Raw genomic sequence first — 56,913 nt, 5'->3', positions numbered from 1 at the left:
CTTCCCAAGCGGCTCATCGCGCTGGCCTTGCCGGCAGCGCTGCTCGTGGCGGCCTTTCTCGTGGCTTGCACCAACGACCAGAGCGCCCTGCTGCCGCAGCAGACCACCGGCGGCGAGCTGGCGCCGCGCGTCAATGCGATCCAGCGCGCCTCGGACAGCGAGCATCAGCGGTTGCTGACGGCCTTCGGCGGAGAATACCGCGCCCCCAACGCCCGCGCCGCGCTCGACGAGGTGGTCCAGCGGCTGGCCAAGGCGAGCGAGGGCCAGATCGGGGCCTATGAGATCACCATCCTGAATTCGCCGGTGGTGAACGCCTTCGCCCTGCCCAATGGCCGGCTCTATGTGACGCGCGGCCTGCTGGCGCTCGCCAACGACACCGCCGAGATCGCCTCTGTGCTCGCCCATGAGATCGCCCATGTCACGGCGCAACACGCGGTCGAGCGCGCCGAGAAGGAGCTTGAATCCGCTCTGGTCAGCCAGGTCGTCTCGCAGGTGCTGAAGGATCCCGCCGCGGGCGCTGCGGTGCAGGCGGGCTCGAAGCTCTCGCTCGCGCGCTTCTCGCGCCAGCAGGAGCTGACCGCCGACCAGATCAGCGTGCGCAACATCTCGCGCGCCGGCTACGACCCCTATGGCGCCGGCCGCTTCCTCCAAGCGCTCGGCCGCAACACCGCCTTCCGCAATGCCGGCCAGGGCCAGAGCGCCGAGGACAAGCGGCTCGACATTCTCTCCAGCCACCCCTCGACGCCCGAGCGCGTGGCCGCCGTCACCGCCGGCGCCCGCCAGATCGGCGCACCGGGCATCGGCGAGCGCGACGCCGCCCGCTGGCTCGCCGCGATCGACGGCATCGCCTATGGCGACGACCCGCGCGACGGCGTGGTGCGCGGCAAGCGCTATCTCAACAGCGCGCTGCGCATCGCCTTCACCGCCCCGGACGGCTTCAGCCTGGAATCGGCGCGCGACATGGTGATCGGCGTCAGCGCCAACGGCAACCAGGCGCTGCGCTTCGATTCCGTCACCCTGAAACCGGGCCAGACGCTGGAGGCCTATGTCACCTCCGGCTGGATCGACGGCGTCGAGACCGGCGCGGTCGAGCATCTCGACGTCGCAGGCCAGCCCGCGGTCATCACCACCGGCAGGGGTACCGATTGGATGTTCCGGCTCGCCGCGATCCAGGCCGGCGGGCGGGTCTATCGCTTCATCCTGGCGGCAAAGGGCGCAAACGACCCGGAGCGGCCGATGCGTGCCGTGATCGAAAGCTTCAGCGCCCTGACCGCCTCGGAAGCACAAGCCGCCAGGCCGATGCAGATCCGCATCGTCACCGCCTCGGCCGGCGACACCGCGGCCACCATGGCCGAGCGCATGCCCAACCTGGACCGCGCGCAGGAGCTCTTCCTGGTCCTGAACGGGCTGGATCGCAGCGGCCCGCTGACGCCCGGGCAGCGCTACAAGATCGTCGCGGAATAGAGCAGGCCGCGACGCTCTTATACTGACGGCCTTTGGAGCCCGTTTTGAACCTCCAGCCCTCATCCTGAGGAGCCGCAGAGCGGCGTCTCGAAGGATGCTCCCGATGGTTCGGGAGCCTCCTGGAGCATCCTTCGAGACGCCATTTCCGAGGAAATGGCTCCTCAGGATGAGGGCTCGCGGAGTTTCCAAACGAGGTCTTAGCGATGAGCGATGGCGTTATTCTCTGCCGTCATTCCGGGGCAGGCCGAAGGCCTGAGCCCGGAACCCAGAACCGCTATGTATCCTCGTGAAGCGAGCCGACAACCCGTGCCTTCCCGAGCAGCGGCATCGGTTCTGGGTTCCAGGCTCGATCCTTCGGATCGCCCCGGAATGACGGCTCGCCCTCAGCCATCAATCGCCGAAACGAAAAAACCCGGCGGTCGCCCGCCGGGTTTCTCGTAACTCACAAGGGAAGCAGCCTCAGGCGGCTTCTTCCTGGATGTCGTCATTGTCGCCTTCGATCTCGGCTTCAGCCTCGGCCGCCTCGCCCTTGGCGGCGCGGCGCGGCGATTTCGCGAGCTGGGCCTCGATCTTCTTCAGGGCCTCGGTCTCGGTGATGTCGTCGACGACGGCGATTTCGCGGGTCATGCGATCGACGGCCGCCTCATAGAGCTGACGCTCGGAGTAGGACTGCTCGGGCTGCGCCTCGGAGCGATAGAGATCGCGCACGACCTCGGCAATCGCGACGAGATCGCCCGAATTGATCTTGGCCTCGTATTCCTGCGCCCGGCGCGACCACATGGTGCGCTTGATGCGCGCGCGGCCGGTCAGCGTGGTCAGGGCCTTGGTGACGCTCTCCGCATCGGCGAGCTTGCGCAGGCCGACGCTGGCGGCCTTGGCGGTGGGAACGCGCAGGGTCATCTTGTCCTTGGCGAAGCTGACGACGAAGAGCTCGAGCTTGAAGCCCGCGACTTCCTGCTCCTCGATCGCCGTGATCTGGCCGACGCCATGAGACGGGTAGACGACGAACTCGCCCGTCTTGAAACCTAGGCGCACAACAGCTTTCTTCACCATGGACATGCCGTTACGACTCCTGACCGGACCGCTTGACGCGGGCTTGACGTTGTCCGCCTCCGGACGGGATGACCGGAGGCGCTTTGCCTGATGCGAACGGACCGATCATCAGGATCGGTCCAAATGCTTCACGCGTCCCTCAGCCGACCGTTTCATACGCACCCGAAGACAACGGACGACTTCGCTCCGGCAACGCACCGGGAGCTGGGATCGTTCGTATCGAAGGGAGCGCCCCGTTCGTGAAACCTCGCAGGGGCATGCGGAACGAATTCGACTATGCTGATATGCATAGCACAAAAAACACGCCGAATCAAAGGTAAACGCGTTTTCGCCTCGGCTCGGCGCGCAATGCAGCCAAGCAAGTCAACGCTCAGCCCTGTTCACGTAAGGGCAGATTCAGTCGCCCTCGCCGGGTTCCGGCGAGAAATGCTCGTCGAGCTTGCCGGCGACACCGTCGAAGGCTTTCGCATCCGGCGGCGCGTCCTTCTTCTGGGTGATATTGGGCCAGGACGAGGCATATTTCGAGTTCAGCTGCAGCCAGCTTTCGAGGCCCGGCTCGGTGTCGGGCTTGATCGCCTCGGCCGGGCATTCCGGCTCGCAGACGCCGCAATCGATGCACTCGTCGGGATGAATGACGAGCATGTTCTCGCCCTCATAGAAGCAGTCGACCGGACAGACCTCGACGCAATCCATGTACTTGCACTTGATGCAGTTCTCGGTGACCACATAGGTCATGTCGTCCGTCCTTCTTCGTCCGCGCGCGGCCGCCTCATAAAGCGCCGAAGGGCGCGGGTTTCAAGGCCGTTTTCAGCCCATTCGGCAGCAGGATCTTCTTCCCGGAGCGCCGTGCGGAGATGGAAATTCCCAATACCGGCCCAGCGCCATTCATATGCACACAAACGAATATTCAGCTTAGCCGTCCGACTTGCCCTCGGCAAGCGACGGATCGTCGCGCGCCGCGCCATTCAACGGCTCGTAGAGCAGCCGCGCCTCCTCATAGGGACCGCGCCGCATGCCCAGATCCAGCACCCGCACGACGAGCGTGGCATGCGGCAGCGCCAGGGTCAGCACGTCGCCAAGCTTGAGCCCATGCGCGGCGTTCTCGATCCTGCGCCCCTCGACCCTGACATGCCCATCCTCGACCAGGCGCACCGCGACCGGGCGCGTCCTGGCGAAACGCGCGAACCAGAGCCATTTGTCGAGGCGTTGCCGATCCTGCCGCAAGGGCCGCCTTTCCGTTCAGCGTCGTGAGCTCAGAGTATTGGCCTGCTCAGGTCTTGCGCCCCTCGAGCTGGGCCTTGAGTGCTGCAAGCTTGGCAAAGGGCGAATCCGGATCCGGCTCGCGCTCGGCCGGTCTCGGGCGCTGCGGCTGCTGGAAACGCTCGCCACCGCGATCCTCGCGGCGCGGCCCGCCCGGCCGCTGATCGCGCTTGAACTCGGGCCGCGGGCCGCGACCCTGCTCGGGACGCCCGCCGCGCGGCGGCTGCCCCTGGCGCGGCGCATCGTCGCGCCGTGGTCCCCGCTCCGGGCGCGGCGCGGCAGGTGCAGCCTCCGCACCGGCAGCCGCTGCCACGGCCGGGCGATCCTGCCCACCCTCGCGCCGCCTGTCATCGGGCCGCCCGCCGCGGTTGGGCCTGTCGCCGCGACGACTGCCGGGCTGGCGTTCGCCGGGGGCGCCGTCGCGCGGGGCGCCACGGCCAGCCTGCTCGGGCCTGCGCCCGCCCTGATGGCGATGCGGCCGCCAGACCTCGATCAATTCCGGCTCGGCCGCTGGCGCAGGCGCTGCGGTCGCAGCCACTTCGGTAGCCTCGGCAGCAGCGTCCGCCGGCGCTTGCTCAGCAGGCTCCTCGGCGACAGCCGGCAAGGCCGACATCAGATCGGCGGGAACGGCCACAGGCTCTGGCTCCGGCTCGGGAGCCGGCGTCGCCTCGGCTTCCGCCAGGACCGGCGCAACCGCCTCCGTCACCTCGGATGCCGGCGCTTCGTGTTCAGCGACAGAAGCGGGCTCGTCGGAGACCACGCCCTCCGCTGGTTGCTCGGCAGCCTCAGGGGCGACAACAGCCTCATCGACCTTGACCGGCTCCGGCTTCGGCGCCGGGGGCGCAGCCAGCGGCACGGTGATCGCCGGGCCGGGACGCTTGACCGAGACATAGCCGAGCGAGCGCAGGATCGAGGCGAAATCCTCGCCGGCGCAGCCGACGAGCGAGGTCATCGCGCCAGTGGCGACGAAACCGTCCTGATCGGCGGCGCCGGTCGGCGGCGTGCCTTGGGTGAGGCCCGGGCGATAGGCGATCGCCGGCCGGATCAGATCGGCCAGGCGCTCCAGGATATCGACGCGCACGGCGCGCTCGCCGCAGACGCGATAGCCGGCGGCGCGATAGAGCCCCTTGGGAACCGCCTTGTCGACCGCAAACGAGGTCCGGCCCGAAGCCGCCAGATGCGCGATGTCGTCGAGCCCGCTCATCTCCGGCGAACCATGCTTCAGGGCCCAGAGCTGGGCCGCGAGCGCGCGGGGTGCCGGCTTCAGCAGCGCCGGTACATAAAGATGGAACGCACCGAAACGAATGCCGAGCTGGCGCAGGGCGGCACGGCCCTCCTGGTCGAGCGCCTTCATCTCCTCGCCGACCTTGGTGCGCTCGAGCACGCCGAGCGATTCGGCGACCTGATAAGCGATGCCGCGCGCGATGCCGGTCAGCGTCGTCGCATCCTCCAGCAGCAGCAGCGCGCCGAGCAGGCGGGTGACGTGATTCTTCAGCCAGAGCGTCAGGCGCGTCTCGACCTGCTCGCGCGCCGGCCCCGTCAGATGTTCTTCGACCAGCAGGCGCAGGCGCGGCTCGATCGCCTTCTCGCCCGCGACCAGGCGCGCCACCGGCTCGCCGACCCAGCGCAGCAAACCGTCATGCGACAACACGAAAGCATCGTCGCCGGCCAGAACGACACGCGCGGCGCGCGCTTCGATCTCGCTGGCGAGCGCCTTCATCGCAGCCATATTCAGGGCTTTCGCCTCCGGCCCGCCGGCCTTCGGGTCCGCCGTGAAGCGAAACCCCTGCAGCATTCCGACGTGCTGGCCCTCGACGAGCACATCGCCCGCCGTGGTGACCTCAGCCTCCAACATGGTATTCTCCCGCAAACGACGCATCAGCACACTCGTGCGCCGATCCACAAAACGGCTGGCAAGCCTCTCGTGCAAAGCGTCCGACAGCTTGTCCTCTACAAGACGCGCCACCCCCTGCCAATGCTCAGGATCAGGCAACCAGTCGGGACGGTTGGCGACGAAGGTCCAGGTCCGCACCTGCGCGATGCGGGCCGACAGCGTATCGATCTCGCCATCCGTGCGATCGAGCGCCGAAAGCTGGGCGTGATACCAGTCCATATCGAGCCGGCCATGGCGCATCAGGCGCAGATAAAGCGTGGTCGCGAGGTCCGCGTGCTGCATCGGCGCGATCTTGCGGTAGTCGGGCAGCCCGCAGACCTCCCAGAGCCGCTCGACCGCAGGACGCCCCTGCGCCAGCGCCTTGACGTCCGGGTCTTTCGCCAGAATTTCCAGCGTCGTCATGTCCTCCGCGATCAGCGCCCGCGTCAGCCCCGGCTCCGAAGGCTGGATATTGAGGCTGTCGAGCAAGCTCTCGATCGAACGCTGATCGAGATCGGTGTTGCGCCACTGCAACTGCCGGACCGGTTCGAAGCGATGGTTCTCGATCGCCTCGACGAGATCGGCCTCGAAGGGCGGGCAACGTCCGCTCGTGCCGAAGGTGCCGTCGCGCAGATGCCGCCCCGCCCGGCCGGCGATCTGGCCGAATTCCGCCGGGTTGAGCTTGCGGAAATGATGGCCGTCGAACTTCTTGTCCGCGGCGAAGGCGATATGGTCGACATCGAGATTGAGGCCCATGCCGATCGCGTCGGTCGCGACGAGATAATCGACATCGCCCGACTGGTAGATCTCGACCTGCGCATTGCGGGTGCGCGGCGACAACGCGCCCAGCACCACGGCCGCCCCGCCCTTCTGCCGGCGGATCAGCTCGGCGATGGCGTAGACCTCCTCGACCGAGAAGGCGACGATAGCCGAGCGCGGCGGCAGCCTTGTGATCTTGCGGTCGCCCGCGAACAGCAATTGCGACAGGCGCGGGCGCGTGACGACGTTAACGCCGGGGATGAGCTGCTCGATCAGCGGCTTCATCGTGCCGGCCCCGATCAGCATGGTCTCGGCCCGGCCGCGCCGGTTCAGGAGCCGGTCGGTGAAGACATGGCCGCGATCGAGATCGGCGGCGAGCTGGATCTCGTCGATCGCGACGAAATCGACCGCGAGATCGCGCGGCATCGCTTCAACCGTGCAGACCCAGAAGCGCGGCCGCTCCGGCTTGATCTTCTCCTCGCCGGTGACGAGCGCGACAGCCTCAGCGCCGACCTTCTCGACCACGCGGCTGTAGACCTCGCGCGCCAGCAGCCGCAGCGGCAAGCCGATCATGCCTGTCGGATGCGCCACCATCCGCTCGATCGCGAGATGCGTCTTGCCGGTATTGGTGGGGCCGAGAACCGCGGTGACGCCGTTTGCACGGACGGAGCGAGGCAAGGGACGAGCTGAAAGCAAAACGCGACCGATCGTGACCGGCCGCCCTCGCCGCCCGGCACGCGACTGCGCCAGACGGACTAAGGGCGACGACGAGGCATCTAGAGGCTGTTATGAACCATGGGGCCGATGTGATGAGGTCAAAACGCCGGAGATGGGAGGAGCATTGCACAGACGATACCATCGGTATCGGCAAGCGATGCGACGCTGCAGCTCCGCCGTTTTCACCTCACCCGCAGGGCGCGGCGCTTTTGCGCGACTGCGGCGTCGTCCTTCGTAGCAAACCGGAAGGTTTGCGTCCTCGAACTCCTGGCATTCGCGCAAAATCGCCAGCGTCAAATCGACCCCATGGTTCATAACAGCCTCTCGGGATAGAACGAGTCCTGAACGAAGCAAGCCCGAATCGCTGACTCGGCCTGAATCCGGTTTCGTTCCCGGCAAGATATCGCGGCTCTGGTAAACGCGACCACCCTATCTGGAATCGAAGCACCGGCATCGTCCATCCTCTCGCGCGCCTGATGCGGCCCTGGGCTGCATCGCGCCTTCGCCTATTTAGGGCTTTCCCGCGCCAAAACGAGAGGGCGTGCCGCAACGGTGGTCAAGATCGCCGGCGCATTCGGCGTGTCGCGATCAGCCGAAGACGTCGACGAACACCTGCGCCGCCTCGTCGGGCGCCTCGACATGCACGAAATGCCCGGCGCTCTCGCAGAAGGTGACCTTGGCCTCGTCGAAATGCTCCGGCACGAAAGCCGCCCATTCCGATTTCAGGATCGGGTCGTGCCGGCCCCAATGCACCCGCGTCGGCTGGTGGATCCGCACGGATGGCGGGGCGTGGCCATCGATCGCCGCCAGCCGCAACGCGTTCTGGCTGCGATACCAGTCGAACCCGCCGCGCAGATTGCCGGGCTTCATGAAATTGTCGACCCAGAGATCGAAGGCCGGCTCGAAGGCATCCTTGCGGTGGCACCAATGCGTCAGGAAATGCCCGAGATAGAGCGAGCAGGCCTCGCGGCTCGAACCCACCAGAGCCTCGGCCAGGCCAAGCTGCTGGAACGCCTGGTACCAGACCTCGTTGACATGCCCGTCATGGACCCAACGCCCACCGACGCTGGCCGTCGGGCAGTTGAAGAACAGCAAGCGCTCGACGGCTTGCGGATGCCGGCGTGCCAGCGCCTGCGCCGCATAGGCCCCCACATCATGGCCGACGACGCCGACGGAATCGAGATCCAGCGCATGCAGCAGCGCGGCCATGTCGTCGGCATGGCAATTGGCGCCGACATCGCTGCGCGGCCCCACCGTCTTGGCGCTGTCGCCGAAACCGCGCAGATCGGGCGCGATCAACCGGAACTCGCCATGCAGGCGATTGATCAGCGGCAACCAGGTCGCCCAGAACTCCGGCCAGCCATGCAGCAGCAGGACAGGCGGGCCATCGCCGATCTCGGCGACATGCAGCATGGTGTCGCGAACGGCGAGCTGGCGATGGCGCAGGCCCGGCGGGGCGGTGAAGTCGCTGGTCATGGCGTCTTTCTGGCGCAGGCAGTAACCTCAGGGTAATGCCGGCTCCGTCGCCGCCGCAATCGGCCGCGGAGCATGACGCCCCTGCAGCGTCGGTTCTCCACAGGCGCGGCAGGGGCGCGTTCGCCTCAATTTCCGGCGGTGCTCGCCGTCACGCCCGGATCGACCTTGAAGCTCGAGGCTTCGACCACGGCGGTGCCGATCATCGTCTTCACCGAAATGCGCACCGGGACCATCACACCCGTCCCCGCCACCGGCGCGAGCCAGACGCTGATGTCTTTGTTCTCGGCCATGAACTTGGTGCTGGGCCGCAGCGCCCTGTGGCCGGCGATCGGCACATAGCGCACCTGGCAGATCGCGACCGGGCCGCCATAACCCTCCAGCTTGACCTCCCGGGAGCCGGCATAGCTCATCTTGATGTCATAGCGGGCCGCACCGTCGAAGATCGGCAGCGTGCGGTTGCAGGCGCTCGCGCTGCCGCCCTTGCCGTCGACAGGCATCAGGAAGGCACTGAGCGGATCCAGGATATTGCGCTTGTGGCTGTCCACCAGGGCTACGCGGTCCGGCTTGAAGTCGATCGGCGGAACGATCTCGATCGCCTGGACATTGCCGCCGCCGAGCGCCATGCGCACGGTTCGGCTCTCGCTGGAGCTGGCGGAGCTGATCGCGAAGGTCGCCGGCATCGGCTTGCCGGCACTCATCGTGCCGGTCGCCGCGCCCGAGCCGCGTCCGCCGGTGAAACCGCCGACCAATCCCGTCAGCTTCGCCACGATGTCGAGCTTGTAGCCGCCGGAATCGACGCCACCGCTGAGATTGGCCGTGCCGAGCGTCAATCCCAGCAGCGAGACCTGGTATTTCGCGTCGAGCGAGGCGGCCTGCGCCGGCAGGCTGGCCGCCGCCAGCATCGCGACAAAGGACAACCCGGCCAGGGACGGCGCGATGGCGGGTTTCATCCGTTTCCTCCAAGCTTTGGATATGATTTGCAATGCACTGCGAATCGGTCTGAATCGTGACCTGTTTCGCGGCATTTGGCGAGCCGCGCGCCAGTCCGGCTTCTCGCTAGCGTCGCTGTTGGCCACGACGTGCCGATATCGGCGAGTTCTCCTTGACGCCGCCGCCCGCCTTGGCTATGGAACCGCGACTTCAATTTGACTTCCGGTGCTCATGTCCGGCACGTCGCGTGTCGGCATTTTTGTTTGAGCGAACCGGTTGCAGCAAGGAACGATGATATGGCCCGCCGTTGCGAACTGACCGGGAAAGGTACCCTGACCGGGCACCTCGTCAGCCACTCGAACCGCAAGACCAAGACGGTTTTCCGTCCCAACCTCGTGCAGGTCACGCTGCAGTCTGATGCACTGGGCCGTTCGGTTCGCCTGCGCGTCTCGGCCAATGCCCTGCGCACGGTCGACCATCGCGGCGGCCTCGACGCCTTCCTGGTCAAGGCTCCGGCCGCCGACCTTTCGGCTGGCGCCCTGACCCTGAAGCGCGACATCGAGAAGAAGCTCGCCACCGCCTGAGCGGGCTTGCTTTTCGGCTTGAATGAAGCGGCCGGAAGGCCGCTTTTTTCGTTTGGGCTGAGCCCCATCGTCATTGCGAGCGGAGCGAAGCAATCCAGGGGCCGTTGCGCTCTGCGATGCTGGATTGCTTCGCTCCGCTCGCAATGACGGTAGCGCCCCTCAAACCAGCTCGAATTCCAGCAGGATCGTCCGCTGCAGGAACGAGAAATTATCGTCCGAGATCAGGGTCAGGATGGTCTTGCCCTGCTCCAGATGGACGGACAAACCCTCCATATTATCGATCTCCTGGCCGAGATCGGCCTCGATCAGATAGGCTCCGTCGAGCATCGCTCCAGGCTTGATGCCTGCCCCCGCGATCCGGCGGATGCGCATGCCGACGCCGCGCAGCGGCCGATACCAGCGCTCCAGCACCAGCATGTCGCCACCAGGCAGGAAGGCGAGATCGGTGATGTCGAAGCCGTCATGGCGCGCGAGCTGGAACAGGCCCGGCTGCCGGCCGCCGAGGATGATGCCGAGCGTCGACTCGGTCTCGCCGCCCGAGCGCTCGGCGATGGCGACGAGCGCGCCCGCAAGCGGATGGCCGGCTGGCGCGACGCCGATCGCCTCCAGCCCGCGATTGCTCGGCAGGCGCTTGACCTCGCGCGGCACCGGCACGATGCGGGCGCGCGCCGCGACGCCGTCTTTCGCCCAGTCGAAGCGCAGCACGTCATGCGTCCGCTCGACGCCGATATAAGCGACACCGTCCGCGATCGTCAGGCTCTCCGTGTCGTAATAGCGCGAGCGGTGCAGCGGCTTGCCGGACGCCCCCAGGATGGGTGCAAGCTCCGCCCCGTCGAGCGCGACGATACGGCCGTCATGCGAGCGCGGCTTCGCCGTCAGCCAGAAGCCGTTATCGGTGATCGAGACCAGCTCGGCCCCGTCCGGCGAGCGCCACAGTCCGGAAAAACCGCCGAAGCGGGGATGGCTTGCCGTCAGGACGAGCCCGCCGCGGAAGTTCAACTGGCCGAAGCGTGCCTTCTCGGGGCTGCGCGGCTCGAACGCCTTGATCGGGCGCACCGAGATCGCGATCGGACTGCGGGTCTGTTCGGAGGATTGGGCGAGAGCGGGCGGAACGAGGCCGAGCGAGGATATGCCCGCTAGTGCTTGGCGACGAGTCAGACGCATCAGAGCAAGGCGATGACGGCGCGGGGAACCCCTCTCCTGTAAGGAGAGGGGCAGGGGTGAGGTGTAGGCCCCTGGACCAGTGTAGTGCCAACGTCACAGTGCCGCAGCGGTGAGGCCACGGCCCAAGCGTCAAACGGCCGACCCCTCACCCTGCCCTCTCCCTCCGGGAGAGGGTTCCCCGCGCCTGCCTCCCGGACGTTGCAGGTGATCGTCACTGCAGCCGCCGCGACCCGCGCGACTTGGTCGCGAGTCCGGCGTCCTCCTCGAAGAGCTCCGCCAGCTTCTCGGTCATGACGCCGCCAAGCTCCTCGGCATCGACGATGGTGACGGCGCGGCGGTAATAGCGCGTGACGTCATGGCCGATGCCGATGGCGATCAGCTCGACCGGCGAGCGCGTCTCGACCTCGGCGATGACATGGCGCAGATGCCGCTCGAGATAATTGCCGGCATTGACCGAAAGCGTGGAGTCGTCGACCGGCGCGCCGTCCGAGATCACCATCAGGATCTTGCGCTGCTCCGGACGCGCCAGCAGGCGCTTATGCGCCCAGTCCAGCGCCTCGCCGTCGATATTCTCCTTGAGCAGGCCCTCGCGCATCATCAGCCCGAGATTCTTGCGCGCCCGGCGCCAGGGCGCGTCCGCCGCCTTGTAGATGATGTGGCGCAGGTCATTGAGACGGCCGGGAGCCGCCGGCTTGCCCGATTGCAGCCAGGCCTCGCGCGAAAGCCCGCCCTTCCAGGCCCGCGTGGTGAAGCCCAAAAGCTCGACCTTGACGCCGCAGCGCTCCAGCGTGCGCGCCAGGATATCGGCGCAGGTCGCCGCGACCGTGATCGGCCGACCGCGCATCGAGCCGGAATTGTCGATCAGCAGCGTCACCACCGTATCGCGGAAATTCACGTCCGATTCCTGCCGGAAGGAGAGCGGCTGATAGGGATCGATGATGATGCGCGGCAGGCGGGCGGGGTCGAGCGCCCCCTCCTCCAGGTCGAACTGCCAGGAGCGGTTCTGCTGCGCCATCAGCCGGCGCTGCAAGCGGTTGGCAAGCCGCGCCACCACGCCCTGGAGATGGGCGAGCTGCTTGTCGAGATAGGCGCGCAGCCGCGTCAGCTCTTCGGCGTCGCAAAGCTCCTCGGCCGTGACGACCTCGTCGAATTTCTGCGTATAGGCCTTGTAGTCCGTCACCGGGCGGTCGTTCGGCTTGCCCTCGCGCGGACGCGGCGCTTCGCCGGCTTCCTCGGACTCGGAATTCTCGTCCTCGTCCTCCCAGTCGCCGGCCGGCGCGTCGGTCGCCTCGGAGGCGCCCTCCTGCAATTCCTCGGTCGCGTCGTCGCTGACCTCGACCTCGGAACGCTCGCCCTGGCTCTCCTGCTCGGCCTCGCCGTCCTGCTGCTGCTGTTCGTCGGAGGACTGGTCCTGGTTGTCCTCGTCCTGCTCGTCGTCCTGGCCCTGGCTGGTCTGCTCGGCCATGTCGAGCGAGGCCAGCATGTCGCGCACGGTCCGGGCGAAGGCGCGCTGATCCTCGACGGATTTCGCCAGACGGTCGAGATCGGCCCCGGCCTTGGCCTCGATCTGTTCGCGCCAGAGATCGACCAGCTTCTCGGCAGCCTTGGGCGGCCTCAGCCCCGTCAGGCGCTCGCGCACCATCAAGGCGAGCGCATCCTCCAGCGGCGCATCGGCGCGGTCGGTGATCTCCTCATAGCGCCCGCCGCGATGGTAGCGGTCCTCCAGCATGGCGGTGATGTTGCCGGCCATGCCGCTCATCCGGCGCGAACCGACGCATTCGACGCGCGACTGCTCGACCGCGTCGAACACGGCGCGCGCCGCATCGCCCTCGGGCGCGGCGCGGCGATGCACGGTCGCGTCATGGCAGGCCAGCCTGAGCGCCATCGAATCGGCATGGCCGCGCAGGATCGCGACATCCTGGGCGGTGAGCTTGCGCGGCGGCTCGGGCAGGCGGGCGCGCTCGCCGACGAGCGAGGGCTTATCGGCCGCGAAGACGATCTCCATCTCGGGCTTGCGCGCGATCGCCTTCATCGCGCCCGAAATCGCGCGCTTCAGCGGCTCCGCTGGCGCTTCCTTGGTCTGGCCGGGCTTGCGATTGGAGATGCTCATAGCGCCTTCGTGAAGTGATGAATGCGATGACCGGCTACGGGATAATCCTCCATCCGGCCGCATTCGCGATAGCCCAGCCGCGGATAGAAATCCGGCGCCTGCAGACTCATCGTGCTCAGATAGACACCGCGCGCGCCGTTATTGCGCGCAGTCTGTTCGGCTTGCGCCACCAGCGCCTCACCAAAGCCGGCGCCGCGATGCTCGCCGTCGATCCAGAGCAGGTCGACATGGAGCCATTCCCATTTCAGCTCGCCGACGAGGCCACCGACGATCGCCCCGCTCTCGTCGCGCAAGCTGATCGCGAGCGGTTTCGTATTACGCGGACCGATCTTCGCCTCGTTAAAAGCGGCCAGGCCGCGCAGAACCGCAGCGTGCGTCTCGTCCTGGTCCGGTTCGACGACGATCGCGACCATCTTCACTCCTAGCGCGAACGCCCGTCATACGGTGCCGACTGCAACTCGGCCGGCTCGACGCCGCTCAGGCAGCGCGCATTGATCGCGACCATCGGCGTGCCATCCGGCAAACCGGCGCGCGCGAAGGATTCGATGCCGCAACTCTCGCAGAACAGATGCTGGATCTTCTGCGTGTTGAAGCGGTACTCGGTCAGCGCATCCTCACCCTTCAGCAGGGTGAAGCTCTGCGCCGGACTGAAGGCCAGCACCGAGCCGCGGCGCTGGCAATAGGAGCAGTTGCAGGTGATCGTCTTGTCGAGATCGACTTCGACCTCATAGGCGACGCGGCCGCAATGGCAACTTCCCTCGTAGCGCGCGCTCGCCATAACTAGCCGCTCCTGTCAGCTGAGGACCACGTTCACCGCGCTCTCCGGCAGTTCCTTGCCGAAGGAGCGCTGGAAGAACTCGGCCACCAGCGTGCGCTCCATCTCGTCGCATTTGTTCAGGAACGTCACCCGGAAGGCGAAGCCGACATCGCCGAAGATCGCGGCATTCTCGGCCCAGGTGATCACGGTACGCGGGCTCATCACGGTCGAGAGATCGCCGTTCATGAAGGCGTTGCGGGTGAGATCGGCGACGCGGACCATCTTGTTGACGATGTCCTTGCCCTCTGGCGTGGCCTGATAGTGCTTCGACTTGGCGAGCACGATCGCGACTTCGTTGTCATGGGGCAGGTAGTTCAGCGTGGTCACGATCGACCAGCGGTCCATCTGGCCTTGGTTGATCTGCTGCGTGCCGTGATAGAGGCCCGACGTGTCGCCCAGGCCGACCGTATTGGCGGTGGCGAAGAGGCGGAAGCAAGGATGCGGGCGGATGACGCGCTTCTGGTCGAGCAGCGTCAGCTTGCCGGACTGCTCGAGCACGCGCTGGATCACGAACATCACATCGGGGCGGCCGGCGTCATACTCGTCGAAGACCAGCGCGATGTTGTTCTGCAAGGCCCAGGGCAGGATGCCGTCCTGGAACTCGGTGATCTGCTTGCCTTCCTTCAGCACGATCGCGTCCTTGCCGACGAGATCGAGCCGGGAGACGTGGCTGTCGAGGTTGACGCGCACGCAGGGCCAGTTCAGGCGAGCCGCGACCTGCTCGATATGGGTCGATTTGCCGGTGCCGTGATAGCCCGAGATCATCACACGGCGGTTATGCGCAAAACCGGCCAGGATCGCGATCGTGGTATCGCGGTCGAAGCGGTAATCCGGATCGAAATCGGGAACATGCGCCTCCGCCTTGGAATAGGCCGGCACTTCGAGGTCTGAATCAATCCCGAAGGTCTGACGCACCGACAACTTCATGTCGGGAAGGCCTTGGGCGGTCGTCGTCGTCATCTGGCTTGTCTCCGGGCATGGGACAGGTCCGGGAGAGGACCGGTTGTCCCAAGAGCCGACCGAAAAAGGGAGGCGTACGCTGTCTAACTAAAGCGAAAGACCGGCAGCGGCAATTCGCAAACCGCCAGGGCGGGAATTCCCGGCAGACATGTCGGATTCGCAACAGACGTGCCAGCAGGGTCGCCCATACGAAGAAACGGGCTAGCGCCGCTTATCGAGAAGCCGCGCCACGATGCCGCAAACCGCTTCCCCGCCGCTGCGGTCGATCGTCACGCCCGGCACGGGAGCATTTCGCAATGCGGATTCGACGGCCTGCGCCATGAAAAAAGGCGTGAGCTGAGTTTCACCATCCAGGCGCAGGCAACGCGCCAGCCCCGCCCGTTCCATCGCCTGCGCTCGTATCGCCTGCTCGGTCTCGTTGCCGGCGTCGAACGGCACGACGATCGCCGGCCGGCCGGCCGCCACGAGATCAAGCACCGTATTGTAGCCAGCCTGGCTGATCGACAGCGCACAGCCCGCGAGCAGCGCCGGAAAATCCGGCCGCGCCCATTCCACGGTCACATGAGCGGGCGCTGAATCCCGCAGACCGGCGAACGCTGCCTCGGATACGCCGCGCCCGACGAGAATGCGCCAGCCTCGTGCCGGACCAAGCAAGCCGGCGGCAGCCAGGCAGAGCTCAAACAGCGGCAGCGCAGCCGCCGAGCCGCCGCCGGAGACGATGATTTCAGCCTCCTCGTCATTGCAAGCGCAGCGAAGCAATCCAGCGTCTTGCTCTACGCCTCCTGGATTGCTTCGCTGCGCTCGCAATGACGGCTCAGCCAGATAGCCCGTGTAATGCAGCCGCCCGGCCAAGTCCGGCGACACCGGCCAGGATGCCTCCAGCGGCAGGAAGGCGGCATCGCCATGCACCAGCACGCCATCGAAATGGCTGGCGATGCGCTGCTCGGCCTCCGCGATCCGCTCAGTGCGCGGGGCGACCAGCACGTCACGGATCGAGGACAACACCAGAACCTGCGGATTCGCCGCCTTCGCCGCGGCAATCAGCCCCATGAACTCGCCGACGAGTTGCCGCCGCCCGAACGGAAAATGCTCGGTGACGACGACATCGGGTCGCAGCGACATCGCAAGACCGCTCAGCATCGCCTGCCGCGTCGTGCGACGGTCTGAATCGATCGGCTGCCCGGTCTCGTCGAGCAGATTACGGAAATCGACGCCCTCGACCTTGACCGGAGGAAGCTGCACGAAAGCGAAGGGCTCGTCCTGCCGCGCAGCCAGAGGCATGCCGCCGCTCGCCAGCGTCACCTCATGTCCAGCCCCGGCCAGCGCCCGCGCCAGATGCCGCGCCCGCACGAGATGGCCGCTGCCCAGGAGATGCGTCACGGCGATCAGGATACGCGGCATCAATCGCGCCCGCCTGATCGAACCGCACTCACGAGCTTCTGATGAATGCGGTCGAGCCCGGCTGCAGCCGAAAAATCCCGTGTCAGCCTTGCATGCGCCGCAGCGCCCAGCGCCGCACGCCGTTCCGGCGCCGTCGCAAGCTCAGCCATGGCCTGTGCCAGCGCGGCGACGTCGCCGGGCGCAACCAGCAGACCCTCGACACCATCGCTGACGAATTCGGGAATGCCGGCGAAATCCGTCGCGACGATCGGCAGCGCCTGGCTCGCCGCTTCCATCACGACATTGGGCAAGCCGTCGCGGTCGCCGTTATCGGCCTGCTTTGAAGGCAGCACGAAGAGATCGGCCTCGCGCAAGGCGGTGACGACCGCAGCCTGCGCCTGCGGCCCAACCCAGATGACGCGCTCCGACAGCCCGAGCACCTCGGCCAGTATTTTCAGCCCCTTCAACTTCTCGCCGCCGCCGATATGGGTCAAACGCCAATGCAGCGTGGCCGGCAAACGCGCCAGCGCCGACAGGAGATCGTCGAAGCCCTTCTTCTCGACCGCACGGCCAATCGTGATGAAGCGCACCGGATCGGCCGGATCGCTGCCATCGCGCCCCATGCGCGACGGCGGCGGCGGAAAGCGGGCGAGGTCGAGCCCATGATAGACCAGCGCGACCTTGTCGGCCCGGTCGCCGAGCCGCGCGAGCTCGGCATGGCCATCGCGCGTGCAGGTCACGCCCCAGGCGGCGGCAGCGAGTTTCTCGCGCTTCTCCCAATCCGGCGTCGTCCAGATATCCTTGGCATGGGCCGAAAACGACCAGCTCAACCGGCGCAGCAGCGCCGCATAGCGGATCACAGAGGCCGGCGTGTGCAGGTAATGCACATGCAGATGGCGGATGCCCGCCGGCAATTCATGCGCCATCACGCAGGCCTGGCCGAGCCGGCGCAGGCGGTTGCGCGTCGGATCGCGAACCAGGTCGCGCAGGAAGACGGCGGCGAGCCTGAACGCCCCCAGCCGTCTCAGCGCGCTCAGGGCGCCGCGCAGAACGCGGCGGGGATCGTCATGCAGATATTCCGGCAGATAAGTCACCGGCGCGGTGATCTGCTTGTGCATCAGATGGCGATCGGCGTCGGTGGGATGACGCAGCGACCAGATCGCGAAGGGCAGGCCGCGCTGCTGCAGCCCGAGCAACTCCTGGGCGATGAAAGTCTCCGACAGGCGTGGATAGCCCTTCATCGCGATCGCGACGAGCGGCTCGGGCACGGTGCTCATCGCGCGCCGATCAGCATGAAGCGCGTATAGTTCTTCGTCGGCAGCGCGCCGGCGAACCAGGTCTCGGACAGGTTCGCCTGCTCCTGGAACGCCTCGAGCGAGGCGACGCAGCTGCGGTGATCGGGCTCGCGAAAATAATCGTTCGATTGCAGCAGCAGGGGCAGGCCTGCCGGCAACGTTGCAAGCCAGGCCGGAACATCGTCGAGATGCTCGCAGCTGGTATTGATGACGAGGCCGGGCCGCCGCTCCTGCGCCGCGAAATCGAGGCCTGTCATGTCGGCGGTGACTGCGCGAAAACGCTTGGCCGCGACATGGCGATGGTTCAGCGTCTCGGCGACAGCGGCGCAGCCCGGATCGATATCGAGGCTCACGACCTCGCTGATCACCAACCGCGGCTCTTCCAGCAGCAGCGCGCCGAGCACGCCATACCAGGCGCCAAGCACCCAGACGGGACCGTCGGGACGCGACAAGGTCTCGGCCAGCATCTCGACCAGCCATTGCTTCGAGGCGATCTGCTTGTGATTGACGGCGATCGAGAGATCGACTGGGGCGCCCTTGCCGTAAAGCCGCGCGATGTCGGCGGCGACGGGATTGCGCGTCAGCGCCGCGACACCGCGCAGGATGTCGTGAAAGGCCTCCGAGGGCTCCTGGGTCATGCCGTCTCTGTCAAAGCGGGACAAAATCGGCGGGACCATAGGCAAGCCCGGGCGCAAAGGCCAGCCGCCGCCGCGGGCTCAGACCGGTGACTTCTTGGTGTTTTTCGGCGCGGTCGACTTGTCGGCCTTGGAGCTGCGGCCTCGCTTCGGGGGAGGCTGCGGCGCGGGCGCGGCTTCCTCCTGCACTGTGCCCGCCCCGGACAAGGGCTCTTGCTCGATGGCGACCTCGATGGCCCGCTCCTCCGGAGCAGCGGCCGGCTCCTGCAATCCTGTCGAATCCGTCTCGATGGCGGGAGCGGGCTCCTGATCATCGCCGTCGCGTTCGGCCAGTTCCGGAACGCTGGCGAAGCCATAGGCGGTCAGCGGCTTCTCGCGGCCCTTGATCGAAATCTTCAACGGCGTCGTGCCGCGATAGCCGCGGCCAGTAACGCGGATCGTCTCTTCCGACACGACGAGATCGGACAGCACGCGCCGCGTCGCCGATTCGAGCTGGCTTGCGATCATCACCGTCTCGCCGACCGTGATCTCGCGCCGGCCGAGGCTCTCGCTCTCGACGGAGCCGACGATCGCCTGGCCGGTGTGGATGCCAATGCCGATCCGCAGCGGCAAGGGCAATGCCGCCCCGTATTCACGGTTCAGCGCCTCGACGGCGCGCACGATGTCTCCGGCCGCGCTGATCGCGGCCTGGGCAGCGCGTGCCGGCGCGCCCTCCAGCCCGAACACCGCCATGAAGCCATCGCCGTAGAAGGCATCGATACGCCCGCCATGAGCGGCGATGGCCTGCGCCATCTCGTCAAAGAAACGGTTGAGCAGGCCGATCAGCTCCTGCGGCAATTGCCGTTCGGACAGGGCCGAGAAAGCGCGCAGATCGGCAACCATCACGGTCAGCCCGCGCTTGCCGGCCGACGCCTCGGGCTCGGTCGCGCGCGTGGCGGCGCCCAGCCGCGAGGCCAGAAGGATCTGGACCTGCAGATCGTCGCGCGGCCTGATCTGGCAGGCGAGGCGGACGCGGTCCGGCGCCGAGATCCGGCGCAGCAGCCTGGCCTCGTTGGGTCCGGGCGGCGGCAGCTTGTCGGCACCGTCAAGCACCAGCACGCGACAGGTCGCGCAGCGGGCCCTGCCGCCGCAGAGCGCCGCATGCGGAATGCCGAAGCGCCGGAACATCTCCAGCACGGTCAGCCCCGGCGTGAGCTTGCGCACACCATGGCCGACGAAGCGCACGGTGATGTGGCGGGTGGTGCGAACCCTGATCTCGCGGATCGCGACGAAGCCGACGAAGCAGCCGACGAGGCCGTAGAACGCCGTTTTCGCCCAGATCACGTTCTGGTTGAACATGGTGATCGCCGAGTCCGAATAGGTCTCGGGCGGCAGCTGCATGTGCCCAGCTTCACGCGCGGCAACGGCAAAACCGATCAGCGCCAGGATCGGCAGCAGGATCGCGGCCAGCATGAACGGGTCGCGCCAATGCTGATAGCTCTCGCGCGAGCGCAGCGAGAAATGCAGGCCGATGATGCCATGCGTCCAGACCAGCAGCAGCAGGATGCTTTGCGAAAACGCCAGGTTCGGCCAGAGCCGGCGCAGCACCGCGTGATAGCTCTCGTCGAGATTGAAGAACGTGCCCATCACCCGCGTCCCGACGATATGATCGACGAGGAAGAACGGGATCATGACGCCCAGGCCGATCTGCAGCATTTCGCGCGCCGGCATCTTGAAGGTGCGGCGCTGCGCCACCCGCAGCAGCGCAAACAGCGGATGCACGATCAGCGAGGCGTAAAGTGCAACCGTACCCGGCCAGGAATGCCAGAACCCATAGCGCCAGTTCTGCATGGCCTCCATCACCTCGAGCCCTGCGATGCCGGAAGCATGGTTGAGGAAATGCGTCGCCGCGAAAGCGAGCAGCACCATGCCCGATGCGAAGCGGATGTCACGGCTCCAGGACGAGACCTGGTCCATGCCCGCTCCGAAACCCGCGCCTTGCCTGTTGGTACCTGCCGTCGAAGGCAAACTCATGCCGCTACCCGCCTCATCAATGGACTTTCTCGTTGTGCAGCACGAAATCGGCCAGGCGATACAGCCGCGCAGCAAGATCACGCGACAGGGCTATGCTGAAATCGGGAATCGTCTCCAGCAGTTCGAAAAACAGGTCTTTCGGCAACCGCAGCGTGCTGACATCGCTCTTGGCGGTAACCTCGCCGACATAGGACTGGCCGCAGAGGATGGGCACGTCGCCGATGATGCTGCCCGAGGCCAGCAGGAAGCGCTTGCTGCGTCCGTCGCTACGCTCATGCGAGATCTCGACCTCGCCTTCGAGAACGACATAGACGCCTTCCGGCATCTCTCCTTCGGCAATGATCCGCGCGCCCGCATCGAAATGCAGCCGCTCGCCCATCAGCGCCACGAGCTTCAGCCGGGGCCCGGGAAGCGAACGAAACAGCGGCAGCCTGCGCAGGCATGTGATGTCGGTTTCGAGCGTCATGGTCGCGCCTCCAGCCGTTCGGCATCCTGACGCAGCGGCAGCTCTGCCGCGACTTCGTCCTCGCCGTCCCGGTCATCGTCCTCAATCACGCCAGACGGTCCGCTGAACACGACCCGCGGCGAGATCCCCGCTGAAAGACTAGCATCCCCAAGAAGAAGGAACAGTGTCATGCCGGCGCAATGTTCGCGCAGCCGGGCGATCAGCGCCTCAGGTTCCGGGCTGGTCGCGAGCAGCGCCGCGACATCGAGCACTGCGATCTGCGGCGCCTTGATCAGGGCCTGCGCCAGAGGCACCGCAAGCTTGAGACGCGCGGGCAGGAAGCGCCCGCGAATGCCGCAATCGGTGTTGAGGCCGATCCGGTAGAGATCGCCGTCGAGGCCCGCCCGCGCCAATGCGGCCCGCACGATTCCCGCGACCTTCTTGCGCGCATCGGCGATGCCGTAGCCGATGCGGCCGAACATCAGATTGTCGCGCAGGCTCGCGCCCAGCATCACCTTGCCGGGATCGTAGAAGTCGACGTCATGGACGGCATCCGCCGGCAGATGAGCCTTGAAGCTCGCCCGCGCCCGCATAATCCGCCGCCGCAGCCGGTCGTCGAGCAGATTCAGCCGGTGTTTCGGCTCGATGTAGCCGAGCGCGAGCGCCAGCAGATCGCGCTCCGTCTCGGAATCGAGCGGCGCGCGCATGTCCTGCTTGCTCAAGGTCGCAGAGAGTTCGGTCAGTCGCTCCATGCCGAAACCCGCGCCGAAGGAATAGCGCTCGAACAGGGCGTGGCCCTGCGGCAGGCCTTCGAAGATTTCGACCACCGTCGCCACGATACGCGAGCCGACCTCGATCAGCGGCGCGACCAGCGCCTCCGCCGCCAGGATGGCATGGGCATAAGGCTCGAACAGCAGCGTCTCGTTGGCGAAGCGCTGCGTCCGTCGCGCACCGAAGATCAGGTTCTCGGCGACCGTCGCATTGGCGTTGTAGCGCTGCGGGTCGAAGGTCTCGATCAGCCCGGTGAGCTTGCTGCGGCCGAGTTCTTCCGCAACGGCACCCCGCGCCTGGACGATCCGCTCCTTGGCGTTCTCGTTCAGAGAGGCCAGCACCTTGCCGTCGAGGCCAAGCTCGTAAACGTCCTCGGCGCAGCCCAGCACCTCGAGCACATCCTTGATGTGCTCCTCCAGCGAGGCGGCGTCGCTCACTCCCGCGCCCTCATAGTCGGTCCAGTCAGCGGCGAAGGAAAACGGCGTGTTGCCGGAGCGGATCGACTCCATGAAGACCCGGTGATCCTCCTGGCTGACCTTGCCGGTCGGCTTCATGCTCGGCCGGCGTCGCTTCAGCGGCAGCAGGATGTTGTCGCGCAGCGTGCCGGCGATGATCTCGGCCTCGTTGCCGGCATAGCCGATCATGTGGCTCGCGCGCTCGACCGACATCCGGGCGAGATTGTTCGCATCGATCATGACACGTCCGGAATAGGCCATGGCCTGACGCCCGAGGATGCGGCCCAGGACCTCGCGCGCCCCGCCATGGGGGCCGATGACCGCGACTGTGCCCGGCCGCTGCAGGCGCAGCGTCAAGGGTGACAGCAAGGGTTGGCCGCGATTATCGAGCATCTGCACGGCCTCGAGCCGGATCTGTCCCGTCTCAGGCAGGGGTTTCACCCCGTCGACCTCGTCCAGCACGACCGCCTCGTCGGTGTTGAACTGGGCGATGACCTGTTCGTATTTGATCGTGACGTCGTTGCGCTGCTGGTCCCAGTCGATCAGCTCCTTGATCGGGGGCGGCAGGTCGCGATAGGCGGCGATGACAGCCACGAGCTGGCCGATATCGAGCCTGCCCTGCAGCGCGAAGAAGCCGCCCACCGCATAGAAGAAGAACGGCGTGATCTGGGCCAGGAGGTTGTTCAGGAACTTGACCGCGAATTTGCGCTTGTAGAGCGCGTAGCGGATGTCGAAGAGCTTTCCCAGCCGGCCGGCGATGTCCGACTGCACATAATTCGTCGCGCCATGGCCCTGGATCGTCGGCCCGGCGTCGACGATCTCGCCGATGCGCCCGGCGAGCTGGCGCGACTCGATCTGGCGCTGGCGGCCGAGCCTGAGCTGCTCCTTGCGCAGGATCGGGATGATGATCGCCTGCATCAGCACGATCACCAGCGCGATCGAGCCGAGCCACATGCTCTGCGCCATGATGAAGACCAGCGCCGTCAGTGCCTGGCTCAGCAGGAAGACGGGCTGGATGAAGGCCTCGCCGACGAAGCCGCCGATCGGCTCGACCTCGTCCTTGATCATGCTGGCGACCTCGGCGGGCTTGACCGCGCGGATCTCCTCGGGCCGGAAGCGCATGAGCTGGCTGAACAGGTCGTAGCGCATGCGCCTGAGCATGCGCTCGCCGAGAATGCCCTTGCGCAGGTTGATGACGTATTTGAACGCGCCGTTGATCAGCACCAGCGCCAGGAAATATCCGCTCAGCCCGAACAGCAATCCGAGCTGGCCGACCTGGAAGCCCTCGAACAATTTGTAGCTGGCGCCACCGAGCCAGCCCGGCATGTGCAGCGTGAAGTCCAGCAGCGTCGCGGTGGTCTTGCCGTTCTTGAAAGCGCCGCCCTGGATCGCATCGTTGACGATGCGCTTGGGCACATCGAACGACGCCCAATAGAAAGTGATCGAGACGAGGATGATGAGCAGGACGATAATCTGATCGCCGCGACTCTTCTGCCAGACATAACGGAAGAGGTTGGTCTCCAACGGCGATCCTGTCCGGCGGGCGGCGCCCGTCTTCTCATCTTCTGCCCCCCATATGTGGTCAGCCTCTGTCCCAGTGCAATGTGGCCGCGCCATGCGGGCGGCGCTTGCCCCGGCAATGCGGCCATGTTTCGATCACGATCTAGTGGAGGAGTTCGATGAGGCTGGGTTCGATCGACCGGGCGTGCCGGCTGCTGTGCCTTGCGCTGGCGCTTGGCGGCGTGGGCTGGACGGTGCGCGCCGAGAATGCCGGCGACCCTGCCCGGCTCCTCCTGAGGGACGATTTCGAGGCCGGCCATTTCGCAGCCAGAGGCGGGCTCTACTACAAGGACAATGCCGAGCAGCGCGGCGGGCGCGTCATCTTCCAGGACAGGAATGTCCGCAATGGCCGCGGCGCGCTCACCTTGTCCGTCGCGCCCTCCTGTCCCGAGACCGCCGATAATTGCAGCGAGCGGGCGGAGATCTGGGAGACCCCGGAGGTCCTCGCCGGCTATGACCAGACGGTCTGGTACGGCTTTGCCTTGTTCATGGACGATCCGCTGCCACAGGATGACGGCCGTTACGTCATGGCGCAATGGAAACGCGAGATCATCCCCGGCGCGGATGGCGACTATTCGCCCTTCATGGCGCTCAGGCTCTATGAGGGCCATCTCGGCGTCACCATCGAAACCGACATGATCGAGACCTTTCCGATCGGCGGCCCGGCCCGGCCGAAGGGCTGCCTTCCCGGAGAAGCCCTGGCCGTGAACCGCGCGGCGGCGCGCCAGACGCGGGCCCTCGTCTCGATCGAGAGCGGTATGACGCCCGCGAACTACCCGGCCTATTTCGATTCCTGCGCGCCAGGCATCATGGTGACGCGCCATGCCGATCTGCCTTCCGCCCAGAAGGGCTGGATCGACTTCGTGTTCCGCTCGAGCCCGGGGCCAACCGGCGGCGGGCATGTCGAAATCATAGCCGACGGCGTGCACGTCGCCACCGTCAAGGGCCATATCGGCCATAGCGGACCCGGCCTCGACAAGAACCAGTACTTCAAGTTCGGGCCCTACCGCGCGCCCACCCCGCAAAGCTGGAGCCTGACCTTCGACGACTTTCGGCGCGGGCCGCGTTGTGCGGACGTCATCCGTTCCGGGCAGTGTCCCGCGGAATGAAGCTGTGTCAAAAGCCATTGGCAACACGGCGCTTTCAACGTCTAGTGATCGCACTTGGACGTAAGGCAACATCGGCAGCCAATCGGCGTTAGTGACGTATGGATATCCTGCGGGTCAGCGATCTACGCATCGGCTTCACGATTCACGGGCTTGCTCGCGATGTCGTGAAGGGCGTCAGCCTGCGCGTGCCGCCCGGCAAAACGGTTGCGCTCGTCGGCGAGTCCGGCTCCGGCAAATCGGTGATCTCGCAGGCGATCATGGGGCTGCTGCCCCGCGCCGGTGCGATCACGGGCGGCGAGATCCTGTTCCGCGATCCGCTGACGCCGGGCGCCTCGATCGACATTGCCGGACTGCCCTCGGAAGGGCGCGAAATCCGGGCGCTGCGCGGCGGGCGCATCGGCATGATCTTTCAGGAGCCGATGTCCTCGCTCTCGCCGGTGCACACCATCGGCAACCAGATCGAGGAAGCCCTGCAGCTGCACCGGCCGACGCCCAAGGCGCAGGCGCGCGAATTGATCGAGATCATGCTGAAGCGCGTCGGCTTCAAGGACCCGCATCGCGCCTTCGGCTTCTACCCCTTCGAGCTTTCGGGCGGCCTGCGCCAGCGCGCCATGCTCGCCATGGCGCTGATCTGCCAGCCGGCCTTGCTGATCGCCGACGAGCCGACGACAGCGCTCGACGTCACCATCCAGGCCCAGGTGCTCGACCTGATGCGCGATCTCCAGGCCGAAATGGGCATGGCTATCCTGCTGATCACCCATGATCTCGGCGTCGTCGCCAACATGGCCGACGAGGTCGTGGTGATCTACCATGGCGAGATCATGGAGAGCGGCCCGGTCGAGGACATCTTCCGCCGGCCGCGCCACCCCTATCTCAAGGCCCTGCTCAAGGCCTCGCCGCATTTCGACATGCAGGAGGGCGAGCGCCTCGTCGCCTTGCGCGAGGCAAGGACGCGCCCCGTCGTCGCATCAAGGCCCGCCGCGCCGAAGAATGCGGCCCCGCTGCTCAGCGTGAGCAATCTGCGCAAGACCTACACGACAGGTTCGCGGAAGTTCTTCAGCAAGGGCACGCTCTCGACCGTCGTCGCGGTCGACGATGTCAGCTTTGAGATCAGGCGCGGCGAATGCCTCGGCCTCGTCGGCGAGAGCGGCTGCGGCAAGACCACCGTCAGCAAGATCATCATGCGGGCGGTGACGCCCGATGAGGGCAGCATCGCCTTCGATGACGGCCGGGCCCACACCGATGTGCTGGGGCTGCAGGGCGAGGCGCTGCGCGCCTTCAGGCCGAGGGTCCAGATGATCTTCCAGGATCCGGTCTCGTCGCTGTCGCCGCGCATGACCGTGATGAACATCCTGCGCGAGCCGCTGGTCGTCCACGAACGTGGTGAAGGGGCCGAGCAGACCGCCCGCGTCAAGGCGCTGATGGAGGATGTCGGGCTCGATCCGCGCTTCCTCAACCGCTATCCGCATTCCTTTTCCGGTGGCCAGCGCCAGCGCATCGGCATTGCGCGCGCGCTTGCGCTCGATCCCGATCTCATCATCTGCGACGAGCCCGTCTCGGCGCTCGATGTCTCCGTCCAGGCCCAGATCCTCAACCTGCTCAAGGATCTGCAGGCCGAGCGCGGCCTGACCTTCCTGTTCATCTCGCACAACCTCGCGGTGGTGAACTACATGGCCGACCGCATCGCCGTGATGGCCAATGGCCGTATCGTCGAGATCGCGCCACGCCACACGCTGTTCACCAATCCGGTGCATCCCTATACCAAGGCGCTGCTCAAATCGGTGCCCTTCGCCGATCTCGACCGCAAGCTCAACTTCAAATTGGTCGCGCCTGGCGGCGCCTCCGATTCCACGCATTGGGCACCTGCCTTCAGGCAGGAAGAGAACGGCCCGGCGCTGGCGCATCTGTCGCTCGGCGACGGGCATTTCGTTCTCGCGCAGGCCGGCGCATCCGTCCGGGAGGTGGCCTGATGAACGGCTTTTCGCGCAAGCCCACGCGCCGAGCGGCACTCGCGCTCGGCTCCGCCGCCATCGCAGCAGTGGGCCTGCCGCGCCTGGCGCTCGGCCAGCCGCAGACGCCACTGACGCTGGTCGACAGCCCCTTCTTCGCCAAGCAGGTCGCGGACGGCACGCTGCCGCCCGTCGTCCAGCGCGCGCCAAGCTCTCCTCGCATCATCGCGGTGTCAGGAGACGGGCGCGAAGCAGGCCGCCATGGCGGTACGATGCGCATGCTGATGGGCGACCAGCGCGACATCCGCATGATGACGATCTACGGCTATGCCCGCCTCATCGTCTATGACGACAATCTCGAGCTCGCCACCGATATCCTCGAGGGTTTCGATGTCGAGGATGGGCGCATCTTCACGCTGAAACTGCGCCCCGGCCACCGCTGGTCGGACGGCTCGCCCTTCACCACCGAGGATTTCCGCTATTGGTGGGAGGATGTCGCCAACAACAAGCGGCTTTCACCGGGCGGGCCACCCCAGGCGCTCATTGCCGCCGGCAAGACGCCGACCGTCGAGGTGCTGTCGCCGACCGAGATCCGCTTTAGCTGGGAGGCGCCGAACCCGGTCTTCCTGCCTTCGCTCGCAGGCGCACAGCCGGCCTATATCTACATGCCCTCGGGCTATCTGAAGCAGTTCCACGAGCGCTATGCCGACAAGGCCACGCTCTCCTCGCGCGTCAAAAGCGCGCGGGTAAAGGACTGGGGTTCGCTGCATGAACGCATGTCGCGGATGTACCGGCCGGAGAACCCCGAGCTGCCGACGCTCGACCCCTGGCGCAACACCACGCCGCTGCCGGCCGAGCAGTTCACCTTCCTGCGCAACGCCTATTTCCACCGCATCGACCAGAACGGTTTGCAACTGCCCTATGTCGACCAGGTGACGCTGACGATCGGCACCAACTCGCTGATCCCCGCCAAGACCGCCGCCGGCGAGAGCGATCTGCAGGCCCGCTATATCCGCTTCGACAACTACACTTTCCTCAAGGACGCCTCGAAGCGGATGAACATCGACGTCAAGCTGTGGAAGCGGGCGGAAGGCGCCTGGTTCGCATTGATGCCGAACCTCAACGCCATCGACCCGGTCTGGCGCGACCTCAACCGCGATGTCCGCTATCGTCGCGCGCTCTCGGTGGCGATCAATCGCAAGGACGTCAACAAGGTCATCTTCTTCGGCCTGGCCAAGGAGAGCGGCAACACCGCCTTGCCCGAAAGCCCGCTCTACGACGCCAAGCAGGCGGGGTTGTGGATGGAGCAGGACAAGGCGCTGGCCAACCGCCTGCTCGACGAGATCGGGCTGGTGAAGCGTGATCTCGAAGGCATCCGCCTGCTGCCGGATGGGCGCCGCCTCGAATTCACCGTCGAAACGTCAGGCGAAAGCACCGAGGAGACCGACATCCTCGACCTGATCAAGCAGGATCTGGTCGCAGTCGGGGTCAAGATCTATCCCCGCTCGACGCAGCGCGACGTCTTCCGTCGCCGTATCCTGGCCGGTCAGACCATCATGTCCGCCTGGGTCGGCATGGATAATGCCCTGGTCGCTCCCGAGATGGAGCCCGATGCGCTGGCGCCTACATCCGCCTCGCAGTTCAACTGGCCGCGCTGGGGCCAGTTCCTGGAGAGCAGCGGCCGCGAGGGCGAGGAACCCGACATGCCCGAGGTCAAGGAACTCGTCAGGCTCTATCACGCCTGGCGCCGCAGCGCGACGCATGAGCAGCGCCGGCAGATCTGGCGCGACATGCTCAGGATCAACGCCGAACAGCTCTTCACCATCGGCGTCATCAACGGCACGCTGCAGCCGGTCGTGGTCTCGCGCACCTTGCGCAACGTGCCCGACAAGGGGCTCTACAGCTTCGAGCCCGGTGCCTTCTTCGGCCGCTACATGCCCGACACCTTCTGGTTCGACCCGAGCAAGGCGCAGGTCTGAGCATGCTGCTGCAATACATCCTCAAGCGTATCCTGGTGATGATCCCGACGCTGCTCGTCACCAGCGCGCTGATCTTCACCGTCATCAACCTGCCCGAGGGCGATTATTTCGAGACGCTCGCCGCCGAGATGCAGGCGCAGGGGGAGAAGGCCGATCTCAGCCGCATCGAGTTCCTGAAGAAGGAGTACGGCTTCGACAAGCCGCCGGTCGAACGCTATTTCTGGTGGGTCACCGGCCTTCTCCAGGGCGATATGGGCTACTCCTTCGAGTATCAGCGCCCGGTCCGCGAGATCGTCGGCGACCGCCTGATGCTGACGATGGTGGTCTCCTTCGTCACCATCATCGTCACCTGGCTGATCGCCTTCCCGATCGGGATCTATTCGGCGACGCATCAATATAGCTGGGGCGATTACGGGCTGACCTTCCTGGGGCTGATCGGCCTGGCGATCCCGCATTTCCTGCTGGCGCTGGTGTTCATGTATGCCGCGAATGTCTGGTTCGGGACCTCGATCGGCGGGCTCGTCGACCCGCAATATCTCAATCAGCCGATGAGCTGGGCCAAGCTCTGGTCGATCCTGGAACATCTCTGGATTCCGGTGATCATCATCGGGGCCGGCGGTACCGCCGGCATGATCCGCGCCGTCAGGGCAAACCTGCTCGACGAATTGCAGAAGCAGTATTTCGTCACTGCCCGCGCCAAGGGGCTGCCGCCGGGCAAGGCGCTGCGCAAATACCCGCTGCGCATGTCGCTCAACTTCTTCGTCTCCGATATCGGCGACATCCTGCCCTCGATCGTCTCGGGCGCCGAGATCGTCGCGATCGTGCTCTCGCTCCAGACCACAGGACCGCTCCTGATCCGGGCCTTGCAGAGCCAGGACATGTATCTCGCCGGCTCCTTCCTGATGTTCCTGTCCTTCCTGACCGTGATCGGCGTGCTGATTTCCGACATCTCGCTCGCGATCCTCGATCCTCGGATCAGGCTGCAAGGCACGGCGACCAAGTGAGCGCTCTTCCCGCAGACGGCGCGCCCCTGCCGCATACCGCCTCGACCGCCCCCTTCGAGCCCCATGCGGTCGAGAAGATGACGCCCGAGCAGGAGCGGGTCTATCTCGCTTCGCAATGGCAATTGATGTGGTGGAAGTTTCGCAAGCACAAGCTCGCGGTGATCTCCGGCGTCGTCATCCTGACGATCTACGCCATGGTCGCGATCTGCGAGTTCCTCGCGCCTTACGACTACACCACGCGCAACACCGACTTCATCCGCGCGCCGCGCCAGGAGGTGCACCTGTTCCATCAGGGCAGCCTCATCGGCCCGTTCGTCTACCCCTACACGCAGCGCCTCAACATGGAGAACCTGAAGCGCGAATATGATGTCGACACCAGCCGCCCCGAAAAGCTGCGCTTCTTCTGCCGGGGCGACGCCTATGATTTCTGGGGGTTCATCCCGGGCAATCTGCATCTGGTCTGCCCTCCCGAAGGCGGCACGCTCTTCCTGCTCGGCTCGGACCGGCTCGGCCGCGACATGCTCTCGCGCATTCTCTATGGCGGGCGCATCTCGCTCTCGATCGGCCTGCTCGGCGTCTTCGTCTCCTTCGTGCTCGGCGTCATCATCGGCGGCATCGCCGGCTATTACGGCGGCAAGGTCGATCTCATCGTCCAGCGCATCATCGAGATCGTGCAGTCGCTGCCGCATATCCCGCTCTGGCTGGCACTGGCCTCGATCATGCCGCCCTCCTGGAGCCCGCTGCTGGTCTATTTCGGCATCACCGTCATCCTCGGCCTGATGGATTGGACGGGTCTGGCTCGCGCCGTGCGCTCGAAACTGCTTTCGCTGCGCGAGGAGGATTATGTCGTCGCGGCCCAGTTGATGGGCGCCAAGCCCGCCCGCATCATCGGCCTGCATCTCGTGCCCGGCTTCATGAGCCATCTCATCGCCTCGGCAACGATCACCATTCCCAGGACGATCCTGGGCGAGACGGCTCTGAGCTTCCTCGGCCTGGGCCTGCGCCCCCCCATCACCAGCTGGGGCGTGATGCTGAACGAGGCGCAGAACATCAATGTGGTGGCGCTGTATCCCTGGTTGCTCTATCCGGTCGTCCCGGTGATCCTGATCATCCTGGCCTTCAACTTCCTCGGCGATGGCCTGCGCGACGCGGCCGATCCCTATCGCTAGCGCAGGCCCGCAGAGCAGCACGCGGAGCACCACGCGGTGCGCATCGCCTTCCATACGCCGCTCAACGCCTTCGAGGACGGCCGCATCTCCGGCGACAGGCGCATGGCGCGGCAGATCGCGACCGCCCTGGAACGGCTCGGCCATGTCGTCGAGCCCGTGCGCGATGCCCGCTCCTACATGAAGACGTCGGATCCCGGCCTGCTGGAACGCCACCGCGCCCAGGCGGCGGCGAAGATCGAGGCCCTTGCCGCCGGCTGGCGCGCGGGAGCAGCGCCTCCCGACCTCTGGTTCACCTATCACAGCTACTACAAGGCACCCGATCTGCTCGGCCCCGCCATCTCCGAGCACCTCTCGATCCCCTATGTCGTCGCGGAGGCGAGTGGTTCGGAGCGCCGCGCCAAGGGGGAATGGGCGCGGCATGTCGCGCTGGCGCGTGCCAGCTTCGGGGCAGCCGATCTGCATCTCTGCTTCACCGAGCGCGACCGGCTGGGCGTCGAGTTCTGGTGTGGAGAACGTACGCAATTCCTCGCCTTCCCGCCCTTCATCGCCCTCGACACCAATGCGCCGCAGCCAAAACCGCAACCCGGCCCGCCACGCCTCGTCACCGTCGCGATGATGCGCGACGGCGTGAAGCATGAGAGCTACCTCGCCTTGGCGCATACGCTGCTGCAGCTCGCCGACAGGCCCTGGACATTGACAGTGATCGGCGACGGGCCGCTGCGCGGCGAGGTCGAGCAGGCCTTCGCGGCTTTGCCGCCGGGCCGCGTCACCTGGCTGGGCGCGCTCGCTCATGACCGGGTCGTAGCTGAACTCGCAAGCCATGACATCTTCATCTGGCCCGGTCTCGGCGAGGCCTATGGGCTGGTCTATCTGGAGGCGCAAGCAGCCGGCCTGCCCGTCATCGCCTTCGCCAGTGGCGGCGTGCCCGACACCGTCAAACCGGATGAAACCGCCTTCCTCGCACCCGAGAATGATGAGGCGGCGCTGGCCATGGCGCTGTCCCGGCTGCTGGCTGACCCGGCCCTGTGCACCAGAATGGGCCGGGCCGCCGCCGCCTTCGTCAGGAGCGAGCGCACCTTGGAGACGGCCAGCGCCATCCTGGCGCAAGGCTTTGCGCGCATCGCCTCGGCCCGCGCGGAGGCGACGCCGTGAGCGATACGTCCCTTGGCGAACTTCTCGCCGAACTCGATCGCTGGCGCGAGACCGGCAGGCGCCTCCGGCTCTGGCTGCGCGACGACGACGCTGTCGCGCCAAGCCCGGCGCTTGACCGTCTCGCCGGCTTGAGCGAGCGCTTCGCCTTGCCCGTGCTCCTGGCCATCATCCCGATGCAGGCCGAACCGGCACTGGTCGCGGCGCTGCGCGCGGCTCCCTCGCTCTTGCCTTGCCAGCATGGCTGCCGGCACCAGAACCACGCCGCCGCGGGCATGAAAAAGTCCGAGTTCGGCGCTGGCCGCCCGCGCGCCGAGGCTGCGGCCGATATCGCGGCCGGGCGGCAACGGCTCGGTGAGCTGCTCGGAGCCTCCGTGCTGCCCGTCTTCGTGCCGCCCTGGAACCGCATCGCCTCCGACCTGGCGCAGGCCCTGCCGGAATTCGGCTTCGCCGGCCTGTCCTGCTTTCGCGGCTTCGGGCTCGGCGGCGACGGCCCGGCCCTGGTCAACAGCGACATCGATGTGATGGATTGGCATGGCGGGCGGATCGGCCGCTCCTTGCAAGCACTGGCCCTGGAGATTCGCGACCAGCTCGCGGCGCGGCGCCGGCTGCCGGAGGGCACAGACACGCTCGGCCTGCTGCTGCACCACCGCGACCATGACGAGACCGCCTGGGCCGCCTTGCAAACCCTGCTTGCCACGCTCACAGCGCATCCCGTTATCGTGACCACTGATCCGGGCCGGTTGTTTGGGGGCCGGAGCGCTGCATAAATGCGGCACTCACGCTTGGGGCGCTCGTTGCCCTGAAGAGCGGACTTGGATCGAAGCCTACGCCACGCTATGATCCCGTCTTGCATTCCCGGGTGCGTTCGTCCTCTCCACGGGGGTCGTCTGGCCTTTCTGCGGAGGACGACGCAGTCATGTCTTTCAACGTCGTCGACCTCCCCGGCGTCGAGCGCACGCCGCGCGACCCCCATGCGCCGCGCGTCCTGATCTACAGCCACGACACCTTCGGCCTCGGCCATATCCGGCGCTGCCGGGCGATCGCCAATTCGCTCGTGGCCAACTATCCTCATATATCAGTGATCATCGTCTCGGGTTCGTCGGTGATCTCGAGCTTCCAGTTCGGTGACGGCGTCGACTATGTCCGCATCCCCGGCGTCGAAAAGCAGAGCGATGGCCGCTATGGGCCCCATCATCTCAATCTCGACCTCACCGACACGATCCGTCTGCGCACCGACATCATCAAGCAGGTCGTGCTCTCCTTCGATCCCGACGTGGTCATCGTCGACAAGGAGCCGGTCGGCCTGCGCGGCGAATTGATTCCGGCGCTGGAAGTCCTGCGCCGGCGCGGCGCGCGCATCGTGCTCGGCCTGCGCGACGTGCTCGACGAGCCGACGAAGCTCTATGAGGAATGGCGCCATACCGGAGCGATCGAAGCGCTGGAGCAGGTCTATGACGACATCTTCGTCTATGGGCTGGAGAGCATCTACCAGCCGCTTGCCGGCCTGCCGAACCAGCACCTCTTCGCCGACAAGATCCGCTATACCGGCTATCTCAAGCGCGCCGTGCCGAGCCCGATGCCGCCCAACCGCTATCCGCGCATCACCAAGGGGCCGTTCATCCTGGTGACGCCCGGCGGCGGCGGCGACGGGGCCGGCGTGATCGACTGGGTGATCTCCGCCTATGAGGCCGACCCGACCATCGCCTTGCCGGCGTTGATCGTGTTCGGCCCCTTCATGTCCCGCGAGCGTCGCAAGGAGTTCGCCGAGCGCATCGCCCGGCTTCCGAAGCTGGAAAGCCTCGGCTTCGAGCCGCGCCTCGAATTGCTGATGAACCGCGCCCACTGCGTCGTCGCGATGGGCGGTTACAACACCTTCTGCGAAATCCTCTCCTTCGATAAACCGGCGCTGATCGTGCCGCGCGTCAAGCCGCGGCTCGAACAGGCGATCCGCGCCGAGCGCGCCGACCATCTGAAGCTGATCGATGTCCTGCATGATCCCGCGCAGAACGGCGAGGGCGGGCGCGACCCGCTGGTGATGGCGGCGGCCCTGCATGCCTTGCCCAAACGCGTGCCGCCCTCCCAGGCCTTCGTCCCGAGCCTGCTCGACGGCCTGCCGGCCGTCGCCCGCGCACTCGCCGACGATCTCTCAATGCCGGTCCGCGGCAGAATTCTGGCGCAAAACGCCGCCGTGGTGAGCTGACAGGCCCATCCTGCTCTCACTTTTTGATGAGAGCCCTCACCCTTTAAGCCGTGGCTTTTAAGGCGCTGCTTTCGCGCCTCCTCGGGATAAGGGCTGTGTTTCCACACAGCCTCTCGACAGACATCCCCGCCACGTCCAGTGAAGCAACGGCATGAGAATCCAGTTGGGATTCTCATGGTTTCTTTACCATGCCGGAAAGATCTGATCTCAAATCATTGTTATATTTTTTGAATGGATTGCCTTCGTTTACCGATGCAGCATTATGAGATCCATACACTTGTCGATAATTTCGGAAATTCAGTCTGAATTGGCTAAAATCCATGCCAGGCAATGATCGATCACAAGAACGATCATTTAGATTCATTCGAAGAATGATGCGTAATGGAATACCCTCCTCGAAACCTTGATCGATAGTGCGTGACGGCATGTCAAACCCGATAGCGATACTGGGAGCCGGCATCGCCGGTCTCACCGCGGCCCGCGAATTGCGCCGGCGAGGCTTGCCGGTCATCGTCTTCGAGGCCGGAAAATCCATCGGGGGCATGGCGTCATCCTTCAAGGACGCCGAAGGCTTCTCCTATGACATGGGCGCCCATTTCGTCAGCAACCGGCTCGCGGAGGCCCTCGGTGCCGGCGACATCTGCGAAACGGTGAAGCATTACGGCGAAGCCGTCCTGCTCAACGGCCGCAGCTATAACTACCCGTTCGGCTTGATGCGTTCGCCGCGCCTGGTCGGGAGCGCCATCGCCGCGAAACTGCGCCGGACCGAGATCGCCTCCGCCGGCGACTGGTTCAGGCAGACTTATGGCGATGCGCTGGCGCAGGACATCGCCATCCCGCTGGCGGAAGCCTGGTCGGGCGCCTCCGCCGAAGACCTCTCCCCGGCGGTCGGCGACAAGATGCGGGCCGGAATCCTGAAATCGCTTTATCTGAAGGCGGCCGCCCATGTGACCAACCGCGCGGTCTGCAACGGCTATTCGCATGACATGCCGGAAAGCCCGAGCGTCTACCATGTCTATCCGAAAGGCGGGATCGCCAAGCTCTTGGAGCCGACGGCGCGAGAGGTCGCGGATTCGATCCGGCTGGAATCGCCGATCGAGCGCGTTCTGGTGGAAGGAAACCGGGTCACCGGCGTTCGCGTCAAAGGCGAGACCATCCCCGTATCGGCCGTGATCAGCACCGCCCCCGTGCATGTCCTGCCAAAATTGCTGGAAGGCACCTCCGCGCTCGATGATCTCGCGGCCTTCCGCTATCGCCCGATGGTCTTCGTCAACCTGCGCTTCACAGGCCGCAACCTGCTGCCCGACACGATGCTGTGGGTACCGGATCGCACGCAGCCCTTCTTCCGCCTGACCGAAGCGCCGATCTCGATGCCGTGGCTCGCCCCTCAGGGAAAAACCCTGATCACCTTCGATATCGGCTGCAGCGTCGGCGACCAGCATTGGACCATGCCCGACGACAAGCTGGCCGAACTCTGCCTCGACGGCATCTGCCGGATCTACCCCCATCTCAGGCAGGCCTATCTCGGCCCCGGCGGCATCGTCAAAACACCGATTTCCTATCCGGTCCATCTGCTGGCCTATGAGCAGGAACGGCTCCGCTTCGCCGAAACGACGGGTGTCGACGGTCTCTACAGCATCGGCCGCAACGGCGAGTTCGCGCATATCCTGATGGAGGATGTCTACTGGCGCACGCTGAAGCGCACCGAGCAGGTCGCCGCCTATGTCGGTCAGTTGCCCGCTTTGGTCGCCGGATTGCGGGACGCCCATTCGGCTCTGCGCAAGCGCGCGAAACCGATCGGCTCCAAGCCAGCAACCGAGCCTGCCCCGATCGCGAAAGCGAGCTGAAGGCGCTCGGCAGGGTCTGCCCGCCGGCAGCCATGGCGGGCCGGCGATCCGTCCTGCAAAAACCACCGTCACGACTCATCGCAAGTTCGTAGACAGGCCGGAGTAAACTTCTCAATATATCAGCCATCGGAGGAGGACGGCGCTCCACGCGCGCGCTCCTATGGAAGGATTTTGCGATGGCGCTGCACTTCAAGAATTTCGCCCTGCTCGAACCCGATCACGGCGAACTGCGCCGGGGCTACGAACTCCTGGTCGATGGCGAGACGATCCGCGACCTCTCGGACAAGCCTATCAAAGCCGCCAATGCCGATGTGATCGATTGCGGCGGGCGCACGCTGATGCCGGGGCTGATCGACAGCCATGTCCATGTCTTCCTCTCCGAAGTCTATATCCGCGCCATGGAGAGCATGCCGCTGACGCTGATGACGGCGCGTGCCGTCCGGCTGATGAAGGGTATGATCGACCGCGGCTTCACCACGGTGCGCGACACCGGCGGCGCCGATTGGGGCATCAAGGAAGCCGTCGACAAGGGTGATGTCGCGGCTCCGCGCCTGTTCATCGCCGGCGCCGCGATCGGCCCGACCGGCGGCCATAGCGACCCGCGCCGGCGCACCGATTTCGGCGCGCGCTGCCATTGCTGCAACGCCATGGCCTACACCATGAACGTCTCGGACGGCGTCTCCTCGGTGAAGAAGTCGGTGCGCGAGCAGATGCGGCTCGGCGCCGACCACATCAAGATCATGATGTCGGGCGGCGTCGCCTCACCCTACGACCCGCTCGATTCCATGCAGTTCAGCGTCGATGAGGTGAAGACGGCGGTCGAGGAGGCCAAGGCCTTCGGCCGCTATGTCTGCGCCCATGCCTATACGCCCGAGGCGATCACGCGCGCCGCCCAGTGCGGCGTCCGCGCCATCGAGCACGGCAATCTGATCGACGACGCCTCGGCCAAGCTGATGGCCGAGAATGGCATGTTCCTGACCGCAAACCTCGTCGCCTACTATGCGATGAAGGAACGCGCCGCCGAATTCGGCATGAACAGCGACATGCTCGCCAAGAACGATCTCGTCATCGATGGCGGCCTGCGTTCGCTCGAGATCTGCAAGCGCGCCGGTGTGCCTGTCGCCTATGGCAGCGACCTGCTCGGCCAGCTCCAGGTCGAGCAGTCCAGGGAATTCCTGCTGCGCAGCGAGGTGCTCTCCCCCATCGAGATCATTCGCTCGGCAACGACGATCGGCGCGCAGCTTCTGCGCATGGAGGGCAAGCTTGGCACGCTCCGTGCTGGAGCCTTCGCCGACATGATCCTCGTCGATGGCGACCCGCTGAAGAACCTCGGACTTTTCCAGGAACAGGGCAAACACCTGGCGATGATCATGAAGGGCGGCGCGTTCCACAAGAACACGCTGCACTAGAGCGTTTTTGAGCGAAGTGGATACCGGTTCGCGTGAAGAAAACGCGTTGAAACAAGGAGCTAGAGCAGGGTGCGAAAAAGTGGAAACCGGTTTTTCGTATCGATCGGTCTCCAAGGCCGGGAGGCGTGATGTCGCGCCTGCGACGAATAGGGACAAACGATGCGACGGATAGAGAAAGACAATCTTGACTGTTTGTAAGTGGAACCGCAGCTTGCGGCCGGGTTGGATCGAGAGGCGGGATAAGGTGGTGGTAGCAGGCCAGGCACGCATGCAACAGAGGCAGCTTGCGGCAGGCTGCGCGCAGCCGGCGCCCGCAGCGGCTCGGCCTCGCCTGGGAGCGCCGGCTTGAGCGCCGCCGCCCGCCCGAGCTTCGGTCGTGTCGCGCTCAACGGAGCCGCCTGCCTCTCGCTCGGCTTCATCCTGCTGCCGCTGATCTTCGTCACCTGGCTCGCCTTCTTCCGGCAGGAGATCCCCTCCTTCCCGCCCGAGGGCTATTCGCTGAAATGGTTCTCCGCTGCGGCCAATAACAAGCCTTTCATCGACGGCTTCGTCCTCAGCCTCCAGGTCGGGGTGCTGGCGACATTGATCGGGCTGGCGCTGGGCGTGCCCGCGAGCCTGGCGCTGGTACGCCACCGCATCACGCTCGGCCCCGCCGTCAACACGCTCCTGCTGCTGCCGCTGGTGATGCCCGGCATCGTGCTCGGCACTGCGCTTTATGTCTTCCAGATCGAGACCGAGATCGCCACCGGCCTGCCGGTGCTGGGCTCGCTTGGCGGCCTGATCGCCGCCCATACGCTCGTGGTCATTCCCTGGGTCGTCCGGCTCGTCACCGCGAGCCTCGCTGGCTTCGACCGCACCATCGAGGAGGCCGCGCAGAATCTCGGCGCCGGCCCGTTCACCACCTTCTGGCGGGTCACCCTGCCCAGCATCAGGTCCGGCATCGTCGCGGCCGGGCTGTTTGGCTTCGTCACCTCTTTCGGCAATCTTGAAATGAGCCTGTTTCTCGTCGGACCGGGACGCACCACGCTGCCGATCGCGATCCTGCAATATCTGGAATGGAAGATCGATCCGACCGTGGCCGCGGCCTCGCTGATCCAGATCGTCCTGATCGCCGTGGCGATGGTCGTCACGGATCGTTACGTCAAGCTGAGCCGGGTGGTTTGAAACAATGGCACGGCTTTCGATCGAGCATCTCCGCAAATCCTATGGCGACCTGACCGTCGTCGACGACGTCACCATCGACATCGCCGACGGCGAATTCCTCGTCCTGCTCGGCCCCTCCGGCTGCGGCAAGACCACGACCTTGCGCATGGTCGCGGGCTTCGTGCCGCCGAGCTCGGGCAAGCTCACCATTGGCGAGCGCGAGGTCACGGCGCTACCGCCCTGGAAGCGCAATTGCGGCCTGGTTTTCCAGAGCTACGCGCTGTTCCCGCATATGACGGTGGCGGAGAACGTCGCCTTCGGGCTGGAGATGCGCAAGGTCGCGCAGGCTGAGCGCGGCACCCGCGTCACCGAGGCGCTGCGGCTGGTCCAGCTCACCGGCTTCGACGGGCGCTATCCGCGCCAGCTTTCGGGCGGCCAGCAGCAACGCGTCGCCCTGGCGCGTGCGCTCGCCATGGAGCCCGACGTGCTCCTGCTCGACGAGCCGCTCTCCAATCTCGATGCCAAGCTCCGGCAGGAGGTCCGCGTCGAGATCCGCGACCTGCAGCGCAAGCTCGGCCTGACCACCATCATGGTCACGCATGACCAGGAAGAGGCCCTGACCATGGCCGACCGGCTGGTCGTCATGGAAAAGGGGCAGGTCCGCCAGATCGGCACCCAGCGCGAGCTCTATGAGAAGCCTGCGGATCGTTTCGTCGCGGGTTTCATCGGCCGCAGCGCCTTCCTCGATGGCGAGATCGCCGGCAATGGCCGCTTCCGCACCAAGGGCGGGCTCGACATCGCCTGCGCTGCCGCGACCGGCATGGGATCGGCCACGCTCGCCTTGCGGCCCGAGCGGATCGCCGTCGGCGGCGAGGCGCAGGGTTGCCCCAATCATTACGAGGCCAAGGTCGAGCACGCCTCCTATCTCGGCGCGCTGCTCGACATCCATGTCAGCCTGTCGGAGCATGACCGCATGCTGCTGCAGATCCCGAACCGGGCCGGCGTGGCCGAGCCGAAGCCGGGCGAGACCATCACGATCGGCTGGGCGCAGGACGCCGGGCTGGTCTATCCGCGCGAAGCCTGACCAAACAGGCGAAAACAGGGGACTTCAACCATGACCAAGATCGATAGGCGGACCGTTATCAAAGGCCTGGCCGGCGCAGCCGCACTGGCCCCGGCCATGAGCCACCACGCCTTTGCGCAAGCCGGCGGCAAGGTCGTGATCGGCACCTGGGGCGGCGACTATGCCCGCCTCCTGACCAAGAACATCGACGAGCCGATCCTGAAGCCCAAGGGCATCGAGATCGTGCAGGACCAGGCAGGCGACGCCCCGCGCCGCGCCAAGATGACCGCCGAGAAGCGCCTGCCGCGCGGCACCGTCGATGTGCAGGGTCTCTCGGCCGCCAACATGTTCGAGATGAACGAGGCCGGCGTCGTGGAGCAGCTCGACTACTCCAAGATTCCCAACGCCAAGAACCTGCTGCCGACGATGAAATACCCCTATGGCATCGGGCACATCTATTCGGGCAACGTCGTCATCTACAATCCCAAGCTGATCACGCCCGCGCCGACCGGCTTCAAGGATTGGCTCGATCCGAAATGGGGCGACAAGATCGGCTTCATCGACATCCAGTACCAGTCGATCTTCATCGCGGCCTCGATGGCCGCGACCGGCGGCAAGGACATGAACAACCTCGACAAGGCCAAGGAGGTTCTCCTTGCCGTGAAGAAGGCGGGCGGGCGCGTCTACCCGACCAACGAGGCCTTCGCCGCCGCGATGAAGAACGAAGAGATCGGCATCAGCGCGATCTGGAAGGCGCGCGTCGTGCAGTGGCAGAACGCCGGCATCCCCTGCGAGGCGGTCTCGCCCGTCGAGGGCATCCCGGCCTATGTCTCGGGCTTCGTCATCGCCAAGAACGCGCCCAACAAGGACAACGCCTACGCCTATATGAACGCGATGCTGGAGAAGGCGCCCCAGGAGGCCTTCGCCGTCGACATGGGCTATAACGGCACAGTCACCGGCCTCAATGTCGCGCCCGATCTGCAGAAGCGCATCGGCTTCACCCCGGACGAAGAGAAGCGCCTCAAGGATCTCGACTACGCCTTCCTCGCCAAGAACGATTCCGCCATGAAGGAGTGGTGGGACAAGGTCTTCAAGGCGTGAGCACGGCTGCTCCAGAAGCCGTCGCGGGCGCCCGCACCGGCCTTGCCGGCGCGCTCGTCGTGCCGGCGACCATCTTCGTCGCGATCGGGCTTCTGGGCCCGATCGCGATCCTGTTCCGCTATTCGCTGAACCAGTTCATCCCCGGCCAGTTCATGGTCGATGGGCTGACGATCGAAAACTACATCAAGTTCTTCACCGACAGCTATTACCTCAACGTGCTGCTGCGCACGGTGCGCGTCGCGGTGATCTGCACGGTCGCCTGCCTGATCATGGGCTTCCCGCTGGCCTATGTGCTGGCGCGCATGGAAAGCCGCTTCAAGAACCTGCTGATCATGCTCGTCGTGCTGCCGCTCTTCGTCGGCAATGCGGTGCGTGCAGCCGGCTGGATGACCGCCTTCGGCAGCAAGGGCGCGCTCAACGCCTCGCTGATGGGGCTGGGTCTGATCAACCATCCGCTTGAGATCATGTTCACCGAAAACGCCGTGCTCATCGGCATCGTCGCGGTCAACCTGCCCTTCATGGTGCTGACGCTGCAGAGCGTGATCGAGGGCATTCCCCGCAATGTCGAGGAAGCCGCCTTCAGCCTCGGCGCCGGCCCCGCCGCGATGTTTCGCCGCGTGCTCTGGCCGCTCGCCCTGCCCGGCATCCTGGCCGGCACGATCCTGACCTTTATCCTGGCGATGAACGCCTATGCCACGCCGGTGCTGCTGGGCGGGCCTAAATTCCAGATGATGGGCCCGCTGGTCTATGGCCAGTTCGCGCAGCAGAACAACTGGCCCTTCGGCGGCGCGATCTCCTTCATCCTGATGACCGCCACGATCGTGCTGACGGTCGCAGCCCATCTCATCGTGCAGCGGCGCTATCGCTAGAGCATTTTCGAGCGAAGTGGGCACCGGTTCGCGTGAAGAAAATGCGATAAAACAAGGACGTAGAGCATTTTCGTGTTTCGGAGAAATGCGGCAATGCTCTGGGCGGCTGGCCAAGCGGCCCGCCGCGCACTAAATGTCGCCCATGAATCTGTCCGCCTCTCTCGTTCCCGTCGCGGTCGGCGCTGTTGCGATCGTCCTGTTGCTCGGGCTGGCCAACATGCTGCGCGGCGGCAGCCCCAGCACCTCGCAGAACCTGATGCGGCTCAGGGTGGTCCTGCAGTTCATCGCGATCCTCGTCATCCTCGGCATCATGTGGTGGCGCAGCGGCTGATACCGCCGTCGCGACCGAAGCTATCCCCGCTTCATTTGCCTTTTTCTAAGCATTTGATTTTGCAGAGCTTCACCTCGGCCGGCGTCACCCCAACACGGCTTTTGCCGCAGTCCCGCCATATTCCCGACACGAGTCTCTGCGCTTCACTAACGTCGTTCCGCCGACAACAAGAAAAGTCCCCCATGGTTCGCGTTGCATTGCTGGTCCTCGCCGGAATGATGGCCGCCGCCCCCGCTTGGGCGCAGTCGCAGCCTCTCCCGGCCGGCGTTTCCAGCTACGCTCCGGCGACCGAGACAGCCCCGCTCTCATGGGAAGCGCGCATCGGCGCCGCCGCCGCAAATCCGGGCGGGCGCGAAAGCGGCCTGCTCAACTTCAGCGGCGAGGTGGTCACGCCGCGCGTCGCGACCTTGAACGACCGCTTCTCCGCAGCCTTCGTACCGCGCTTCCATCTCGGTTCGAGCGTCAATTTCAATGGCACGCGCTACGCCTATGCCGGTGCGACCTGGACCGTCGACCTGACCAAGGCGGTCTTCGTCGAGGCCAGCCTGGGCGCCGCCCTCAATGACGGCAAGACCGGCGCTGTCGTTCCCGAGAACCGCCTCAATGTCGGCTGCAACAGCGGCTCGCGCGAAGCCGCTGCGCTCGGCTTCAGGCTCAACGACCGCTGGAGCCTGGTCGCGACGCTGGAGCATTTCAGCACGGCCGGCTGCTCCGACCGCGACAAGCCGCGCGGCCCGGCCAATTTCGGCGCCAAGCTCGGCTATACCTTCTGAGAACAGGCGGGCGGCGTGATTGCCGTACGCGAGCCCTTTCGCTCGGTCAGCGCCACGCTATAACGCGTCGATGGTCAAGCTCAACCGCATCTACACCCGCACCGGCGACGACGGCACGACGGGGCTCACCACCGGGCCGCGCCGGTTGAAATTCGACCTGAGGGTCGCAGCCTATGGCACGGTCGACGAGACCAATGCCTGCATCGGCATGGCCCGGCTGCATGCGGCAACCGAGGACGCCGATGTCGACGCCATGCTCGGCCGCATCAGCAATGACCTGTTCGACCTCGGAGCCGACCTCTCGACGCCCGACACCGGCGCGAAACTGGCCTTCGAGCCGCTGCGCATCGCGCAGGTCCAGGTCGACCGGCTCGAGGCCGAGATCGACCAGCTCAACACCACCCTTGAGCCGCTGCGCTCCTTCGTCCTGCCCGGCGGTACGCCGGCAGCAACCCATCTCCATCTCGCGCGCACGGTGAGCCGCCGCGCCGAGCGTTTGATGGTCGAGTTGGCCCAGACCGAAGGCGAAGCCGTCTCCGGCTCCGCCCTGAAATACATCAACCGCCTCTCCGATTTCCTCTTCGTCGCCTCCCGCTTCCTCAATGCCAAGGCGCGGGGCGACGTGCTCTGGGTGCCGGGCCAGAATCGTTAGAGGCACGATGCGAAAAAGTGGAAGCCGGTTTTTCACAAGAATCCCGCTGCAGCGAAACCCGCTGCAGCGCTTGACGGGACGCATCCATGTTCGTGCCGCTGCATGATGGCGTCCCGCTGCGCTTCATGCGCGCGCCCTATGTCACCTATGGCCTGGTCTCGACCTGCATCGGCCTCTTCCTGCTGATCTGGCTGCGCGAAAGCGAACCCGCCCAGATCGCGGTCGCAGCCGGCTTCGGGCTGATCCCATCCGTATTGTTCGGCACGGCGCAACTGCCTACTGATCTGCTGCAGGCGCCGGTCTGGCTGACTTTGTTCAGCAACATCCTGCTGCATGCGAGCTTCGCCCATCTCGGCGGCAATATGCTGTTCCTCTGGGTCTTCGGCGACAATGTCGAGGATGCGATGGGGCATCTGCGCTTCCTGCTGTTCTTCTTCATCTGCGGGCTTGCCGGCTCGCTGACACACGCCTTGATGAACCCCGCCTCGGACCAGCCATTGATCGGCGCATCCGGTGCGATCTCGGGCGTGATCGTCTCCTATCTGATGCTTTATCCGCGCGTCCGGATCTGGGGCCTGGCCTTCAACTGGATCCCGCTGCACATCACGGCGCTCTATGCGCTCAGTGGCTGGATCCTGTTTCAGATCGTCTCGGCAATTCTCGATCCGCAAGGCCATGTCGGCTGGTGGGCCCATCTGGGCGGGCTCGGCGCGGGTGCGGCGCTGACGCCGATCTTCATCCATCGCGGCGTGACGCTGTTCGGCCGCCCGGTACGCAAGTGAAGACGGCTCTCGCACGCCCTGCCTGCGGCGTTGACAAGCGCAAACGGGCGTCGTTACGGTCCCTCCGCATTCCAGCCGAGAGCCGCGATGCCGCCTTCCCGCCGATTGACGCGGCGCGGCCCCGCAACTGACCTCTCCCGAACGGTGATTTGACGATGAAGATCCTTGTGCCCGTGAAGCGGGTGGTTGACTACAACGTGAAGATCCGCGTGAAGGCGGACGGCTCGGGCGTCGAGCTTGCCAATGTGAAAATGTCGATGAATCCCTTCGACGAGATCGCGGTCGAAGAGGCGCTGCGGCTGCGCGAAGCCGGCAAGGCGACCGAGGTCGTCGTGGTCTCGATCGGGCCCGCGCAAGCCGCCGAGACGATCCGCACGAGCTTAGCCATGGGCGCCGATCGCGGCATCCTGGTCAAGGTCGACGGCGTGGTCGAGCCGCTCGCGGTAGCCAAGCTCCTGAAGAAGCTGGTCGAGCAGGAGAGCCCGCAGCTCGTCATCCTCGGCAAGCAGGCGATCGACGACGATTGCAACCAGACCGGCCAGATGCTGGCGGCCCTGTTGGGCTGGCCGCAGGGCACCTTCGCCTCGAAGGTCGCGCTGTCCGACAGCGCGGTCGATGTCACCCGCGAGGTCGATGGCGGCCTGCAGACGGTTTCGCTCAAGCTGCCGGCGATCGTCACCACGGATCTGCGCCTGAACGAGCCGCGCTACGCCTCGCTGCCCAACATCATGAAGGCCAAGAAGAAGCCGCTCGACGAGACTTCGGCCGAGGCGCTGGGCGTCGATGTGAGCCCCCGTCTCAAGGTGCTGAACACGCGTGAACCGGCGGGCCGCTCGGCCGGCGTCAAGGTCGGCTCCGTCGCCGAACTGGTTTCCAAGCTCAAGAACGAAGCGGGAGTGCTGTGATGGCCACGCTGCTGATTGCAGAACACGACAACGCCACCATCAAGGACGCCACCGCCAAGGCGCTGACCGCGGCCAAGGCGCTGGGCGCCCCCGTCCATATCCTCGTCGCCGGCGAAGGCGCCAAGGGCGCGGCCGATGCGGCAGCCAAGCTCGACGGCGTCGAGAAGGTGTTGCTGGCCGATGCCGCGATCTACGGCCACGGCCTTGCCGAACCGATCGCCGCTCTCGTCGCCAAGCTCGCCGAGGGCTATGACGCCGTCGTCGCGCCCTCGACGACCGGTGGCAAGAACCTGCTGCCCCGCGTCGCCGCCTTGCTCGACGTGATGCAGATCTCGGATGTGATGAAGATCGTCTCGCCCGACACCTTCGAGCGTCCGGTCTATGCCGGCAACGCCATCCAGACCGTGCAGTCCTCCGAGGCCAAGAAGCTGATGACGATCCGCACCGCCTCCTTCCAGGCGACGGGCGAAGGCGGCTCGGCCAGCGTCGAGACCATCTCCGCCGTGGATGATCCCGGCGTGTCCAGCTTCAAGGGCGAGGAGGTCGCCAAATCCGATCGTCCCGAGCTCGCTTCGGCCAAGATCATCGTCTCCGGCGGGCGCGCGCTCGCTTCGGCGGAGAACTTCACCAAGGTGATCGAGCCCGTTGCCGACAGGCTGGGCGCGGCCATGGGCGCCTCGCGCGCCGCGGTCGATGCCGGCTACGCCCCCAATGACTGGCAGGTCGGCCAGACCGGCAAGGTTGTGGCTCCCGACCTCTATGTCGCGGTCGGCATCTCCGGCGCGATCCAGCATCTCGCCGGCATGAAGGATAGCAAGGTCATCGTCGCCATCAACAAGGACGAGGAAGCGCCGATCTTCCAGATCGCCGATTACGGCCTGGTTGGCGATCTCTTCACGATCATGCCCGAGCTTGAAGCCGAGCTCGCCAAGATCGGCAAATAGCTAGCGCCGCAAGTCGATTGACCAACAAGTTGATTGACCGAGTAGATTGACAAGGAAGCCGGCGACCAGGCTGGCGCCGGCCAGCACATGACAACCGGGCTGCCGTCAAGGTGGCCCGCACCGGCCTCCGAAGTGGAAGCGGTGCCACCAAAGATGGATCAGACCATGTCGGACAGGGCGATCAGGACGATCGGCATCATCGGCGCAGGCCAGATGGGGAACGGCATCGCCCATGTCGCGGCCGTGGCCGGGTTCGAGGTCCGGCTGCACGATCTCGCCGAGGACCGGATCAAGGCGGCGCTCGCCACCATCGACGGCAACATGGCGCGCCAGGTCGCCAAGGGCGCGATCGGTGACGAGATTCGCCGCGACGCCATGGCCAAGATCCTCGCCGCGCCGCAACTGTCGGGGCTCGGCGATTGCGACCTCATCATCGAGGCCGCGACCGAGAGCGAGGAAACCAAGCGCAAGATCTTCACCGCCGTCTGCCAGCATATCAAGCCGGAGACGATGCTGGCCTCCAACACCTCCTCGATCTCGATCACGCGGCTGGCGGCGGCGACGGACCGGCCCGAGCGCTTCATCGGCATCCATTTCATGAACCCCGTGCCGCTGATGCAGCTCGTCGAGCTGATTCGCGGCATCGCCACCGACGACCAGACCTTCGAGCTCGCCAAGGAATTCGTCGGCAAGCTGCACAAGACCGTCTCGGTCTCGGAGGATTTCCCGGCCTTCATCGTCAACCGCATCCTGCTGCCGATGATCAACGAGGCGGTCTACACGCTCTATGAGGGCGTCGGCTCGGTCGAGGCGATCGACACCGCGATGAAGCTCGGCGCGAATCACCCGATGGGCCCGCTCCAGCTGGCCGATTTCATCGGCCTCGACACCTGCCTGTCGGTGATGCAGGTGCTGCATGATGGGCTCGCCGACTCGAAATACCGCCCCTGCCCGCTCCTGGTGAAATATGTCGAGGCCGGCTGGCTAGGCCGCAAGACCAAGCGCGGCTTCTACGATTATCGCGGCGAGAAGCCGGTTCCGACGCGCTGAACCCTGCGATCACGCTCGGGTTTGCCCCGGGCGCCTCTTCGAAACTCTCCTTCGAGAGATGGTCGGCGCAAGGCCGACCATGACGGCTGATGCTGCCTTGACGCCGCATCCTCTTCACATTCCTGTCGTCTCGCGCTTACATTGATCTAGTGACGGGATTCGTCCCGTTCCGATTAGCGGAGGTGCGGCGGGTTTGACGGCGCATGTGATGCATCCGATGGCGTCGCCGGACGGTTGTCCGGCACTCGTGCTCAATGCCGATTTCCGGCCTCTGAGCTACTATCCCCTATCGCTGTGGAGCTGGCAGGACGCGATCAAGGCGGTCTTCATGGACCGCGTCAACATCGTCTCCGAATACGATACGGTGGTGCGCAGCCCGAGCTTCAACATGAAGCTGCCCTCAGTCGTCTCGCTGAAGACCTATATCAAGCCGTCGCGGACACCGGCCTTCACGCGCTTCAACGTGTTCCTGCGCGACCGCTTCTCCTGCCAATACTGTACCTCGCGCGAGGACCTGACCTTCGACCATGTCGTGCCGCGCTCCAGGGGTGGCCTCACCACCTGGGAGAACGTCGTCGCGGCCTGCTCGCCCTGCAATCTGCGCAAGGGTGACAAGATGCCGGCGGCGATCGAGATGTTCCCGACGCAGAAGCCCTACGCACCGACGGTCAATGATTTGCATCGCAACGGCAAGCTCTTCCCGCCGAATTACCTGCATGAGAGCTGGCTGGATTATCTCTACTGGGACTCCGAGCTGGAGCCGTGAGCCGGCTTGACGGCTGGCCAGGCAACGTCTTGTATCCACGGCACAATCAGGCACGCGGACGCCACTGATCAAGCCGAGGATGACGATGACCAAGACTCCCCTGGACCACAAGACTGCCCTGGACCAGTGGCTCGATCAGCACCATGCGGAACTGACCGCGATCAGGCGCGATATCCATGCCCATCCCGAGCTTGGCCTGGAGGAACATCGCACTGCCGCCCTGGTCGCAGCCAAGCTGCGCGAATGGGGCGTGGAGGTCACCGAGGGCATTGGCGGCACCGGTGTCGTCGGCGTCATCAGGGGCCGCAGAGCCGGCCAGCGCGCCGTCGGCCTGCGCGCCGACATGGACTGCCTTGCCCTGAACGAGGAGACCGGCCTCCCCTACGCTTCGCAATATCCCGGCAAGATGCATGCTTGCGGCCATGACGGCCACACCACGATGCTGCTGGGCGCGGCCGGCTATCTCGCCGCCCATCCCGATTTCGGCGGCACGCTGCACCTGATCTTCCAGCCGGCCGAGGAAGGCCGTGGCGGAGCGGTCGCGATGCTGAAGGACGGGCTGTTCGAGCGCTTTCCCTGCGACGCGATCTACGGCCTGCACAACACGCCGGGCATGCCGGTCGCGCATTTCGGCACCTGCAACGGCCCGATGCTGGCCGCGGCCGACAGCTGGGCCGTGACCTTCCGCGGCGTCGGCGGCCATGGCGGCTCACAGCCGCATCTCTCCACCGACATCACCTACGCCCAGGCCCATTTCGTGCTCGGGCTGCAGGGCATCGTCGGCCGCAACGTCCCACCGCTCGACACCGCCGTGATCAGCGTCGGCTATATCCATTCCGGCTCGACGGAAGCCTCCAATGTGGTTCCCTCGGAACTGAAGATCGGGGGCACGGCCCGCAGCTATTCGCCCGAGATCCGCGCCTTGATCGAGCGTCGCATCGCCGAGATCGCCGAGGCCACCGCCCAGGCCTGGGGCTGCACCGCCGAGGCCTCCTATCATCGCGGGCCGCGCGCCCTGCTCAACCAGCCCGATCAGGTCGCGGTCGCGGTCGCCGCGGCGACCAGCTCGGTCGGAGCAGCCAATGTGAATGGCGCGATCAGGCCCGGCACCGGTGGCGAGGACTTCGCCGAGATGATGGAGGTCAAGCCCGGCGCCTTCATGCGGATCGGCAATGGCGTCGCCGCCGACGGCTCCTTCGCCGGATTGCACACGCCGCGCTATGATTTCAATGACGCCATCATCCCCGACGGGGTTCGCTACTGGGTGAATGTCGTCAGCGAAGAGCTCGGCCAGGGTTGGCAGGCCGCAGCCGCCTGAGCGCCATCCCAATCAAGCCTAATCCCGCGGAGCGCCTCAGGCGCTCCGCGCCCGGGCCAGCCCGAACAGGGCCGCGACCAGCAGCACGAGCGAGGCCAGTGCGTTCCAGCCCGCAAGCGACAGGCCCAGGAAGCGCCAGGCGGCTTCAGTGCAGGAGACGACCTTCACCGTCTGCAGCTGCTTCATGAAGTCCTGCACGCCGGCAACGGTCGGCGCAGCGCCGGCGCAATCGGTGGGGCCGGCAAACCAGCCCCATTCGACGCCGGCATGGTGGAAACCGAGCCAGCTGCTCCACGCCATCAATCCGGCAAGCCCGAGCAGCACCAGCCATTGCAGCCGAAGCGAGCGCGCCAGCACCAGCCCCGCCGCGGCAAGCCCGATCGCAGCGTAATGCGGCAGGCGCTGCTCGAGGCAGAGCTTGCAGGGCTGCAGGCCCAGGACCAGCTCGAAGAACCAGGCGCCCGCGATCAAAGCGAGGCAGCCGAGCCCGATCAAGAGGATCACGCGGGCTGGAGAGACCGAGCTATCGGCGCTGGCTCGGTCGAGGGTCGAACTTGTCATGGCAAGGCGCTCAGCAGGAGAGGAACTGCCCGGAACCTGCAACCAGCTTGAGGCCGAAATAAAGCGCAATCAGCAAAGCAGCCGCGACGACAGCGATCACTTTCAAGCGACGTTCGATGAAATGGCGGATCGTCTCGCCGAAACGGCGCAGCAGGAAGGCGAGCGCGAAGAAGCGCGCGCCGCGCGCCAGCACGCAGGACAGGATGAAGAAGCCAAGGCCGATATGCACCGCTCCGGCCAGGATCGTCACCACCTTGATCGGCGGCAGATGCGCCAGCCCCGAGGTCGTCAGCAGAATCAGCGTGGTGTCGGGCCCGGCGCAAGTGCGCAGGGCCTCGAAAGCGCCGAGCTTGCCGTAGAAGGCGAGCACCGGCCGCGCCAGCGCTTCAAAGGCGTAATAGCCGATAGCATAGCCCGCGATGCCGCCAAGCACGGAGAACACCGTCGCAACCAGGGCCAAGCGATAGGCCCGGGCCGGCCGCGCCAGCGCCATCGGCACGAACAGCACATCGGCGGGGATCAGAAAGAACGAACTCTCGACGAAGGCGACCACGGCGAGCCAGAGCTCGGCGCGCGGCCGGGCGGCGAGGGACATGGTCCATTCGTAGAGGCGCTTGATCATGGCGGGTTTACTAGAGCATCGGCCCGAAAAGTGGAATGCGGTTTTCGGAAGAAGCCGATGCAAAATCAAAGAGCTACAGTATCGGGCCGAATACGATACTCGGTCCGATGCTGTAGGTGTGCAGCCGTCCGCTCGTCCATGCGTTTGCGCAAGCCGATATGCAATTTCACGCAGTGCGGCAGACGCATTGACCGCGCGCGTTCGATCGCTATAGTCCCGCCCGCCTGCAAGGGCCCCTGTGGCGGAATTGGTAGACGCGCTCGACTCAAAATCGAGTTCCGCAAGGAGTGCTGGTTCGATTCCGGCCAGGGGCACCACAGCCGGCTTTCCATGCCGGAGCGACCTTGCGTATCCTCCTGATCAATCCGAACACGATGCCGGAGATGACCGATCTGGTCGTCCGCGTCGTCACGCCGCATCTGCCGGCAGGCGTCTCCCTGAAAGCCGCCACCGGGCGGTTCGGCGCGCAGTACATCGCCAGCCGCAGCGCCGGCGCGATCGCCGCCCATGCCGCGCTCGAGGCTTATGCCGAACATGGCGAGGGCTGCGACGCGGTCTATCTGGCCTGCTTCGGCGATCCCGGCCTGTTCGCGCTGAAGGAGCTCGCACCCATACCCGTCATCGGCATGGCCGAGGCAAGCTGCAAGGCCGCCGCGCAAAAGGCCGGCCGCTTCTCGATCGTCACCGGCGGCGAGCGTTGGGGGCCGATCCTGCACGAATTCGTTGGGATGCTCGGGCTCGGCGAGCGCCTCGCCGCCGTCGAGACCGTTGCCCCGACAGGCGCCGACATCGCCCGCGATCCGGAAGGCTCGATCGCGCTCCTCGCGGCGGCTTGCCGCAAGACAGCGCAGCGCGACGGCGCCGGCGCGGTCATTCTCGGCGGAGCGGGGCTCGCGGGGTTGGCGGCGCGCGTCCAGCCCCTCGTCGACATCCCCGTGCTCTGCTCGGTCGAGACCGGCATCGCCGCCGTGCTCGCGGCGATGCGGGCGCCATCGACCAAGCCGGAGAGCGGCGATCTGGCGCTACCCCCGCCGGTCGGCAGCAAGGGGCTGTCGGAGCGCCTTGCAAGCCTGCTGCTCAAGCCTTGAGCCAGGACTGAGCGGCCTTACGCTCAGCCCTTCCCAGCCAGCGAGATGCCGTTCTGCGAGGCGATCCAGTCCGACAGCATCGGCACGTAATCCTCGCCCTTCCCCGCCGCGACCGCCGAGGCAAACGCGTTCTTCACCGCATTGCCGACCGGGTTGGGTACACCAGCCGCATTCGCGACGCTCTCGAGATAGCGGACATCCTTCAACGCATTGACCAGCGTGAACTTGTGGGCGTCGCGGTCACGCTCCAGCACATATTGCATGAAGGTCTGGTAGAAGCCGCAATCCATCCGGCTACCGCGCAAAACGCTGTCGAAGGTCTGCGGCGTGATGCCGATCTTCTGCGCCAGCGTCAGCGCCTCCGAGTAGATCGCGGCATAGCCCATCGAGAGGAAGTTGTTGAGCAGCTTCATCTTGTGGCCGTCACCGACCGGGCCGAGATGCACGACCTTTTGCGCCCAGGCCTCGCAGGCCGGCTTGATCCGCGCAAACACCTCGGGCGCGGCGCCGACCATCGCCGAGAGCTGTCCGAGCGCCGCTTGCGCCGGCGTGCCGCCGAGCGGCGCATCCGCGAGATGCAGGCCCTTCGCTTCCAGCTCGGCCGCGAGCCGGACCGTGACGCCCGGATCGGAGGTCGAGCAATCGACGATCACCGTCCCGGGCCTGGCCCCGGCCGCGATGCCGTCGGGTCCGTTCACCACGGCCTCGACCTGGGCCGAGCCCGTGACGCACAGGAAGATGATCGTCGCGTTCTGCGCCAATTCCTTCGGCGTCCCGGCCTCCTTCGCGCCGGCCGCGACCAGCGCCTCCACCGGCTTGCGGTTGCGGTGGCCCATCACGGTCAGCGGGAAGCCCTTATCCACCAGATTGCGGGCCATGCCCTGGCCCATCAGGCCGACGCCGATGAAACCGATGGACTCTTTGCTTGCGCTCATCTTCAATTTCTCCTGTTTCTATGAGAATGACATCATCGAGTGACGGAATGGCCGGGCCCGGGACAGGCTATGAGGTCTTGATTCCGCTTCTGGAGAAGCGCGCATGACCGGCAAAGGGCCTCCGCCCGAAACGACGCCCCCCGGCAGGACCGCGAACCCGCCGGCCGTCCCCAACGGTCGTGGACGCGTGACCCTGCAGATCATCGCCGACCATCTCTCGGTCTCGACCGCGACGGTCTCGCTGGCGCTGCGCGGCTCGCCGCTGGTCGCGGAGGCGACGCGCACGCGCGTCCAGCAGATCGCCCGCGAGATGGGCTATAGCTACAACCGCAGCGCCGCCTCCCTGCGGACCGACCGGACCAACATCCTGGGCGTCGGCTTCCACGACATCACCAACCCCTATTTCGCCGAATTGCTGGCCGCGATCGAGGAGACGGCGACCGCTCATGGCCGCTCGATCCTGCTCGGCACCTATGCCGAGAGCCTGGAGCGCCAGGACCGTGTGCTCTCCACGCTGAAGGAATACCGCCCCGACGGCATGATCATCTGCGCGGCCGGCGGCAGCACGCCCGAGGCTTTCGACCATCTGATCGCGGCGGGCGTGCCGCTCGTCCAGCTCTCGCGCGAGATCATCGGGCTCGACCTCGATTTCGTCGGCTCCGACGACCGCCAGGGCACGGTTCTGGCCGTTGAGCATCTGATCGCGCTCGGCCACCGCCGCATCGCCTTTCTCGGCGAGAGCCAGAGCATCTCGACCGGTCGCAACCGTTACGCCGGCTATTGCGGGACGCTGGCGCGGCACGACATGCCGCTCGACCCGGCTATCGTCTATTCCGCCTATGGCACGCGCGAGAACGGCCTCAAGGGCATCCAGGCGGTTCTCGACGTCGACGACCCGCCGACCGCCGCCGTCTGCTTCAACGACCTGACCGCGTTTGGCGCCATGATGGGCTTGCGTCATCGCGGGCTGGAGGCGGGCGTCGATTTCTCGCTGATCGGCTGCGACGACGTTCAGGAGGCCGCGCAGTGGTATCCGGCCCTGACCACGATCAGGAATTTTCAGGACGAGATGGGCCGCAGATCCGCGGAATTCCTGATCAAGCGCATCGCCGAGCCCGACGCCCCGACGCGCCGCCTGCTGCTGACGCCGGAGCTCGTGCTGCGCGCCACGACCGCTCCGCCCAGGCGCTGAGCCTGGTTTCACGGATCATTCGCAGGCTTGGCGTTGAGCGCACGATAGGCCCGCACGACCTGCGAATCGTCGCGCGCGCCATGGCCCAGCCCCGAGGTCGCCAGGAACATCTGGTGGGCGGCGGCGGCCAGCGGCAACGCCGTCTTGGCCGCACGCCCGGCATCGAGCACGATGCCGAGATCCTTGACGAAAATGTCGACGGCGCTGGCGACCGTCGGATCCGGCTCATGCATGCGCGGGCCGCGATCCCTGAGCATCCAGGAGGACGCCGCAGAGCCACCCATGATCTCGAACAGCACGCGCCCGTCGATGCCCGCCTTTTCCGCCAGCGACAGCGCCTCGGCGGCTACAGCGATATGCACGCCGCAGAGCAGCTGGTTGACCGTCTTCACCGTCGCGCCCTGCCCCGGCCTCTCACCGACATGGAAGACCTTGTCGCCCATCGCGTCGAGCACGGGCCTGGCCTTGTCGAAGCTCTCCTGCGGCGCGCCGACCATGATCGAGAGCGTCGCGGCCTTTGCTCCGACCACACCGCCCGAAACAGGCGAATCGACGAAATGCCGGCCGGATCTGACGACCTCGGCCGCGATCGCCTCGACCTCGCCGGGCGGGCAGGTCGCCATCAGCATGATGACCGCACCGTCGCTGAGCGCGGCAAGCGCGCCGGCCTCGAACAGCACCGCGCGCGCCTGAGCGGCGTTCACCACCATCAGCACCAGCGCATCGGCGCCGGATGCGGCAGCCTTGGCGCTGTCGGCTGCGTGCCCGCCGGCAGCCGCCAGCGCGTCACGCGCGCTTTCGCGCATATCGAAGCCGGTGACGCGGAACTGCCGTTTGATGAGATTCTCGGCCATCGGCGCGCCCATGGCGCCGAGCCCGACGAAGGCGATGGAAAGGGGGGTGGTCGGCATCTGTTCGCTATGTCCTATGCTGGCATCGTCCCGGACGGAGCCCTCGGGTCCGATCTTCAATCGGCCCAAGGATAAACTCCGCGCAGAGCCTGTCCTTGGGCCGGCCAGAGGCCGGACCCAAGGGCCGCTTCGGCCGGGATGACAGCGCGGTGATCATGTAGAAAGACCACTCGCCGAAGGTTACTCCTTCACCGCCCCGGTCATCGCCGACACGTAATGCTCGACGAAGAAGGCGTAGAGGATGACCAGAGGCAAGGAGCCTGCCAGTGCGCCGGCCATCAGCGAGCCCCAGCGATAAATGTCGCCATCGACGAACTCGTTGACGATCGCCACCGGCACCGTCTTGTTCTGTGTCGAAGACAGGAAGGTCAGCGCGTAGATGAACTCGTTCCAGCACAGCGTGAACGAGAAGATGAAGGCCGAGATCAGGCCCGGCACCGCCAGCGGCAGGATGATCTTGGTCAGGATCTGCCAGCGATTGGCGCCATCGATCAGGGCGCATTCCTCAAGCTCGAAGGGGATGGTCTTGAAATAGCCCATCAGGAGCCAGGTCGAGAACGGGATCAGGATCGTCGGATAGACCAGGATCAGCGCCAGAGGCGTATCGAACAGGCCGACATTGTAAATCACCGTCGCCAGCGGAATGAACAGGATCGAGGGTGGCACGAGATAGGCCAGGAAGATCAGCGCACCGACGGTCTGGGCCCCCTTGAAGCGCAGGCGCACGATCGCATAGGCCGCGAGCACGCTGGCCACCAGCGAGATGAAGGTGGCGCAGCTGGCGATAAACATCGTGTTCCAGAGCCAGCGCGGATAGTCGCTCTCGAACAGCAGCTTGTGGATGTGCTTGAAGGTCGGCGTCCAGGTCCAGAACGGGCTGACCCTGTCCATGTCGATGAGCTGGTTGTCGGGCTTCACCGCCGTCAACGCCATCCAGTAGAACGGGAACAGCAGCACGACGAGGATCAGGAACAGCGGGATATAGGTCGTGACGATGCGGCTCGGCACCGTCTCGAGATAGGCCATCCCCTCGCTATGGTCCTGGGTGGCGGCGCGATGGCCGGCGTCGATGCTAGTCATTGCTGCCGCCCTGCTGCCATTTGCGTGTCTGGAGCCCGTACCAGGCGATGCCGATGGCAGCGAGCAGGAAGGGGATCATTGCCGTCGAGATCGCCGCGCCCTCGCCGAGCTGCCCGGCGATGATCGCACGCTGATAGGACAAGGTCGCCATCAGATGGGTCGCGTTGACCGGGCCGCCGCGCGTCAACGCCCAGATCAGCTGGAAATCGGTGAAGGTGAACAGGACGGAGAAGGTCATCACCACCGCGATGATCGGGGTCAGCAGCGGGTAGGTGATGTGCCGGAAGCGCTGCCAGTTCGTGGCGCCGTCGAGCGTCGCCGCCTCATAGAGCGAGGGCGAGACGGTCTGCAGGCCCGCCAGCAGCGTGATCGCGATGAAGGGCACGCCGCGCCAGACATTGGCGAAGATCGTCGACCAGCGCGCATTCCAGGGATCGCCGAGGAAGTTGATGTTGTGGTCGATCCAGCCCAGCTGCCGCAGCGACCAGGAGATGATCGAGAACTGCGAATCGTAAATCCACCAGAAGGCGATGGCCGAGAGCACCGTCGGCACGATGAAGGGGATCAGCACCAGCGCGCGGATCAAGGCCTTGAACGGCAGGTGCTTGTTGAGCAGCAAGGCGAGATAAAGCCCGATCGCGAACTTCGCGACGCTGGCGACCACCGTATAGAGCAGCGTGTTGAACACCGACATCCAGAAGACGCTGTCACCACCGAGCCACTCATAGTTCTCCAGGCCGATGAACTCGCCGGCGCGGCCGATCTTGGTGTCGGTGAAGGAGAGCCAGACGCCGAGGAAAAGCGGGTAGCCGAGGAACAGGATCAGGATGCCGGCAGCGGGCACCATGTACCAGAATCCGAGCCAGTTGCGGCTGCTGCACAGCTTCTGCCAGGCCGAGCGCCCGCTCCTGCTCCTGGTCGTTCCGGCCGGCATCTCGATTGCTGAATTGGCCATCGCTATTCCGGTGTCAGGATGAAAAACGGGTCCGGCCAGGCGGGCCGGATTGTGATGCGAAAGCATGCGCCGGGAGAGGCCTGCCACAGCCCGCCGGAGCGGGCGGTGGCAGGCAATTGTCCAGGCTCAGCGGTAGATGCGCTTGGCCTGTCGCTCGGCGCCGGCCATGGCGCCCTTGATGTCTTCGCGGCCAGTGGCGTAGTTCGCGAACATATCGACCACGATGAAGTCGGCGATCGCCGAGGCCGCCTTCTCGCCCAGCGTACCAAGGCCCGCCGGCGTCAGCGTGCGCTTGGCGACATCGCGGAAGGGCGTGGTCTTCGGATCGGCGGT

At 65.8% G+C, this 56,913-nt stretch carries 51 protein-coding genes and 1 tRNA gene (2 of these 52 running past the window's edge); 28 read left to right on the top strand and 24 right to left on the bottom strand.

The features are described 5' to 3' along the window. Positions 1–1,464, top strand: partial view of a M48 family metalloprotease gene (locus J2Y55_RS27165; RefSeq protein ID WP_310159637.1) — the 3' portion only. Its footprint begins 33 nt before the window's first position; 1,464 of the gene's 1,497 nt are visible here — the last part of the coding sequence; its start codon lies off the left edge, out of view; its stop codon occupies positions 1,462–1,464. Positions 1,465–1,923: 459 nt separating this feature from the next. Here J2Y55_RS27165 and J2Y55_RS27160 read toward each other — a convergent pair whose 3' ends face one another. The 6 genes from J2Y55_RS27160 to J2Y55_RS27135 form a co-directional block, all read right to left on the bottom strand. Then, positions 1,924–2,523, bottom strand: coding sequence for a CarD family transcriptional regulator (locus tag J2Y55_RS27160; protein ID WP_310159636.1), 600 nt, complete (start codon positions 2,521–2,523; stop codon positions 1,924–1,926). A gap of 390 nt (positions 2,524–2,913) precedes the next feature. After that, the gene (fdxA, locus tag J2Y55_RS27155; protein WP_069688712.1) at positions 2,914–3,252 is read right to left on the bottom strand and encodes a ferredoxin FdxA; all 339 of its coding nucleotides are present in this window, start codon (positions 3,250–3,252) and stop codon (positions 2,914–2,916) included. 177 nt (positions 3,253–3,429) lie between these two features. Then, the gene (locus J2Y55_RS27150) at positions 3,430–3,741 is read right to left on the bottom strand and encodes an RNA-binding S4 domain-containing protein (protein WP_310159634.1); all 312 of its coding nucleotides are present in this window, start codon (positions 3,739–3,741) and stop codon (positions 3,430–3,432) included. Between the two features lie 46 nt (positions 3,742–3,787). Then, positions 3,788–7,087, bottom strand: a complete 3,300-nt coding sequence (locus J2Y55_RS27145) for a helicase-related protein (RefSeq protein WP_310159633.1) — start codon at positions 7,085–7,087, stop codon at positions 3,788–3,790. A 627-nt stretch (positions 7,088–7,714) separates the two neighbouring features. Then, complete coding sequence (locus J2Y55_RS27140; protein ID WP_310159632.1) at positions 7,715–8,602, bottom strand: alpha/beta fold hydrolase; 888 nt, start codon at positions 8,600–8,602, stop codon at positions 7,715–7,717. Between the two features lie 125 nt (positions 8,603–8,727). Next, on the bottom strand, positions 8,728–9,552 hold the full coding sequence (locus J2Y55_RS27135) for a DUF3108 domain-containing protein (RefSeq protein WP_310159631.1): 825 nt from the start codon (positions 9,550–9,552) through the stop codon (positions 8,728–8,730). Between the two features lie 276 nt (positions 9,553–9,828). Between J2Y55_RS27135 and rpmB the strand changes: the two genes are divergently transcribed. Beyond that, positions 9,829–10,116: a 50S ribosomal protein L28 gene (gene rpmB, locus J2Y55_RS27130; RefSeq protein WP_103718345.1), complete on the top strand. Its 288-nt coding sequence runs from the start codon at positions 9,829–9,831 to the stop codon at positions 10,114–10,116. Positions 10,117–10,275: 159 nt separating this feature from the next. On the opposite strand, the gene J2Y55_RS27125 is transcribed toward rpmB, so the two are convergent. The 11 genes from J2Y55_RS27125 to J2Y55_RS27075 all read right to left on the bottom strand — a co-directional run bounded on the left by J2Y55_RS27125 (position 10,276) and on the right by J2Y55_RS27075 (position 23,685). Next, positions 10,276–11,280, bottom strand: coding sequence for an esterase-like activity of phytase family protein (locus J2Y55_RS27125; protein WP_310159630.1), 1,005 nt, complete (start codon positions 11,278–11,280; stop codon positions 10,276–10,278). 211 nt (positions 11,281–11,491) lie between these two features. After that, positions 11,492–13,390: a cobaltochelatase subunit CobT gene (gene cobT, locus J2Y55_RS27120; protein WP_310159629.1), complete on the bottom strand. Its 1,899-nt coding sequence runs from the start codon at positions 13,388–13,390 to the stop codon at positions 11,492–11,494. Continuing rightward, on the bottom strand, positions 13,387–13,803 hold the full coding sequence (locus J2Y55_RS27115; RefSeq protein ID WP_310159628.1) for a GNAT family N-acetyltransferase: 417 nt from the start codon (positions 13,801–13,803) through the stop codon (positions 13,387–13,389). Before J2Y55_RS27115 ends, cobT begins: the two co-directional genes overlap by 4 nt. Positions 13,804–13,811: 8 nt before the next feature. Then, the gene (locus J2Y55_RS27110; protein ID WP_310159627.1) at positions 13,812–14,168 is read right to left on the bottom strand and encodes a GFA family protein; all 357 of its coding nucleotides are present in this window, start codon (positions 14,166–14,168) and stop codon (positions 13,812–13,814) included. 15 nt (positions 14,169–14,183) lie between these two features. Beyond that, complete coding sequence (gene cobS / locus J2Y55_RS27105) at positions 14,184–15,167, bottom strand: cobaltochelatase subunit CobS (RefSeq protein ID WP_310159625.1); 984 nt, start codon at positions 15,165–15,167, stop codon at positions 14,184–14,186. Between the two features lie 201 nt (positions 15,168–15,368). After that, positions 15,369–16,568 (bottom strand): glycosyltransferase family protein, encoded by a 1,200-nt coding sequence (locus J2Y55_RS27100; RefSeq protein WP_310159623.1) that lies wholly within the window; start codon positions 16,566–16,568, stop codon positions 15,369–15,371. Further along, a complete protein-coding gene (locus tag J2Y55_RS27095; RefSeq protein WP_310159621.1) occupies positions 16,568–17,824 on the bottom strand; it encodes a glycosyltransferase in 1,257 nt (418 codons plus the stop codon). The genes J2Y55_RS27100 and J2Y55_RS27095 overlap by 1 nt, the downstream gene beginning before the upstream one ends. Then, positions 17,821–18,480, bottom strand: coding sequence for a class I SAM-dependent methyltransferase (locus J2Y55_RS27090; protein WP_310159620.1), 660 nt, complete (start codon positions 18,478–18,480; stop codon positions 17,821–17,823). The genes J2Y55_RS27095 and J2Y55_RS27090 overlap by 4 nt, the downstream gene beginning before the upstream one ends. A gap of 78 nt (positions 18,481–18,558) precedes the next feature. Continuing rightward, positions 18,559–20,433, bottom strand: coding sequence for an adenylate/guanylate cyclase domain-containing protein (locus tag J2Y55_RS27085; protein ID WP_310159618.1), 1,875 nt, complete (start codon positions 20,431–20,433; stop codon positions 18,559–18,561). A gap of 73 nt (positions 20,434–20,506) precedes the next feature. Further along, positions 20,507–20,956: a cyclic nucleotide-binding domain-containing protein gene (locus J2Y55_RS27080; protein WP_092171696.1), complete on the bottom strand. Its 450-nt coding sequence runs from the start codon at positions 20,954–20,956 to the stop codon at positions 20,507–20,509. Beyond that, on the bottom strand, positions 20,953–23,685 hold the full coding sequence (locus tag J2Y55_RS27075) for an ABC transporter transmembrane domain-containing protein (RefSeq protein WP_310159616.1): 2,733 nt from the start codon (positions 23,683–23,685) through the stop codon (positions 20,953–20,955). Before J2Y55_RS27075 ends, J2Y55_RS27080 begins: the two co-directional genes overlap by 4 nt. A 155-nt stretch (positions 23,686–23,840) precedes the next feature. Between J2Y55_RS27075 and J2Y55_RS27070 the strand changes: the two genes are divergently transcribed. The 23 genes from J2Y55_RS27070 to J2Y55_RS26960 all read left to right on the top strand — a co-directional run bounded on the left by J2Y55_RS27070 (position 23,841) and on the right by J2Y55_RS26960 (position 49,236). Then, a complete protein-coding gene (locus tag J2Y55_RS27070; protein WP_310159613.1) occupies positions 23,841–24,830 on the top strand; it encodes a heparin lyase I family protein in 990 nt (329 codons plus the stop codon). Between the two features lie 98 nt (positions 24,831–24,928). Beyond that, positions 24,929–26,800 carry an ABC transporter ATP-binding protein gene (locus J2Y55_RS27065; RefSeq protein WP_310159612.1) on the top strand — a complete coding sequence of 624 codons (1,872 nt, stop codon included), beginning with the start codon at positions 24,929–24,931 and terminating at the stop codon, positions 26,798–26,800. Continuing rightward, positions 26,800–28,758, top strand: coding sequence for an ABC transporter substrate-binding protein (locus J2Y55_RS27060; RefSeq protein ID WP_310159611.1), 1,959 nt, complete (start codon positions 26,800–26,802; stop codon positions 28,756–28,758). The genes J2Y55_RS27065 and J2Y55_RS27060 overlap by 1 nt, the downstream gene beginning before the upstream one ends. Before the next feature lie 5 nt (positions 28,759–28,763). Beyond that, positions 28,764–29,762 (top strand): ABC transporter permease, encoded by a 999-nt coding sequence (locus J2Y55_RS27055; RefSeq protein WP_069693309.1) that lies wholly within the window; start codon positions 28,764–28,766, stop codon positions 29,760–29,762. Further along, entirely contained in the window at positions 29,759–30,931 is a 1,173-nt protein-coding gene (locus J2Y55_RS27050; RefSeq protein ID WP_310159610.1) for an ABC transporter permease, read from the top strand. Before J2Y55_RS27055 ends, J2Y55_RS27050 begins: the two co-directional genes overlap by 4 nt. Positions 30,932–30,967: 36 nt before the next feature. Next, positions 30,968–32,083 (top strand): glycosyltransferase family 4 protein, encoded by a 1,116-nt coding sequence (locus J2Y55_RS27045; protein WP_310159609.1) that lies wholly within the window; start codon positions 30,968–30,970, stop codon positions 32,081–32,083. Beyond that, positions 32,080–32,850, top strand: a complete 771-nt coding sequence (locus J2Y55_RS27040) for a polysaccharide deacetylase family protein (protein ID WP_310159608.1) — start codon at positions 32,080–32,082, stop codon at positions 32,848–32,850. The genes J2Y55_RS27045 and J2Y55_RS27040 overlap by 4 nt, the downstream gene beginning before the upstream one ends. Before the next feature lie 149 nt (positions 32,851–32,999). Next, complete coding sequence (locus tag J2Y55_RS27035) at positions 33,000–34,283, top strand: glycosyltransferase family protein (RefSeq protein ID WP_310159607.1); 1,284 nt, start codon at positions 33,000–33,002, stop codon at positions 34,281–34,283. A gap of 425 nt (positions 34,284–34,708) precedes the next feature. Beyond that, positions 34,709–36,130 carry a protoporphyrinogen/coproporphyrinogen oxidase gene (locus J2Y55_RS27030; protein ID WP_310159606.1) on the top strand — a complete coding sequence of 474 codons (1,422 nt, stop codon included), beginning with the start codon at positions 34,709–34,711 and terminating at the stop codon, positions 36,128–36,130. A 176-nt stretch (positions 36,131–36,306) separates the two neighbouring features. After that, on the top strand, positions 36,307–37,539 hold the full coding sequence (locus J2Y55_RS27025; RefSeq protein ID WP_310159604.1) for a metal-dependent hydrolase family protein: 1,233 nt from the start codon (positions 36,307–36,309) through the stop codon (positions 37,537–37,539). A gap of 345 nt (positions 37,540–37,884) precedes the next feature. Beyond that, the gene (locus J2Y55_RS27020) at positions 37,885–38,703 is read left to right on the top strand and encodes an ABC transporter permease (RefSeq protein WP_310159602.1); all 819 of its coding nucleotides are present in this window, start codon (positions 37,885–37,887) and stop codon (positions 38,701–38,703) included. A 4-nt stretch (positions 38,704–38,707) separates the two neighbouring features. Further along, complete coding sequence (locus J2Y55_RS27015; protein ID WP_310159601.1) at positions 38,708–39,766, top strand: ABC transporter ATP-binding protein; 1,059 nt, start codon at positions 38,708–38,710, stop codon at positions 39,764–39,766. A gap of 30 nt (positions 39,767–39,796) precedes the next feature. After that, positions 39,797–40,846, top strand: coding sequence for an ABC transporter substrate-binding protein (locus J2Y55_RS27010; protein ID WP_310159600.1), 1,050 nt, complete (start codon positions 39,797–39,799; stop codon positions 40,844–40,846). Beyond that, positions 40,843–41,715, top strand: coding sequence for an ABC transporter permease (locus J2Y55_RS27005; RefSeq protein ID WP_310159598.1), 873 nt, complete (start codon positions 40,843–40,845; stop codon positions 41,713–41,715). The genes J2Y55_RS27010 and J2Y55_RS27005 overlap by 4 nt, the downstream gene beginning before the upstream one ends. 142 nt (positions 41,716–41,857) lie before the next feature. Continuing rightward, the gene (locus J2Y55_RS27000; RefSeq protein ID WP_069688739.1) at positions 41,858–42,046 is read left to right on the top strand and encodes a twin transmembrane helix small protein; all 189 of its coding nucleotides are present in this window, start codon (positions 41,858–41,860) and stop codon (positions 42,044–42,046) included. A 182-nt stretch (positions 42,047–42,228) separates the two neighbouring features. Then, positions 42,229–42,819, top strand: coding sequence for an acyloxyacyl hydrolase (locus J2Y55_RS26995; RefSeq protein WP_310159594.1), 591 nt, complete (start codon positions 42,229–42,231; stop codon positions 42,817–42,819). Between the two features lie 70 nt (positions 42,820–42,889). Then, positions 42,890–43,471, top strand: coding sequence for a cob(I)yrinic acid a,c-diamide adenosyltransferase (locus J2Y55_RS26990; RefSeq protein ID WP_310159592.1), 582 nt, complete (start codon positions 42,890–42,892; stop codon positions 43,469–43,471). An 86-nt stretch (positions 43,472–43,557) separates the two neighbouring features. Beyond that, positions 43,558–44,253 (top strand): rhomboid family intramembrane serine protease, encoded by a 696-nt coding sequence (locus tag J2Y55_RS26985; RefSeq protein WP_310159591.1) that lies wholly within the window; start codon positions 43,558–43,560, stop codon positions 44,251–44,253. Positions 44,254–44,408: 155 nt separating this feature from the next. After that, a complete protein-coding gene (locus J2Y55_RS26980) occupies positions 44,409–45,158 on the top strand; it encodes an electron transfer flavoprotein subunit beta/FixA family protein (RefSeq protein WP_310159590.1) in 750 nt (249 codons plus the stop codon). Beyond that, positions 45,158–46,102, top strand: a complete 945-nt coding sequence (locus J2Y55_RS26975) for an electron transfer flavoprotein subunit alpha/FixB family protein (protein WP_310159588.1) — start codon at positions 45,158–45,160, stop codon at positions 46,100–46,102. The genes J2Y55_RS26980 and J2Y55_RS26975 overlap by 1 nt, the downstream gene beginning before the upstream one ends. A gap of 165 nt (positions 46,103–46,267) precedes the next feature. Further along, positions 46,268–47,152 carry a 3-hydroxybutyryl-CoA dehydrogenase gene (locus J2Y55_RS26970; protein ID WP_092172451.1) on the top strand — a complete coding sequence of 295 codons (885 nt, stop codon included), beginning with the start codon at positions 46,268–46,270 and terminating at the stop codon, positions 47,150–47,152. Between the two features lie 208 nt (positions 47,153–47,360). After that, a complete protein-coding gene (locus J2Y55_RS26965) occupies positions 47,361–47,918 on the top strand; it encodes an HNH endonuclease (RefSeq protein WP_069693314.1) in 558 nt (185 codons plus the stop codon). Positions 47,919–48,003: 85 nt separating this feature from the next. After that, complete coding sequence (locus tag J2Y55_RS26960; protein WP_310159586.1) at positions 48,004–49,236, top strand: amidohydrolase; 1,233 nt, start codon at positions 48,004–48,006, stop codon at positions 49,234–49,236. 36 nt (positions 49,237–49,272) lie between these two features. Here the strand turns inward: J2Y55_RS26960 and J2Y55_RS26955 are convergent, their stop codons facing one another. Both J2Y55_RS26955 and J2Y55_RS26950 read right to left on the bottom strand, forming a co-directional pair. Beyond that, complete coding sequence (locus tag J2Y55_RS26955; protein WP_310159585.1) at positions 49,273–49,797, bottom strand: disulfide bond formation protein B; 525 nt, start codon at positions 49,795–49,797, stop codon at positions 49,273–49,275. 10 nt (positions 49,798–49,807) lie between these two features. Further along, on the bottom strand, positions 49,808–50,419 hold the full coding sequence (locus J2Y55_RS26950; RefSeq protein WP_310159583.1) for a YqaA family protein: 612 nt from the start codon (positions 50,417–50,419) through the stop codon (positions 49,808–49,810). Positions 50,420–50,651: 232 nt separating this feature from the next. On the opposite strand from J2Y55_RS26950, the gene J2Y55_RS26945 reads away from it, so the two are divergent. After that, positions 50,652–50,736, top strand: a tRNA-Leu gene (locus J2Y55_RS26945). 27 nt (positions 50,737–50,763) lie between these two features. Beyond that, positions 50,764–51,507: an aspartate/glutamate racemase family protein gene (locus J2Y55_RS26940; protein WP_310159582.1), complete on the top strand. Its 744-nt coding sequence runs from the start codon at positions 50,764–50,766 to the stop codon at positions 51,505–51,507. Positions 51,508–51,530: 23 nt separating this feature from the next. Here the strand turns inward: J2Y55_RS26940 and J2Y55_RS26935 are convergent, their stop codons facing one another. Then, positions 51,531–52,442: an NAD(P)-dependent oxidoreductase gene (locus J2Y55_RS26935; protein ID WP_310159581.1), complete on the bottom strand. Its 912-nt coding sequence runs from the start codon at positions 52,440–52,442 to the stop codon at positions 51,531–51,533. 187 nt (positions 52,443–52,629) lie between these two features. Here J2Y55_RS26935 and J2Y55_RS26930 point away from each other — a divergent pair, with 187 nt between their 5' ends. After that, positions 52,630–53,634: a LacI family DNA-binding transcriptional regulator gene (locus J2Y55_RS26930; RefSeq protein ID WP_310159580.1), complete on the top strand. Its 1,005-nt coding sequence runs from the start codon at positions 52,630–52,632 to the stop codon at positions 53,632–53,634. Positions 53,635–53,642: 8 nt separating this feature from the next. On the opposite strand, the gene J2Y55_RS26925 is transcribed toward J2Y55_RS26930, so the two are convergent. The 4 genes from J2Y55_RS26925 to J2Y55_RS26910 form a co-directional block, all read right to left on the bottom strand. After that, the gene (locus J2Y55_RS26925; protein WP_310159578.1) at positions 53,643–54,545 is read right to left on the bottom strand and encodes an NAD(P)-dependent oxidoreductase; all 903 of its coding nucleotides are present in this window, start codon (positions 54,543–54,545) and stop codon (positions 53,643–53,645) included. 180 nt (positions 54,546–54,725) lie between these two features. Continuing rightward, entirely contained in the window at positions 54,726–55,625 is a 900-nt protein-coding gene (locus J2Y55_RS26920; RefSeq protein WP_069688751.1) for a carbohydrate ABC transporter permease, read from the bottom strand. Beyond that, positions 55,618–56,559, bottom strand: a complete 942-nt coding sequence (locus J2Y55_RS26915) for a carbohydrate ABC transporter permease (protein WP_404979050.1) — start codon at positions 56,557–56,559, stop codon at positions 55,618–55,620. Before J2Y55_RS26915 ends, J2Y55_RS26920 begins: the two co-directional genes overlap by 8 nt. A gap of 147 nt (positions 56,560–56,706) precedes the next feature. Further along, a protein-coding gene (locus J2Y55_RS26910; RefSeq protein WP_404979048.1) for an ABC transporter substrate-binding protein crosses the window boundary here: on the bottom strand, positions 56,707–56,913 show its 3' end. Its footprint extends 1,095 nt past the window's final position; 207 of the gene's 1,302 nt are visible here — the last part of the coding sequence; its start codon lies off the right edge, out of view; the stop codon is at positions 56,707–56,709.

Origin of the sequence: Allobosea sp. BE125, from assembly GCF_031456075.1 — a bacterium.
Taxonomy (GTDB): Bacteria; Pseudomonadota; Alphaproteobacteria; order Rhizobiales; family Beijerinckiaceae; genus Allobosea.
The sequence above is the reverse complement of the archived record's forward strand: the minus strand, read 5'-3'. Positions and strand labels throughout refer to the sequence as shown.

Excerpts from the sequence above, each read along its gene's own strand:
- J2Y55_RS27085 (WP_310159618.1), bottom strand. The coding sequence starts at position 20,433 with ATGGACCAGGTCTCGTCCTGGAGCCGTGACATCCGCTTCGCATCGGGC.
- J2Y55_RS27000 (WP_069688739.1), top strand. The coding sequence starts at position 41,858 with ATGAATCTGTCCGCCTCTCTCGTTCCCGTCGCGGTCGGCGCTGTTGCG.
- J2Y55_RS27140 (WP_310159632.1), bottom strand. The coding sequence starts at position 8,602 with ATGACCAGCGACTTCACCGCCCCGCCGGGCCTGCGCCATCGCCAGCTC.
- J2Y55_RS27030 (WP_310159606.1), top strand. The coding sequence starts at position 34,709 with ATGTCAAACCCGATAGCGATACTGGGAGCCGGCATCGCCGGTCTCACC.
- J2Y55_RS26995 (WP_310159594.1), top strand. The coding sequence starts at position 42,229 with ATGGTTCGCGTTGCATTGCTGGTCCTCGCCGGAATGATGGCCGCCGCC.
- J2Y55_RS27115 (WP_310159628.1), bottom strand. The coding sequence starts at position 13,803 with ATGGTCGCGATCGTCGTCGAACCGGACCAGGACGAGACGCACGCTGCG.
- cobT (WP_310159629.1), bottom strand. The coding sequence starts at position 13,390 with ATGAGCATCTCCAATCGCAAGCCCGGCCAGACCAAGGAAGCGCCAGCG.
- J2Y55_RS27015 (WP_310159601.1), top strand. The coding sequence starts at position 38,708 with ATGGCACGGCTTTCGATCGAGCATCTCCGCAAATCCTATGGCGACCTG.
- cobS (WP_310159625.1), bottom strand. The coding sequence starts at position 15,167 with ATGACGACGACGACCGCCCAAGGCCTTCCCGACATGAAGTTGTCGGTG.
- J2Y55_RS27125 (WP_310159630.1), bottom strand. The coding sequence starts at position 11,280 with ATGCGTCTGACTCGTCGCCAAGCACTAGCGGGCATATCCTCGCTCGGC.
- J2Y55_RS27135 (WP_310159631.1), bottom strand. The coding sequence starts at position 9,552 with ATGAAACCCGCCATCGCGCCGTCCCTGGCCGGGTTGTCCTTTGTCGCG.
- J2Y55_RS26935 (WP_310159581.1), bottom strand. The coding sequence starts at position 52,442 with ATGAGCGCAAGCAAAGAGTCCATCGGTTTCATCGGCGTCGGCCTGATG.
- J2Y55_RS27100 (WP_310159623.1), bottom strand. The coding sequence starts at position 16,568 with ATGCCGCGTATCCTGATCGCCGTGACGCATCTCCTGGGCAGCGGCCAT.
- J2Y55_RS26970 (WP_092172451.1), top strand. The coding sequence starts at position 46,268 with ATGTCGGACAGGGCGATCAGGACGATCGGCATCATCGGCGCAGGCCAG.
- J2Y55_RS26985 (WP_310159591.1), top strand. The coding sequence starts at position 43,558 with ATGTTCGTGCCGCTGCATGATGGCGTCCCGCTGCGCTTCATGCGCGCG.
- J2Y55_RS27035 (WP_310159607.1), top strand. The coding sequence starts at position 33,000 with ATGTCTTTCAACGTCGTCGACCTCCCCGGCGTCGAGCGCACGCCGCGC.
- rpmB (WP_103718345.1), top strand. The coding sequence starts at position 9,829 with ATGGCCCGCCGTTGCGAACTGACCGGGAAAGGTACCCTGACCGGGCAC.
- J2Y55_RS27070 (WP_310159613.1), top strand. The coding sequence starts at position 23,841 with ATGAGGCTGGGTTCGATCGACCGGGCGTGCCGGCTGCTGTGCCTTGCG.
- J2Y55_RS26925 (WP_310159578.1), bottom strand. The coding sequence starts at position 54,545 with ATGCCGACCACCCCCCTTTCCATCGCCTTCGTCGGGCTCGGCGCCATG.
- J2Y55_RS26960 (WP_310159586.1), top strand. The coding sequence starts at position 48,004 with ATGACCAAGACTCCCCTGGACCACAAGACTGCCCTGGACCAGTGGCTC.
- J2Y55_RS27060 (WP_310159611.1), top strand. The coding sequence starts at position 26,800 with ATGAACGGCTTTTCGCGCAAGCCCACGCGCCGAGCGGCACTCGCGCTC.
- J2Y55_RS26980 (WP_310159590.1), top strand. The coding sequence starts at position 44,409 with ATGAAGATCCTTGTGCCCGTGAAGCGGGTGGTTGACTACAACGTGAAG.
- J2Y55_RS27095 (WP_310159621.1), bottom strand. The coding sequence starts at position 17,824 with ATGAGCACCGTGCCCGAGCCGCTCGTCGCGATCGCGATGAAGGGCTAT.
- J2Y55_RS26915 (WP_404979050.1), bottom strand. The coding sequence starts at position 56,559 with ATGCCGGCCGGAACGACCAGGAGCAGGAGCGGGCGCTCGGCCTGGCAG.
- fdxA (WP_069688712.1), bottom strand. The coding sequence starts at position 3,252 with ATGACCTATGTGGTCACCGAGAACTGCATCAAGTGCAAGTACATGGAT.
- J2Y55_RS26965 (WP_069693314.1), top strand. The coding sequence starts at position 47,361 with ATGCATCCGATGGCGTCGCCGGACGGTTGTCCGGCACTCGTGCTCAAT.
- J2Y55_RS27090 (WP_310159620.1), bottom strand. The coding sequence starts at position 18,480 with ATGACCCAGGAGCCCTCGGAGGCCTTTCACGACATCCTGCGCGGTGTC.
- J2Y55_RS27065 (WP_310159612.1), top strand. The coding sequence starts at position 24,929 with ATGGATATCCTGCGGGTCAGCGATCTACGCATCGGCTTCACGATTCAC.
- J2Y55_RS26955 (WP_310159585.1), bottom strand. The coding sequence starts at position 49,797 with ATGACAAGTTCGACCCTCGACCGAGCCAGCGCCGATAGCTCGGTCTCT.
- J2Y55_RS26950 (WP_310159583.1), bottom strand. The coding sequence starts at position 50,419 with ATGATCAAGCGCCTCTACGAATGGACCATGTCCCTCGCCGCCCGGCCG.
- J2Y55_RS27025 (WP_310159604.1), top strand. The coding sequence starts at position 36,307 with ATGGCGCTGCACTTCAAGAATTTCGCCCTGCTCGAACCCGATCACGGC.
- J2Y55_RS27010 (WP_310159600.1), top strand. The coding sequence starts at position 39,797 with ATGACCAAGATCGATAGGCGGACCGTTATCAAAGGCCTGGCCGGCGCA.
- J2Y55_RS27110 (WP_310159627.1), bottom strand. The coding sequence starts at position 14,168 with ATGGCGAGCGCGCGCTACGAGGGAAGTTGCCATTGCGGCCGCGTCGCC.
- J2Y55_RS27080 (WP_092171696.1), bottom strand. The coding sequence starts at position 20,956 with ATGACGCTCGAAACCGACATCACATGCCTGCGCAGGCTGCCGCTGTTT.
- J2Y55_RS26920 (WP_069688751.1), bottom strand. The coding sequence starts at position 55,625 with ATGACTAGCATCGACGCCGGCCATCGCGCCGCCACCCAGGACCATAGC.
- J2Y55_RS26975 (WP_310159588.1), top strand. The coding sequence starts at position 45,158 with ATGGCCACGCTGCTGATTGCAGAACACGACAACGCCACCATCAAGGAC.
- J2Y55_RS26990 (WP_310159592.1), top strand. The coding sequence starts at position 42,890 with ATGGTCAAGCTCAACCGCATCTACACCCGCACCGGCGACGACGGCACG.
- J2Y55_RS27160 (WP_310159636.1), bottom strand. The coding sequence starts at position 2,523 with ATGTCCATGGTGAAGAAAGCTGTTGTGCGCCTAGGTTTCAAGACGGGC.